This window comes from Microbulbifer mixtoriginis (SeqCode) (genome assembly GCF_052466865.1).
Map to the genome: position 1 here is coordinate 3775001 of NZ_CP174293.1, position 55530 is coordinate 3830530.

General features: G+C 46.2%; 68 protein-coding genes and 4 pseudogenes (2 of these 72 only partly in view). 9 read left to right on the forward strand and 63 right to left on the reverse strand.

All coding sequences use genetic code 11. From position 1 onward, the window contains the following. From csrA to ACJJJA_RS17030, 11 genes are all read right to left on the reverse strand, one after another. Positions 1-138: the 5' portion of a carbon storage regulator CsrA gene (gene csrA / locus ACJJJA_RS16980; RefSeq protein WP_091391203.1), read on the reverse strand. The gene continues 57 nt to the left of window position 1, outside the view; the window shows 138 of its 195 coding nt (coding positions 1-138); the start codon lies at positions 136-138; its stop codon lies beyond the left edge, outside the window. Between the two features lie 240 nt (positions 139-378). Beyond that, entirely contained in the window at positions 379-1602 is a 1224-nt protein-coding gene (locus tag ACJJJA_RS16985) for an aspartate kinase (RefSeq protein ID WP_444902840.1), read from the reverse strand. A gap of 129 nt (positions 1603-1731) precedes the next feature. Further along, positions 1732-4344 carry an alanine--tRNA ligase gene (gene alaS, locus ACJJJA_RS16990; RefSeq protein ID WP_444902841.1) on the reverse strand — a complete coding sequence of 871 codons (2613 nt, stop codon included), beginning with the start codon at positions 4342-4344 and terminating at the stop codon, positions 1732-1734. Positions 4345-4415: 71 nt separating this feature from the next. Beyond that, on the reverse strand, positions 4416-4763 hold the full coding sequence (locus tag ACJJJA_RS16995) for a histidine triad nucleotide-binding protein (RefSeq protein WP_444886866.1): 348 nt from the start codon (positions 4761-4763) through the stop codon (positions 4416-4418). A 4-nt stretch (positions 4764-4767) separates the two neighbouring features. Continuing rightward, positions 4768-4953, reverse strand: coding sequence for a Trm112 family protein (locus tag ACJJJA_RS17000; protein WP_371841333.1), 186 nt, complete (start codon positions 4951-4953; stop codon positions 4768-4770). Between the two features lie 135 nt (positions 4954-5088). After that, the gene (locus tag ACJJJA_RS17005) at positions 5089-5925 is read right to left on the reverse strand and encodes an alpha/beta hydrolase (RefSeq protein WP_444886867.1); all 837 of its coding nucleotides are present in this window, start codon (positions 5923-5925) and stop codon (positions 5089-5091) included. Positions 5926-5971: 46 nt separating this feature from the next. Next, complete coding sequence (locus ACJJJA_RS17010) at positions 5972-6991, reverse strand: class I fructose-bisphosphate aldolase (protein WP_444902842.1); 1020 nt, start codon at positions 6989-6991, stop codon at positions 5972-5974. Positions 6992-7038: 47 nt separating this feature from the next. Beyond that, a complete protein-coding gene (gene glpK, locus ACJJJA_RS17015) occupies positions 7039-8517 on the reverse strand; it encodes a glycerol kinase GlpK (RefSeq protein WP_444886869.1) in 1479 nt (492 codons plus the stop codon). Positions 8518-8614: 97 nt separating this feature from the next. Further along, a complete protein-coding gene (locus ACJJJA_RS17020) occupies positions 8615-9103 on the reverse strand; it encodes a regulatory protein RecX (protein ID WP_444886870.1) in 489 nt (162 codons plus the stop codon). Further along, positions 9104-10138: a recombinase RecA gene (recA, locus tag ACJJJA_RS17025; RefSeq protein WP_252082775.1), complete on the reverse strand. Its 1035-nt coding sequence runs from the start codon at positions 10136-10138 to the stop codon at positions 9104-9106. A gap of 174 nt (positions 10139-10312) precedes the next feature. Further along, on the reverse strand, positions 10313-10828 hold the full coding sequence (locus ACJJJA_RS17030; RefSeq protein ID WP_444886871.1) for a CinA family protein: 516 nt from the start codon (positions 10826-10828) through the stop codon (positions 10313-10315). A 512-nt stretch (positions 10829-11340) separates the two neighbouring features. Here ACJJJA_RS17030 and ACJJJA_RS17035 point away from each other — a divergent pair. After that, positions 11341-13407 carry a glycoside hydrolase family 16 protein gene (locus ACJJJA_RS17035; protein WP_444902843.1) on the forward strand — a complete coding sequence of 689 codons (2067 nt, stop codon included), beginning with the start codon at positions 11341-11343 and terminating at the stop codon, positions 13405-13407. Positions 13408-13709: 302 nt separating this feature from the next. On the opposite strand, the gene ACJJJA_RS17040 is transcribed toward ACJJJA_RS17035, so the two are convergent. Continuing rightward, positions 13710-14144, reverse strand: coding sequence for a GNAT family N-acetyltransferase (locus tag ACJJJA_RS17040; protein WP_444902844.1), 435 nt, complete (start codon positions 14142-14144; stop codon positions 13710-13712). A gap of 28 nt (positions 14145-14172) precedes the next feature. Here ACJJJA_RS17040 and ACJJJA_RS17045 point away from each other — a divergent pair, with 28 nt between their 5' ends. After that, the gene (locus tag ACJJJA_RS17045; protein ID WP_444902845.1) at positions 14173-14781 is read left to right on the forward strand and encodes a tRNA-uridine aminocarboxypropyltransferase; all 609 of its coding nucleotides are present in this window, start codon (positions 14173-14175) and stop codon (positions 14779-14781) included. A gap of 443 nt (positions 14782-15224) precedes the next feature. On the opposite strand, the gene ACJJJA_RS17050 is transcribed toward ACJJJA_RS17045, so the two are convergent. The 8 genes and pseudogenes from ACJJJA_RS17050 to ACJJJA_RS17085 form a co-directional block, all read right to left on the reverse strand. Beyond that, entirely contained in the window at positions 15225-16460 is a 1236-nt protein-coding gene (locus ACJJJA_RS17050; protein ID WP_444886875.1) for a hypothetical protein, read from the reverse strand. 438 nt (positions 16461-16898) lie between these two features. Further along, positions 16899-17150 carry an IS3 family transposase gene (locus ACJJJA_RS17055; RefSeq protein WP_444886876.1) on the reverse strand — a complete coding sequence of 84 codons (252 nt, stop codon included), beginning with the start codon at positions 17148-17150 and terminating at the stop codon, positions 16899-16901. Between the two features lie 478 nt (positions 17151-17628). Then, positions 17629-18186 carry a hypothetical protein gene (locus ACJJJA_RS17060; protein ID WP_444886877.1) on the reverse strand — a complete coding sequence of 186 codons (558 nt, stop codon included), beginning with the start codon at positions 18184-18186 and terminating at the stop codon, positions 17629-17631. Positions 18187-18280: 94 nt separating this feature from the next. After that, positions 18281-19003: pseudogene (locus ACJJJA_RS17065) on the reverse strand (IS3 family transposase); the annotation flags it as partial. A 187-nt stretch (positions 19004-19190) separates the two neighbouring features. Continuing rightward, complete coding sequence (locus ACJJJA_RS17070; RefSeq protein ID WP_444902846.1) at positions 19191-19472, reverse strand: transposase; 282 nt, start codon at positions 19470-19472, stop codon at positions 19191-19193. Between the two features lie 91 nt (positions 19473-19563). After that, a complete protein-coding gene (locus ACJJJA_RS17075) occupies positions 19564-20226 on the reverse strand; it encodes a hypothetical protein (RefSeq protein ID WP_444902847.1) in 663 nt (220 codons plus the stop codon). Next, complete coding sequence (locus tag ACJJJA_RS17080; RefSeq protein ID WP_444886880.1) at positions 20219-20530, reverse strand: hypothetical protein; 312 nt, start codon at positions 20528-20530, stop codon at positions 20219-20221. Before ACJJJA_RS17080 ends, ACJJJA_RS17075 begins: the two co-directional genes overlap by 8 nt. A gap of 81 nt (positions 20531-20611) precedes the next feature. Next, positions 20612-21055: a hypothetical protein gene (locus ACJJJA_RS17085; protein ID WP_444902848.1), complete on the reverse strand. Its 444-nt coding sequence runs from the start codon at positions 21053-21055 to the stop codon at positions 20612-20614. Positions 21056-21380: 325 nt separating this feature from the next. Here ACJJJA_RS17085 and ACJJJA_RS17090 point away from each other — a divergent pair, with 325 nt between their 5' ends. The 3 genes and pseudogenes from ACJJJA_RS17090 to ACJJJA_RS17100 form a co-directional block, all read left to right on the forward strand. Further along, positions 21381-21539, forward strand: a complete 159-nt coding sequence (locus ACJJJA_RS17090) for a hypothetical protein (protein ID WP_444902849.1) — start codon at positions 21381-21383, stop codon at positions 21537-21539. A gap of 66 nt (positions 21540-21605) precedes the next feature. Then, positions 21606-21929 carry a hypothetical protein gene (locus tag ACJJJA_RS17095; protein ID WP_444886883.1) on the forward strand — a complete coding sequence of 108 codons (324 nt, stop codon included), beginning with the start codon at positions 21606-21608 and terminating at the stop codon, positions 21927-21929. Positions 21930-21942: 13 nt separating this feature from the next. After that, positions 21943-22068: pseudogene (locus tag ACJJJA_RS17100) on the forward strand (IS110 family transposase); the annotation flags it as partial. A 47-nt stretch (positions 22069-22115) separates the two neighbouring features. Here the strand turns inward: ACJJJA_RS17100 and ACJJJA_RS17105 are convergent. The 20 genes from ACJJJA_RS17105 to ACJJJA_RS17200 all read right to left on the reverse strand — a co-directional run bounded on the left by ACJJJA_RS17105 (position 22116) and on the right by ACJJJA_RS17200 (position 33639). Continuing rightward, on the reverse strand, positions 22116-22922 hold the full coding sequence (locus ACJJJA_RS17105) for an amidohydrolase family protein (protein WP_444886884.1): 807 nt from the start codon (positions 22920-22922) through the stop codon (positions 22116-22118). 514 nt (positions 22923-23436) lie between these two features. Further along, on the reverse strand, positions 23437-23736 hold the full coding sequence (locus ACJJJA_RS17110; RefSeq protein ID WP_444900145.1) for a hypothetical protein: 300 nt from the start codon (positions 23734-23736) through the stop codon (positions 23437-23439). A 193-nt stretch (positions 23737-23929) separates the two neighbouring features. Continuing rightward, entirely contained in the window at positions 23930-24166 is a 237-nt protein-coding gene (locus tag ACJJJA_RS17115; RefSeq protein WP_444900144.1) for a hypothetical protein, read from the reverse strand. A gap of 68 nt (positions 24167-24234) precedes the next feature. Further along, on the reverse strand, positions 24235-24633 hold the full coding sequence (locus ACJJJA_RS17120) for a VOC family protein (protein ID WP_444902850.1): 399 nt from the start codon (positions 24631-24633) through the stop codon (positions 24235-24237). A gap of 183 nt (positions 24634-24816) precedes the next feature. Next, on the reverse strand, positions 24817-25116 hold the full coding sequence (locus ACJJJA_RS17125) for a hypothetical protein (protein WP_444902851.1): 300 nt from the start codon (positions 25114-25116) through the stop codon (positions 24817-24819). Positions 25117-25238: 122 nt separating this feature from the next. Then, complete coding sequence (locus ACJJJA_RS17130; protein ID WP_444902852.1) at positions 25239-25691, reverse strand: hypothetical protein; 453 nt, start codon at positions 25689-25691, stop codon at positions 25239-25241. Between the two features lie 99 nt (positions 25692-25790). Continuing rightward, complete coding sequence (locus tag ACJJJA_RS17135; RefSeq protein WP_444902853.1) at positions 25791-26678, reverse strand: IS3 family transposase; 888 nt, start codon at positions 26676-26678, stop codon at positions 25791-25793. Beyond that, positions 26630-26983 (reverse strand): transposase, encoded by a 354-nt coding sequence (locus ACJJJA_RS17140; RefSeq protein ID WP_252085131.1) that lies wholly within the window; start codon positions 26981-26983, stop codon positions 26630-26632. The genes ACJJJA_RS17135 and ACJJJA_RS17140 overlap by 49 nt, the downstream gene beginning before the upstream one ends. A gap of 97 nt (positions 26984-27080) precedes the next feature. Beyond that, on the reverse strand, positions 27081-27443 hold the full coding sequence (locus ACJJJA_RS17145; RefSeq protein WP_444902854.1) for a hypothetical protein: 363 nt from the start codon (positions 27441-27443) through the stop codon (positions 27081-27083). A gap of 78 nt (positions 27444-27521) precedes the next feature. Continuing rightward, positions 27522-28052, reverse strand: a complete 531-nt coding sequence (locus ACJJJA_RS17150; protein ID WP_444902855.1) for a hypothetical protein — start codon at positions 28050-28052, stop codon at positions 27522-27524. An 87-nt stretch (positions 28053-28139) separates the two neighbouring features. Then, positions 28140-28415 carry a hypothetical protein gene (locus ACJJJA_RS17155; RefSeq protein WP_444902856.1) on the reverse strand — a complete coding sequence of 92 codons (276 nt, stop codon included), beginning with the start codon at positions 28413-28415 and terminating at the stop codon, positions 28140-28142. A gap of 98 nt (positions 28416-28513) precedes the next feature. After that, positions 28514-28810, reverse strand: a complete 297-nt coding sequence (locus ACJJJA_RS17160; protein ID WP_444902857.1) for a hypothetical protein — start codon at positions 28808-28810, stop codon at positions 28514-28516. A gap of 250 nt (positions 28811-29060) precedes the next feature. Further along, entirely contained in the window at positions 29061-29255 is a 195-nt protein-coding gene (locus tag ACJJJA_RS17165) for a hypothetical protein (RefSeq protein ID WP_444902858.1), read from the reverse strand. 111 nt (positions 29256-29366) lie between these two features. Continuing rightward, entirely contained in the window at positions 29367-29891 is a 525-nt protein-coding gene (locus tag ACJJJA_RS17170; RefSeq protein ID WP_444902859.1) for a hypothetical protein, read from the reverse strand. 91 nt (positions 29892-29982) lie between these two features. Further along, positions 29983-31166, reverse strand: a protein-coding gene (locus ACJJJA_RS17175) for an IS3 family transposase (RefSeq protein WP_444902689.1) whose coding sequence is annotated in 2 segments (ribosomal slippage) — positions 29983-30884 and positions 30884-31166 — 1185 coding nt in all. Because the reading frame shifts where the segments join, the coding sequence is not laid out codon by codon here. 72 nt (positions 31167-31238) lie between these two features. Continuing rightward, positions 31239-31634, reverse strand: a complete 396-nt coding sequence (locus tag ACJJJA_RS17180; protein WP_444902860.1) for a hypothetical protein — start codon at positions 31632-31634, stop codon at positions 31239-31241. Positions 31635-31740: 106 nt separating this feature from the next. Further along, positions 31741-32169 carry a hypothetical protein gene (locus tag ACJJJA_RS17185; protein WP_444902861.1) on the reverse strand — a complete coding sequence of 143 codons (429 nt, stop codon included), beginning with the start codon at positions 32167-32169 and terminating at the stop codon, positions 31741-31743. A gap of 84 nt (positions 32170-32253) precedes the next feature. Then, positions 32254-32661 (reverse strand): hypothetical protein, encoded by a 408-nt coding sequence (locus ACJJJA_RS17190; RefSeq protein ID WP_444902862.1) that lies wholly within the window; start codon positions 32659-32661, stop codon positions 32254-32256. A 186-nt stretch (positions 32662-32847) separates the two neighbouring features. Next, on the reverse strand, positions 32848-33159 hold the full coding sequence (locus tag ACJJJA_RS17195) for a hypothetical protein (RefSeq protein ID WP_444902863.1): 312 nt from the start codon (positions 33157-33159) through the stop codon (positions 32848-32850). Positions 33160-33258: 99 nt separating this feature from the next. Continuing rightward, positions 33259-33639, reverse strand: a complete 381-nt coding sequence (locus ACJJJA_RS17200; protein ID WP_444902864.1) for a DUF7674 family protein — start codon at positions 33637-33639, stop codon at positions 33259-33261. 342 nt (positions 33640-33981) lie between these two features. Between ACJJJA_RS17200 and ACJJJA_RS17205 the strand changes: the two are divergent. Beyond that, positions 33982-34923 (forward strand): annotated as a pseudogene (locus ACJJJA_RS17205) (IS110 family RNA-guided transposase). A gap of 37 nt (positions 34924-34960) precedes the next feature. On the opposite strand, the gene ACJJJA_RS17210 reads toward ACJJJA_RS17205, so the two are convergent. The 18 genes and pseudogenes from ACJJJA_RS17210 to ACJJJA_RS17295 all read right to left on the reverse strand — a co-directional run bounded on the left by ACJJJA_RS17210 (position 34961) and on the right by ACJJJA_RS17295 (position 48657). Further along, complete coding sequence (locus ACJJJA_RS17210) at positions 34961-35314, reverse strand: hypothetical protein (protein WP_444902865.1); 354 nt, start codon at positions 35312-35314, stop codon at positions 34961-34963. Positions 35315-36190: 876 nt separating this feature from the next. After that, positions 36191-36577 carry a recombinase family protein gene (locus ACJJJA_RS17215; protein ID WP_444902866.1) on the reverse strand — a complete coding sequence of 129 codons (387 nt, stop codon included), beginning with the start codon at positions 36575-36577 and terminating at the stop codon, positions 36191-36193. Between the two features lie 605 nt (positions 36578-37182). Then, positions 37183-37497: a hypothetical protein gene (locus ACJJJA_RS17220; protein WP_444902867.1), complete on the reverse strand. Its 315-nt coding sequence runs from the start codon at positions 37495-37497 to the stop codon at positions 37183-37185. A 480-nt stretch (positions 37498-37977) separates the two neighbouring features. Continuing rightward, complete coding sequence (locus tag ACJJJA_RS17225; RefSeq protein ID WP_444888325.1) at positions 37978-38406, reverse strand: hypothetical protein; 429 nt, start codon at positions 38404-38406, stop codon at positions 37978-37980. A gap of 94 nt (positions 38407-38500) precedes the next feature. After that, positions 38501-38818, reverse strand: coding sequence for a DUF4288 domain-containing protein (locus tag ACJJJA_RS17230; protein WP_444902868.1), 318 nt, complete (start codon positions 38816-38818; stop codon positions 38501-38503). Between the two features lie 502 nt (positions 38819-39320). Beyond that, positions 39321-39569, reverse strand: coding sequence for a hypothetical protein (locus ACJJJA_RS17235; RefSeq protein WP_444902869.1), 249 nt, complete (start codon positions 39567-39569; stop codon positions 39321-39323). Between the two features lie 91 nt (positions 39570-39660). Continuing rightward, on the reverse strand, positions 39661-40044 hold the full coding sequence (locus ACJJJA_RS17240; RefSeq protein ID WP_444902870.1) for a hypothetical protein: 384 nt from the start codon (positions 40042-40044) through the stop codon (positions 39661-39663). Between the two features lie 128 nt (positions 40045-40172). After that, complete coding sequence (locus ACJJJA_RS17245; RefSeq protein WP_444884526.1) at positions 40173-40499, reverse strand: hypothetical protein; 327 nt, start codon at positions 40497-40499, stop codon at positions 40173-40175. Positions 40500-40628: 129 nt separating this feature from the next. Then, entirely contained in the window at positions 40629-41024 is a 396-nt protein-coding gene (locus tag ACJJJA_RS17250; protein WP_444902871.1) for a ribonuclease E inhibitor RraB, read from the reverse strand. Between the two features lie 111 nt (positions 41025-41135). Then, on the reverse strand, positions 41136-41543 hold the full coding sequence (locus ACJJJA_RS17255) for a DUF6678 family protein (RefSeq protein WP_444902872.1): 408 nt from the start codon (positions 41541-41543) through the stop codon (positions 41136-41138). A gap of 79 nt (positions 41544-41622) precedes the next feature. Further along, a complete protein-coding gene (locus ACJJJA_RS17260) occupies positions 41623-42003 on the reverse strand; it encodes a hypothetical protein (protein ID WP_444902873.1) in 381 nt (126 codons plus the stop codon). 550 nt (positions 42004-42553) lie between these two features. Continuing rightward, positions 42554-44617: pseudogene (locus ACJJJA_RS17265) on the reverse strand (TrlF family AAA-like ATPase); the annotation flags it as partial. 12 nt (positions 44618-44629) lie between these two features. Further along, positions 44630-45454, reverse strand: coding sequence for a hypothetical protein (locus ACJJJA_RS17270; RefSeq protein ID WP_444902874.1), 825 nt, complete (start codon positions 45452-45454; stop codon positions 44630-44632). Between the two features lie 56 nt (positions 45455-45510). Then, positions 45511-45711: a hypothetical protein gene (locus ACJJJA_RS17275; protein ID WP_444902875.1), complete on the reverse strand. Its 201-nt coding sequence runs from the start codon at positions 45709-45711 to the stop codon at positions 45511-45513. A gap of 760 nt (positions 45712-46471) precedes the next feature. Continuing rightward, on the reverse strand, positions 46472-46798 hold the full coding sequence (locus tag ACJJJA_RS17280) for a hypothetical protein (RefSeq protein ID WP_444902876.1): 327 nt from the start codon (positions 46796-46798) through the stop codon (positions 46472-46474). A 531-nt stretch (positions 46799-47329) separates the two neighbouring features. After that, complete coding sequence (locus ACJJJA_RS17285; protein ID WP_444902877.1) at positions 47330-47683, reverse strand: hypothetical protein; 354 nt, start codon at positions 47681-47683, stop codon at positions 47330-47332. 134 nt (positions 47684-47817) lie between these two features. Next, positions 47818-48153, reverse strand: coding sequence for a hypothetical protein (locus tag ACJJJA_RS17290; protein ID WP_444902878.1), 336 nt, complete (start codon positions 48151-48153; stop codon positions 47818-47820). A gap of 126 nt (positions 48154-48279) precedes the next feature. Further along, positions 48280-48657, reverse strand: coding sequence for a hypothetical protein (locus ACJJJA_RS17295; RefSeq protein WP_444902879.1), 378 nt, complete (start codon positions 48655-48657; stop codon positions 48280-48282). Positions 48658-48978: 321 nt separating this feature from the next. Here ACJJJA_RS17295 and ACJJJA_RS17300 point away from each other — a divergent pair, with 321 nt between their 5' ends. Beyond that, complete coding sequence (locus ACJJJA_RS17300) at positions 48979-50058, forward strand: integron integrase (RefSeq protein ID WP_444902880.1); 1080 nt, start codon at positions 48979-48981, stop codon at positions 50056-50058. Positions 50059-50117: 59 nt separating this feature from the next. Here ACJJJA_RS17300 and aroC read toward each other — a convergent pair whose 3' ends face one another. Both aroC and prmB read right to left on the reverse strand, forming a co-directional pair. Further along, on the reverse strand, positions 50118-51194 hold the full coding sequence (gene aroC / locus ACJJJA_RS17305; protein ID WP_444902881.1) for a chorismate synthase: 1077 nt from the start codon (positions 51192-51194) through the stop codon (positions 50118-50120). Positions 51195-51371: 177 nt separating this feature from the next. Then, positions 51372-52295: a 50S ribosomal protein L3 N(5)-glutamine methyltransferase gene (gene prmB, locus ACJJJA_RS17310; protein ID WP_444884114.1), complete on the reverse strand. Its 924-nt coding sequence runs from the start codon at positions 52293-52295 to the stop codon at positions 51372-51374. A 373-nt stretch (positions 52296-52668) separates the two neighbouring features. On the opposite strand from prmB, the gene folE reads away from it, so the two are divergent. Both folE and ACJJJA_RS17320 read left to right on the forward strand, forming a co-directional pair. After that, positions 52669-53214 (forward strand): GTP cyclohydrolase I FolE, encoded by a 546-nt coding sequence (folE, locus tag ACJJJA_RS17315; protein ID WP_252082843.1) that lies wholly within the window; start codon positions 52669-52671, stop codon positions 53212-53214. A 59-nt stretch (positions 53215-53273) separates the two neighbouring features. Next, positions 53274-53618: a 5-carboxymethyl-2-hydroxymuconate Delta-isomerase gene (locus tag ACJJJA_RS17320; protein WP_252082845.1), complete on the forward strand. Its 345-nt coding sequence runs from the start codon at positions 53274-53276 to the stop codon at positions 53616-53618. Here the strand turns inward: ACJJJA_RS17320 and ACJJJA_RS17325 are convergent. The 3 genes from ACJJJA_RS17325 to ACJJJA_RS17335 form a co-directional block, all read right to left on the reverse strand. After that, the gene (locus tag ACJJJA_RS17325) at positions 53615-54481 is read right to left on the reverse strand and encodes an alpha/beta fold hydrolase (RefSeq protein WP_444902882.1); all 867 of its coding nucleotides are present in this window, start codon (positions 54479-54481) and stop codon (positions 53615-53617) included. The genes ACJJJA_RS17320 and ACJJJA_RS17325 overlap by 4 nt on opposite strands. A gap of 133 nt (positions 54482-54614) precedes the next feature. Next, positions 54615-55073 (reverse strand): phosphohistidine phosphatase SixA, encoded by a 459-nt coding sequence (sixA, locus tag ACJJJA_RS17330; RefSeq protein ID WP_444902883.1) that lies wholly within the window; start codon positions 55071-55073, stop codon positions 54615-54617. A 19-nt stretch (positions 55074-55092) separates the two neighbouring features. Continuing rightward, positions 55093-55530, reverse strand: the 3' portion of a protein-coding gene (locus ACJJJA_RS17335) for a DUF4389 domain-containing protein (RefSeq protein ID WP_444902884.1). It continues 81 nt past the right edge of the window; the window shows 438 of its 519 coding nt (coding positions 82-519); the start codon falls outside the window, past its right edge; the stop codon is at positions 55093-55095.

Sequence of the window (55530 nt, forward strand, 5' to 3'; positions counted from 1 at the left end):
TTCTTCACGGTGTACGGCGACTTCTTTTGGCGCATTTACGCCAATACGCACCTGATTGCCTTTCACCCCCAGCACGGTAACCGTGACATTGTCGCCAACCATCAGCGTCTCGCCAATTCGGCGGGTTAAAATCAACATTACCTACTTCTCCTTGATCATCCTGTGATAAAGAACAGCCGGTGTTTATCCAAAGCTGCTCTTATTTGGTCATCATAACCGGGTGGCGGTGCACGCAAGGTCAAAAACTACCCATCACACTCTTCAGTATTGACCAGTCGAACAAAATCTCAACAGGTTGGATGCAATGCCAAACAACTGAATCGAAATGGGAAGGCTCTCTTTGCCTTAACTCCGGTTATAGTGTTTCTTTCAGCTCTCTCACTTGGAGAGTTCAAACTCACTGTGCAAAGCACGCACTGCCAGCTCGAGATAGCGCTCATCGATAATCACCGAAATCTTAATTTCCGAAGTAGTGATCATCTGAATGTTGATATTGTCTTCACCCAGCGCACTAAACATACGACTGGCCACATTTGCATGGGAACGCATTCCCACGCCGACAATAGAAACCTTGGCAATCTTGTCGTCTGTGATCACCTCACGGGCGCCAAGTTCCGCCGAAACACGCTCCAAGACTTCGCGAGCCTTAACCAAATCATTGCGATGTACCGTGAAAGTAAAATCGGTAGTCCCGTCAACCGCACTGATATTCTGCACGATTACATCGACCTCGATATTCTCTTTACCGACAGGTGCCAAAATACGGCAGGCAACACCGGGGGTGTCCGGGACACCACGAATCGTTAATTTGGCTTCATCACGGTTGAATGCGATGCCGGATACGACAGGCTGCTCCATCTCGTTATCTTCCTCATCCAGGCTTATCAGGGTTCCTTCACCCTCTTCAAATGTTGAGAGCACGCGCAAAGGAACCTTGTATTTGCCAGCGAACTCCACGGCGCGGATTTGCAGGACCTTGGAGCCAAGACTGGCCATTTCCAGCATTTCCTCAAAAGTGATCCGATCCATACGGCGCGCACTATCCACCACACGTGGATCAGTGGTATAGACCCCGTCAACATCCGTATAGATTTGGCATTCCGTGGCATCAAGGGCAGCAGCAAGCGCTACCCCCGTGGTGTCTGAACCGCCGCGCCCCAGAGTGGTGATATTTCCGCTGTCATCCACGCCCTGGAAACCGGCAACCACAACTACTTTGCCTTCATCCAGGTCTGTGCGCATTCGCTCGACATCAATACGCTGGATGCGAGCCTTGGTGTGGGCATTATCCGTGAGGATCTTGACCTGCCCGCCAGTATAGGAGCAGGCATCGTAACCGCGCTTCTTAAGGGCCATGCTCAACAGCGCAATAGTGACCTGCTCACCTGTGGACACCAGTACATCGAGTTCGCGGGGGTCGGGTTTTTCCTGAATCTGGTAGGCGAGCTCAATCAGGCGGTTGGTCTCTCCACTCATAGCGGAAAGAACGACAACCATACCGTGCCCCTTTGCACGAAATGCGGCTACTTTATCGGCGACGGCTTCAATACGCTCAATAGAGCCTACTGAAGTCCCGCCGTATTTCTGCACGAACAAACTCATAACTTTCTGTGTTTCCTTAGCTCCAGGCCAAGTCCGCGCACCACCCGAAATCGTGCAGGCGCGCACTTAATCACCAAACTTCGGCGAAATCAACTTCACACGCTATTTATGGCGCCAAATTGACCTAAATCAGCTTTTTAGGGCGTTCTCTACCCATACAGGCACTTCTTGTAGCATACCTGGCAGAGCCGAAGCGTCGGTGCCGCCCCCCTGCGCCATATCGCTGCGACCACCGCCCTTGCCGCCAATCTTGCCAGCAGCAAAACGCATCAGGTCTCCCGCCGATAGGCGGCCGGTGAGGTCTTTAGTCACTGCCGCAACCAGGGCAACCTTTTCCTCTCCCGGCGCCGCCAGCAATACAACTCCGCTGCCCAATTTACTCTTCATTTGGTCAGCCAGGTCACGCAAAGATTTAGGGTCGGCGCCGTCGATTGATGTGGCCAACAGTTTAAAGCCCGCAATATCTATTGCCTGGGCACTGAGGTCTCCACCAGCACCACTGGCCAGCTTAGTCTTGAGTTGCGCAACTTCCTTTTCCAGCTTGCGGTTATTGAGTAGTAACTGCTCTACCTTATCTGCAAGAGTGTCCGGGCGCGCCTTAAGGAGAGCCGCAACATGTTCTAGCCGCTGCTCAGCTCGATCAAATTGTGACAGCGCATGCGCACCGGTGACCGCCTCAATACGTCGCTGGCCAGAGGCGATGCCACTCTCGCTGACAATACGCAAAAGACCAATATCCCCCGTGCGTTTCACGTGAGTGCCACCACACAGCTCTACAGAAAAAGTCCTGCCCTCTACAGCACCCATAGAGAGAACGCGCACTGTATCGCCATACTTTTCACCGAACAGTGCCATGGCACCCATTTCTTTGGCTGACTCAATGTCTGTCTCGCAGGTATCAACCGGTGTGTTCGCGCGAATCTGCGTGTTCACCAGGGATTCGATCGCGTGCAATTGCTTTGCGGTGACCGCTTCCGGGTGGGAGAAGTCAAAACGCAAGCGCTCGGAATCCACCAATGAGCCCTTCTGGGTTACGTGTTCGCCGAGCACTTTGCGCAGAGCGGCGTGTAGCAAGTGAGTCGCAGAGTGATTCAATGCCGTTGCCTGGCGCACATCCGCTGACACCTCAGCAGTGAGCCGCTCACCAACAACTACTGTTCCTTGCAGCAGCTTGCCGGTATGTAAATGATGACTGCCCTGTTTGGTGCAATCTCGCACCTCAAAACGGCCCGATGCGGCCTTCAGATAACCGCTATCGCCAACCTGACCACCTGACTCAGCGTAAAATGGTGTCCGATCGAGGATTACCACGCCTTCTTCCCCATTCTCCAGACGCTCAACCTGATCTCCGTCTTTGAGAATCGCGGTTACTGTGCCTTCTGCTTCGGTGGTTTCGTATCCAAGGAACTCCGTGGCACCTTGCAGATCCAAAGCTTCGGTATAATCCTGCTTAAATTTACCGGCGGCACGGGCCCGCTCACGTTGAGCTTCCATGGCGGCTTCATAACCCGCCATATCCAGAGATAGGCCGCGCTCGCGGGCGATGTCCTGGGTTAGATCTGTAGGAAAACCGTAGGTATCGTGCAAAGTAAATACCAGCTCGCCGGGCACTTCACTGCCTTCGAGAGAGCTCAATGCGCTTTCCAGCAAGGCCATGCCTTTATCCAAGGTCTTGGCGAATTGCTCTTCCTCTTTACGCAGAGCCTGCTCAATCAGCGACTGCTTCTCACGCAATTCTGGATAGGCCTCTCCCATCTGCTCTACTAGAGCGCTCACTAACTTGAAGAAGAAGACTTCTTTGTGGCCCAACTTGTGTCCATGACGCACTGCCCGGCGAATAATACGACGCAATACAAAGCCACGACCTTCATTGGAAGGCATAACACCATCAGCAATTAAGAAGGAGCAAGAGCGAATATGATCAGCGATCACACGCAGAGACTTTTCCTCTAGGTTATCGCAACCAACAATGCTACTGGCTGCTCGTAACAACGCCTGGAACAGGTCAATTTCATAATTTGAGTGCACGCCCTGCAAAACAGCGGCGATACGCTCCAGCCCCATCCCGGTATCGACAGAGGGTTTAGGCAGCGGGTGCAGCTCACCGTCCGCCGTGCGTTCGTACTGCATAAATACCAGGTTCCAAATCTCGATATAGCGATCGAGATCGTCGTTGTCGGAACCAGGAGGGCCACCGGGTACATCTTCGCCGTGGTCAAAGAAAATTTCTGAACTGGGACCACAGGGGCCGGTGTCCCCCATCTGCCAGAAATTATCCTCATCAAGACGGGAGAAGCGCTCAGGGCTCACCCCAACTTCCTTTTGCCAAATATCGGCTGCTTCATCATCGCTGATATGCACGGTTACCCACAGGCGCTCTTCTGGCAAGTTCAGCACCTTGGTGAGGAAGTCCCAGGCAAAACGGATGGCATCGCGCTTAAAGTAATCACCGAAGCTGAAATTACCCAGCATCTCGAAGAATGTGTGGTGGCGCGCGGTATAACCTACATTTTCCAGGTCATTATGCTTACCCCCAGCACGCACGCAGCGCTGCGAACTAGTGGCCCGGTTGTAGGGACGCTTTTCCTGACCGAGGAAGGTGTCCTTAAACTGCACCATGCCGGCGTTGGTGAATAGCAGGGTCGGGTCATTGCCCGGAATCAAGGAGCTTGACGGCACCACAGTGTGGCCCTGTTCGGCAAAGTAATTCAGAAAGGCGTCGCGAATCTGTGCGCTTTTCATCCGGCGTAATTCCACTTCGTTAGTTGAGAGTTATTGAATGACACCGGTGACGCGGTGTCTCGTCTGTCCCGCTACTGTGCAAGCCCCTGCTCGGGCATTGTTTGTTGAGCCAGTAGATGGACATGCAGGTGAAATACGGTCTGTCCCGCGCTTCGACCATTGTTGACCACAAGTCGAAATCCCTCTAATCCCAGCTTTCTGCCAAGTTCAGCGGCCACCCACATCAGATGGCCGAGCAGAGCCTTGTCATCGCTTTTGGCGTCAAACAAGTTAACCAGGGGTTTACGCGGGATAATGAGGAGATGGGTCGGGGCTTGTGGCGCCCGATCCTCAATAACGATACAAAGATCGTCCTCGTAGATTTTCTCGTTCGCTATTTCGCCCGAGATAATTCGACTGAAAACGCTGGGATCACCCATTGGTTTATTTTTCCAGCTTTTCCTCAGCAGTCAGCTGACGCGCCTCGGATTCCAGCATCACCGGAATACCGTCTCTTATTGGATAGGCCAGACCGCTAGCTTTACACACCAGCTCCTGGGTCTCCTCACGGTACTCAAGCGGCGCCTTGCTTACCGGACACACTAACAGGCTCAGTAACTTCTTATCCATGTTCCACCCCACTATTTCCCCCTGGCGTAACAAGCAGGGGGCAAAAATGACCGCGTATCATACAATGCTTCATAGGGTTTTTCACGGCATTCGCCAAGGGTTACAACCAGTATGGTTGACTGCCCCTTATTTTTATCAAGAGACGACAGGCCCCGCCTGCGGTTCGTAGGATTTTAAATGACCAAGCAGCAGATCACGCGCTAAACGCCCCTCTTCGACCTCATTAAAAAGCTCGTGATAAGCCTTGGGAAAGCAGTGCAGCATTTTGCCGGCCGAGCCCATCCGCTCAAACCACTCACGACTCACTCCAACATCCACCAGCCGATCGGATTCCGGCAGCAACATCAGACAAGGCACCAGTAATCGCTCCAGATTAGCGGAGAGAAACTCCCGCTCGCGAAGAAATGTCTCAAACCAGCGCAGTGAAACCCCTCGATGCGTTAGCTCATCCTCTCGGTAAGCTTCAATTACCGCAGAGTCCCGGCTCAACCACTGGCTATCTATCCTGCTGGAAAGCACTAGCCCTGGGAACATCTTTGCCAGCATCAGTACCAGCCTCAACTCGAGTCCCGAAGGCTCCTTGGCCCCGCGGAAACCCGGTGCTGATAGGATGATGCTATCTACAGCCCCGTAGCGAATGGCGCTGCCACAAGCGACCACCGCCCCCATACTATGCCCTAACAGATGCAGCCCTGTACCGGGGTTACCACTTTTGACCAGGCAGATAAATTCATAGAGGTCCTCGCTATAGAGCGAGAAATCCTCTATGTGCCCCCTCTTCCCCTGGGACAAACCATGACCATAATGGTCCGGCGCATACACACTGAAACCTGCCCGATTAAGATGTGCCGCTAAATTAACGTAACGGCCGCTGTGCTCACCCAGCCCATGGGAAATCACCACAGTTCCCCGCGCGCCTTCAACCCACCAGCGGCGGTAATGCAAACTGATGTTTCTTGTTAAAAATTCCATTGTCGCAGCCCACTTTCCTTATTGTTTTATCGAGGTTTGATCACCCCTAACCCTCCCCCTCAAGGCTATCTCGATACTTACCCAACATAGCCAGATGATTCATACATGCTCGCTTAACCAAAGCTCTCTGCGCCATTTCGATATTTTCCAGCTTGCCATGCCAAGTCGCTAACGCCGGCTGTTGCAATGCCCTTCCATAGGAGAAGCTCAACTGCCATGGGGCATTGTTAAGCTGGTTAAGGGCATTCAGGTTTTCTGTAGCCTCTTCCGGGCCCTGACCACCAGAAAGAAAATTGATACTGGGCACTGCGGCAGGCACACTGCGGCGCAGGCTGCGCAAAGTGTACTCAGCCACCTCTTGCGGCTCCGCACTAGGCAACTCTGCTCCGGGAGTGACCATACTCGGCTTGAGCAACATCAACTCCAAAATAACACCATGACGATTCAAGGCATGAAAAACACTGCTCCAAACCTGTTCGTTAACAGTCGCGGAGCGTTCGAGACTGTGACTGCCGTCCATTAGCACTTCCGGCTCAACAATGGGCACCACCCCCTCAGACTGGCAAGCGGCGGCATACCGAGCCAGCATTTCCGCGTTAGCCGTAAGCCCCAACTCAGTGGGGTTGTGAGCACTCACGGGATACACTTCCCGCCACTTGGCAAATCGCGCTCCCTGCGCCTTATATTCCCGCAAGCGTTCGATAAGGCCATCGAGCCCATAGGTGATCATGTCCCCCTCCGCGCCGGGAAGAGGCCCCTTGCCTTTATCAACTTTAATACCCGGTAGAATCCCCTGTGCCGCCGCCACCTCAGGCAAAGGCGTACCACCTCTATCACTCTGACCGAGCGTTTCCTCAAACAGAATGACACCACAAATAAAGTCCCCAAGCCCCTCACTCGACAGCAGGGCCGCACGGTAATCTCGGCGGTTTGCTTCGGTTGATTCCACCCCTACAGCAGAAAAGCGCTTGACGATAGTTCCGCTGCTCTCATCTGCAGCCAGGATTCCCCGGCGACCATCGACCAGAGAATCTATCGTTGCTTTTAACTCATCGTGAACTGTCATAGAAACACCTCCATGTGCCAAAACCCAGTCAAGGATAGACGCTTAAATTAGAATGCTTTGCAGGCTGCAACTGCCCGCTTCCAACCCGTCAGTAAGGAATCCCTTTTTTCTGCTGGCATTCCCGGCAGAAAATCGCGCTCAATCTCCAGCAAACGCTCCGGTAGCTGGTGAAAATGCCAGAGACCACTGCCGATCCCCGCCAATAGCGCCGCGCCGATTGCCGTGGACTCAATCTGTCTGGGGCGCTCTACACGCAGATCGGAAATGTCGGCCTGAAACTGCATCAAGAAATTGTTCGCGCTTGCCCCGCCATCGACACGCATATGGCTGATATCAACCTTTAGAGCCTCTTCCATAAGCCGCGCCAGCTCATCACTCTGGTAGGCGATGGACTCAAGAGTGGCGCGAACCACTTCAGCCCGCCCCGCGCCCCGGCTCAGGCCACACAAGGTCCCCCGCGCCGACGAATCCCAGTGTGGTGCACCCAGGCCGCTAAACGCCGGCACCAAATACACTCCGCGGGTATTGGGAATGCTCTGCGCAATAATCTCGCTATCGACAGCCCGCTGAATCAATCCCATTTCATCACGCAGCCACTGTATTGCAGAACCCGCGGTAAAAACTGAGCCCTCAACTGCATAGCCTGGTAACCCATGGGGATCACAGGCGATTGTGGCCAGCAGGCCGTGAGGCGGTTCAGGGCGTTTTTCCCCGGCATAGGCCAGCATAAAGCAGCCTGTGCCATAGGTATTTTTGAGATCTCCTGGGTTCGTACAGCCTTGCCCAAACAGCGCCGCCTGCTGATCTCCAGCCACCCCACAAATAGGTGCACTGACGCCAGCAAAAGCTGCTGGATCCGTATCGACAAAATATCCGGCAGACGGCCTGATTTCTGGCAGAATCGATTCAGGGCACTCAAAAAGCGCCAATAGCTCTGGATCCCAGCTTTTCTGCTCCAAGTTATAAAGTAGGGTGCGACTGGCGTTAGTATGATCAGTCATGTGCGCGCGGGCACCACTCATCTTCCAGATCAACCAGCTGTCTACCGTGCCAAAACACAGCTCCCCCTTGCGAGCACGCGCCTGTAGATCCGGCTGCTCTCGAAATAGCCACAGCAGCTTACTGGCAGAAAAGTACGCGTCCAATAGTAGTCCGCTGCGTGCGCGCAGCCATTCGGACTTTCCTTCCGTGGCAAACTGCGCACAAATATTTGCTGAGCGCCGACACTGCCAGACAATTGCCCTATGAACTGGCTCGCCTGTGTGGCGATCCCACAGGATCGTGGTCTCTCTTTGGTTAGTGATACCAACCGAGTTGATTTCGGATGCGCAAACACCAGCACGCTGCAGAGCAGCCATACAGACACGTTGGGTGACTTGCCAGATCTCCTCGGCATCCTGCTCGACCCATCCAGGCTCTGGATAGTAATTGGGGATCTCTGAGTAACTGCGCCCCACCAGGGTGCCGCTACTATCAAAAACGAAAGCCGTGGTGCCTGTAGTGCCCTGATCAATAGACAGGATCATAAAGTCTCTCGCACTTATTATTCTTTCTCTCATTACCCTAAGCCTGAGGGAAAGCATTACCTTCGCGCCTCAAGCAAGCATGAGAGTATAAGCGTGATTACTCTTCGTCCAGCGCCCAGCTAATAGCATCTGAAGAGAAACCGCGGTAAGACAGGTAGCGTTGGCGACGTGCGCGCTCCTTCAGTTGCTGTTCCCGCGGCAACGCCAAATCAATTGGCGAGCGATATTTGCGCTGCAGCTGCTCATGGGCCAGGAAAAACCAGTCCACCTCTAACTGCTCTAAGACCTGGGATAAAAGCTCAGCGGAAATGCCGCGCTGTTGTAATTCCAGGCGGATACGCAGGGGGCCCTGACCACGCTGAACACGAGAACGGGCAAAAACTTCGGCAAAGCGCTGATCAGACTGGTAGTTGAGTTCTTGCAAGCGCGCGAATAGCGCATCGAAGTCGGCATCAGGGAACTTACCCACCAGCTTCCGCCTCAATTCCAAACGGGAGTGCTCGCGGCGAGTAAGCAGCTCAAGCGCCGCGCCGAAAAGCGCTTGAGCGGGGTCGGCGGTGAAGGCCGCCTTGGAGGAAAAAGACACTTACTCTTGGGGCAGTTCGGCAGCCTCTTCAGGGCTGGCCGGAACCAGATCGCCTAACAGCTGTGCGCGCAGCTGAGCCTCAATTTCATTGCGGATATCGGGGTTATCACGCAGGAACTTGGTAGCATTGGCCTTACCCTGACCAATCTTATCACCCTTGTAGCTATACCAAGCGCCCGCCTTATCAACCAAGCCCAGCTTCACACCGTAGTCAACAACCTCACCAATCATATTGATGCCTTCGCCGTACATGATCTGAAATTCAGTCTGCTTAAAGGGCGGAGCCACCTTGTTCTTCACCACTTTCACGCGGGTCTCGTTACCCACTACTTCATCGCCGTCTTTTACCGAGCCGATGCGACGGATATCCAAACGCACGGAGGAGTAGAACTTAAGAGCATTACCACCAGTAGTGGTTTCCGGGGAGCCGAACATTACACCGATCTTCATACGAATCTGGTTGATAAAGATCGCTAAGGTATTGGTGTTCTTGATATTACCGGTCAACTTACGCAGTGCCTGGGACATCAGACGAGCCTGCAAACCTACGTGGGAATCTCCCATCTCTCCTTCAATTTCAGCGCGCGGTGTCAAGGCTGCAACGGAGTCCACAACCAATACATCCACAGCACCGGAACGCACCAGCATATCTGCCACTTCCAAGGCCTGCTCGCCGGTATCTGGCTGGGAGACGATCAACTCATCAACATTTACACCGAGCTTCTCGGCATAAATGGGATCTAAGGCGTGTTCTGCATCCACGAAAGCACAGGTACCGCCTTTGCGCTGGGCCTCGGCGATCACTTGCAGGGTCAGAGTGGTTTTACCAGAGGATTCCGGGCCATAGATCTCAACGATACGACCGCGGGGCAGGCCGCCTATACCCAGTGCCACATCCAGGCCGAGAGAGCCAGTGGAGATTGCGGGGATACGCTCGCGCTCCTTATCCCCCATACGCATCACTGTACCCTTGCCAAACTGGCGCTCGATCTGCGACAGCGCCGCTTTCAATGCCTTGTCTTTATTGGAATCCATGACCGTTCCCGTATATCTGAGCTGTGTTGAGTGGGGCAAGCTTATCGAAGGATTACTGTATAAGCAACCAGTAATTCCAGCGCAATCAGTACCAATCTTCCCAACACGGTTACACCGCTCTAAATTCAGCACAACCCCGCTATCACACCAGTAAACTGACCAGGTAGACCACCTTTAAACAGGGTGTTCCTCCAGGATCTTCAGCATCCCTTTGAGAGCCTCCAGCACCGTTTGTGCCTGAACTGTGGCCCGATCCCCTTTAAAGTGGAAACACCGAGCATCAATCTGAACCGGTTCCTGTCCTTCCGCATGAGCCCAGGCAATCCACACAGTTCCGACTGGTTTCTCTTCGGTACCGCCACTGGGACCAGCAATACCGCTTACCGCCACGGACAGGTTGGCATCCATCATAGCCAGCACTCCACAAGCCATTTGCCGGGCAACTGGTTCGCTGACCGCACCAAACTGTTTTAGGTCCTTCGCATCCACCCCTAACACACTGTGCTTGATGCGATTGGCATAACTAACGACTGAACCATCAAACCAATTGGACGCATTGGGAATAGAAGTGATCGCCGCGGCAATCGCACCACCAGTACAGGACTCCGCAGAGGTTACAAACCAACAGCGCTTTATCAATTCCTCACCAAGCTGCTGTGCCAAACTTAATATCTCGCCATGATCAGCCATTTTTCTACCCGCGTATCATTTCTCAAGGTACTCACTCGCCAGGAGCAACCCGCACATCACCTTATATTATGCCAACTGAACGCAACCTCCACTAACAAGACCGCCATCCGCTGCACCAAGCAATGGCGTATAGCCATCCATAGACCTACAAGCAGCAAACGAAAATAACATTACCGTGCCAGCCTTAAAATTACTGAAGCGGTACTACAGCCTCTGTAGATTCAAAAAACTACCTCCCTTTAATCAAGACATAACTACCCACAAAAAAGATGTAGCTCTTCTAGTCGGGCACGCCCAACACATAAACATCCTCATAGGTTTTAAAAGTGCGGAAAATATAGCTACAGGACAAAGAAAAATGCATGGTACTAACCTCGTGCGATAAGCAGGACTGAGCACGCGATAAAGAGGGAAAGCACTCACCCAAGAATAACCCGCTATTTGTTAGGCTTTATTCGTCGATAAAAAAAATCAACGACACCCCTTTGATAGCCAAAAAAGAATAAAAAGCTATGCGAATAAAAAAATCAGTGATGGTTATGACTATCCTGGGAAGCTGCGCTTCTCCATTAATCAACGCAAAAACTTTAATCTGGGAAGATAATTTTGATGGAAACAGTATTAATAAATCCGTCTGGACTTACGATGTAGGCAGCTGGGGTTGGGGCAATAACGAACTACAAGATTACACGGACAATAGTAATAACGCCTATATTGAAGAGGGTAATCTGGTTATTCAGGCACAACGCAATACTGATGGCAGTTTTACATCTGCCCGCCTGAAAACGATTGGCCGTTTCTCTTATCGATACGGTACGATTGAGGCCCGCATCAAACTACCTGATCTTAACGCCGGTCTCTGGCCGGCTTTTTGGCAGCTCGGCAATAACTATGGGCAGGTCGGCTGGCCCGCATGCGGTGAACTGGATATTCTCGAAGCCGGCATGGCCGAGGCGCTCGAAAGCGGCAGTGTCAATTCAACGATTTCCAGTGCCTTCCACTGGCATCACGAGTCCGATGAATACACAGGACAAGCGGATTACGGTCAAAGTAAAAACCTCATCAAAGATTTTGGCTACAGTAGGGATTTAACCGAGGATTACCATATCTTTGGTATGACTTGGACACCCGACCGTATTACGATGTGGGTGGACGATGAAGCCAACGAAATTATCAACATTGACAGTGAAGACCCGGCGTTTGATGAGTTTCGTCAAGAGCACTTCCTGATACTCAACCTCGCTGTGGGCGGTATTTTCCCACAGATTTTTAGCAATGAAGAAATCACTGCACCGATGCCCGCCAAAATGTATGTGGATTATATCCGTATCTATGATAACGACGATAATAACTACAACACAGAAATCACCCTGGCCGAAGACAAGGCAAAATTCGGCAACCTAAGCATATACGGTGACGGTGAAGATATCCCTGAGTCTTTGCAGCTTGGCACCGATACCGAACTCTATATCTGGAACAATATGGAATCCACCGCAAGTGTTGATGACAATGAGGCCTTGGAATTTAATATTGACGCTGGCGATTGGTTTGGCATGGGTTTTTGGATGCACTACGACCTAAATATGATGCACTATCAAAATGGTCACTTAAACTTACGTATCAAGACCAGCAGCACTGAAACGATTGGTATTGGTATCGCCAGCACTGGCAGTGGTAGCGATAGTTGGGTTGATTTAGTCGATGGCGGTGAAGACTATGGGTTAAAACGAGATGGACAATGGCACTTGGTCAGCATTCCGCTAAGCAAATATGCTGTGGACTTCCACACCATTAGCCAGGCCATAATGGTTCGTGGTGACGCACCTGCAAAGGGGTTCACCTTGGCCATTGATGACATTTACTTCAGTGAGGGAGAGGCAAAGACTATCCCCGCTGGCATTTTTTCCGTATACAGTGAAACGCTCGAAGCCGATTCGACTTTTAAGCTGGGTAGCGATGGCAATTTATTCGTGTGGGAAAACACCCTGCTGGAAGTCTCTCAATCACCATTCGAAGGCGAAAAGTCCCTCTCCTACCAATCCTCTGGAGCCGGCTGGTTTGGCATGGCGTTTACCGCCAACAGCTACCACGACCTATCCGCTTACGATAACGATAGAGCCACACTAAATTTTTTCCTTAAAACCAGCAGTGACACCCCTTTTAAAGTCGGCATGAAGAGTGGCAGCATCACTAATATTGAACAAAAGTGGATCGAATTTAATAAAAACCCTGATCCCTATGAATTTGTCCGTGACGGCCAATGGCATCAAATATCCATTCCAGTCAGCGACTTCAGCGATGAAGTGGATATGTCCAACCTGATTCAGTTATTTGAAATATTAGGTGTAGAAGGAGATATCACTAATATTGAGATCGATAACATCTATTTTTCCAGTGAAGCCTCTGGATCTCACTGTCAGCACCCACCCCACAAGTGCCATCCACATCACGGGCGACAGGAGCACCCTAAAAGAAAGTGCAAGCCCTGCAGCCCCCTAAGTGACTTCAGCAATGATCAGCTCTGTAACTATCGACTAGAAGGTCACCAACACCGCTGTCTAGACTCTGCTGGAGAATAACGGTGACAGCCGCCGGACAATATCCAGTCCCTGTACGGATTAAGTAACCACAAACGTCAACACTCAATCAGTGTAAACTGCAACTACCCTGCCTAAAAATTAATTGTACCAAACGGAGCACAGCGTACAGATTACCTACCTGAGAAACCAACGCCTTCTGGACGGTCTGGGCAGCATCTTAATGATGATGCCCAGTTTATTATCTGATTGTGAGGAAAGTTATAAAATTTCAATTAAATCGCACAAAAGGGTATATATACTCTGCACTCAATCATTTAGAGAAATATAAACCAAAAAAACAGCTATCGATAACCCATTGCTGATATGGAGCGCCCTTGATTCAGGTAGCTACTATACAGTTCAGCTACAGGGGTTGGCAGCAATTCGGCCTCCACTACCTCAAAGCCCAGCGACAAATAAAAAGACTCTAAGTGGATATAGGGAAAGGTATAGGTATTCCTATCAAACCTCTTAGCCAGGAGTGCTAGCAATAAACGCGCGCCCCCCCGCCCCTGGTACTCAGGGGCCACCGCAACCCCTGCAAGTAATTTAAAAGATTCATACCTACGCAGGTAGCCACAGCCGATCACCTCACCCCGTTCGCTACGCACAACTGCACAATCTTCGTGCCGCTTAGCTTTGCCACGAAATCCATGCATGCGATAGAATTTGTTCGCTAGCGGAATCTCAATATCTGCCAGCCATTGAACCTTATAAGAAGGCTGCGTAACTCCCATAAATCTGCCTGTACTCAGTAGTCGAAAAATGCCCAGAGAAACCTGCAATACTTGCCTGCGCCCACCCAATGTTTGCTATTGCAGTGCATTGGTGAGCTTAACAAGTACCATTAAAGTAGTGATCATACAGCACCCGGGGGAAGAGAAGCACCCATTTAATACGGGCCGTATGGCACATCTATGCCTGAGTAACAGCGAAATGATGATAGCCGAGAGCCTATCAACCCATCAGCTAGATGCCTTACTCTGCACCCCCTCCGCCCTACTCTACCCATCCCTGGAATGGTTACCTGACAGTGGCGAGCTGAACTCTAATAATCACCAATCTGATAAAACTTCAAGTAAACAAGCACCTGTTAAACAGCTGATCGTGCTAGATGCGACCTGGAAGAAATCCAAAAAAATTCTCCACCTCAACCCCCAATTGCAAAAACTTCCACGGATCAATCTTGGTGGGGGCCTAAAATCAAATTATACAATTCGAAAGACCTCTGTAGCGGACGGGCTATCGACAATTGAAAGTATCGCCATGGCAATGCAATTGCTTGAGGGGAATAACAGTTTTTTAAAATTGTTAGCGCCATTTGAGAAAATGGTTGAGCTGCAAAAGAAGAGTTTTGCATTTGAACCTGGCTGATTAACCAAGCTAATGGCGCACCGTACGAAATCTAGCTATATAAATAAGATATCTATTAAATGCGGGGATATCTTAGTTATTACGCCAATCATTTAATGCTATGTATAAGAACACAAAGATCTATCACTTAGTATATAACAAAGTAGCGGACTCTGGTTCTTTTTGAGGTAGCCTGATAACTCATAGAATTAACCTCAACTGTCTATGCTGGAAAAATAGGAAAGAAGCCCAAAACAGGATAGAAGTAACACAGAAGTTATCCCTAACACTGAAAAGTTGAGCGAACTTTTGCATAGCGAGGAGATTACTGCTGTTTGGTTGTTAGGGGCGAACAGCATTTCCCTATTAGCTCGTGTTTTCCATATTGTATTCATACAAATTACGTCAAAAAAATTATGGAATAGCTTCTACTCTGAAGTTACCAATAAGGCATCTGCTTAACTTTACACTTTCAGTGTTAAATCTTTAATTTCTTGTTCAATTCTTAACGCCACTACCAACGGACTATCTCCTGAAAGAAGCCCCTTTAATGCAGATAAGATAATTTCTCGCGGCGGTGCTACATGCCCTTTCCCCCAACCTCCCAGAAAGTATGAAAAATTAGCCTGACAAGAAAATACTTCTTCTGAAGCTTTTTTCATAAACGCAGCTTTCTCAATAAATGGCTTTGCATGTGACTCAACATGCCAATCAGTTTTATTTTGTACATAGAGAATCGAACGCTGAGACATTAGTGATTCTGCACAGTGTAGAACATCATGGACTACACCACTTAGATCAAGGCGTTCTCGTATGTTTAGCTTGGAAGAAATAGACGGAAAAGAAATATCTAAATAACACTCAACGAGATATAAAGTATATCTTGAAATAGACGTTTGAGGATTCCAGACAAACGCAGAAACTTTATCTGTTTTGAGCAAACTCAGAACAAGCAGAGAGGCAAATCCACCACCGGACCCCCCAAAAACAACCAAGCGGCAGTTAAGTTGTAATACTAAAGAGTCCAACAAATTTGCTATGCGAAAAGGAACATCTGTAAACCCTTCGTGTCCAGCATACCAACCCAAAGTGAGCGAATGGGAGCGGGCTAGCGAAGGATCTGAAATAGAAACAACGGGAACTCCTAACTGTTTTGCAATTCCGATGCCAGGAAAAAATGGTGCCGACCTATATTCCCGCTTGGAAATAGCTCCACGAAAGCAGACAAGGATCTCTTTTTTAGATAGCGCATTTTCCATCCCAAAGATCTGAACATCTAAGGTTCTACCTCCCTCAATAAAATGGTAAATACCATCTTTTATAGCAGAAAACCCCCAACCACAATTAAAATTAAGTTCAGTAATAGGTAAAAAATTCCATTTTTTCAAATCATAAGGCGACCCAATCTGAGAGACTCGAGGTGAATCGACTATATTTATAGTCGGAGAAACATCACCTTCGGACACACTTTTAATAAAAGCTCTAGCATGATAATGACCAGCTGCGCCATCATTTTCAAACTTTGCTGTAAGCTGCCTGCCATACCTACAATGAGCTACTCTAACCCCATTTTTTAACAGATAAAAAGCATACTTAGTATCAGATTTAAAGAATGGCATCTTTGTTAGATGCACAGTCCAATTTTGGCCATCTATAGCTAAATGCAACTCGGGCTTTCTCGAGGCTTCTAAATTTTTCAATTTATGGTCCTTAAAAGTTACAAGAAAACTGGATCTCCACCAAAAGCCAATCCAAAGATATCGAAACAGAGCATCATGCATCGTATTGCCCCTACATTTCTTGCAGGACATATGCTTAGATACCTATAAAAGGTTAAGACATCCTCAGAAAGGAAGGGCAGCCCCTCAACTGCCATCCGCAATAATTTCAAATATACGCTTTAGAGCATTCACCCATACAAGCTCCCCCCCTAACAGAGCACAAGCTCTCACAGCAATAATCTAAAAGATATCAAATAGTCAGATATATTATTTGACCAAAAATATTTGACTCTCCTCGTAAATATAATTGAGGAATATCGACAAACCTGTTTATAGCTAAACTGCTAGCAACTTCAACAGTAAAATACTTAATATACAACTACGCAAACTTAAAACAACAGGGGGGGTAATAGCAATCTACACGGTTTTACAGAAGCTCCGATGCTGAGCACATAAGAACCCTATAATTAAAATCTCGATATATCCAAACACTTCGGATTTCGCTTGCTTTTCACTTTTGAGCACCCAAACATAGACCATCTCGACTTTCAGCCTACTAAAGAATGATTCCACTGCCATATTATCCCAACAATTAGCCTGATGGCTCATGCTCGGTTTACACTTTCTTTCGGACAAGGGGTCCTGGTATTTCTGCTCCCGATAATGCATCTTTTTAACAGAATAAAAATTAGTCCAGATTTTGTTTATCGTCGCTCTAGAACCATCTTCAACGCTGGACAGATCAGTTCATCGGTTATCTAAGAATCGAATCTCAACCTTCAATACGTCGATCTATAACTACTACAAGGTATAACCACCGCTCCCGCATTCAGTAATATGCTATATCACTGATCCAGCTGCAATTTAAATGGTTCACGTCGAAGTAACACTTAAGTAGGCTGGCCTCTACCCAATGGGAGAAAGTTTCGAACTCTCAACTTCTGATCTATCAATAGAAGATACTGTGTCAGCATCCAGACCATGTCGATCCATAATGCTGTACTTCAACGCAAAGTCATATGCATTCTGGGCGTCTTCAGCGCTCAACCAAATTCAGCTCTTCAATTTGTTGTCTTCGATAGCTCATTTTTATGCATAACGCCCAAAGCAGCGAGGTGACGCTTGCGGCGTCCGCTGCCTTTGCTGGTTATGTGCTAATTGCCGTAATACACTCTTCCCTGGCCTTCCAAATCTCTTCAAATTCAGATTCACCATATTTATTTCGAATGTATTCTTTGTGAAATTCCTGCTTTTCCTCACCAATTCCATTTGGTTCGATGACTTTCTCAGAGAAGAAGTCGTTTATCACTTCATCGGCTTCAATTCCGTATCGTGTCAGATCCACCCTAACACCTTGATAGCTAAGATAGCAATGAGCCTCTGGAATAAACTCAAAGCCATATTCAGTCAAGACATTACCAACACCAGGAGTATTGGCTTCAGTCATGGGGTAAATACCAACAACCAAATCAACACTGACTTCCAATTCATCGGCTAGCTCCTTTAATAAAGCGTGCTTTGTACTGCATGCGCCCTGACCTTCGGTTAAAATAAGCCTCCAATTAGCTCTATCGCTCGTTCTACCGTAAGGTAATTTCCATACATACTCGCACGCCTCGTGAAAACTCGACAATCCAAGCTTACTAAAAGCCTGAGACAGCTCACCGGCTTCTGATAAATTCCTATTTGGTAGAGATTCGTACATAGAATTTCTCACTGTACATAACGCTTGGCACAGCGGCGGCCTGTAGGCCGTCGGAAGCCTCCCCCTTTAAAGTAGACGCCGCCTTATATTCATCTTATGCCGCCATTCTTTCATATTCATCTGGGCTTTTGACCCCAAGTGAACCATGTCTTCTTTTAAAGTTATAGTACCTATCAAGATACCAAGCTAAGTTAGTTCTTAGCTCCTCAACAAACTCAAAATTAAATCCTTTAAAACTCTCAGTTTTCAGTGTTTGAAAAAATGATTCTACATACACATTATCATTCATAAATCTTGGACGGTTCATGCTCGGCTCAATACCCAGTTCTTTGAGTCGGTTTTGGTATGCATAAGCACCGTACTCAGAACCTCGGTCGCTGTGAAACATTAGATCTGATTCTATATTTCTACGACGAATAGCTTTTTTTAGCGCTGACAGTGTTAGCTCAACAGTTCGAGTATCCGACAGCTCCCAACCCAACACTTTTCGGGAGTAAAGATCAATAATCACAGCTAAATATTGCCATTGCCCATTGATCTTCAGATAGGTTACATCACCAGCCCATTGAGAGTCTGGTTTACTCGACATACCATGCTCTCTTTGTAAATTTTCAACCTTAGTGCAAGGATTTCCAGGCAAAGGGCGTTGACGATAGATCCTTCCAGCTTTCCCCACGATTCCAGCCTCACTCATAAGGCGCTCAACGCGTTTGTGATTTATTCGTTCAGCATTAGCTTTCAGCTCTGCGCTAATTCTTGGACTTCCATAATTACCATCATGCTGCGCATAGATAGTTTCGATACACGCTAGAATTCGCCTTTTTCTATGTCTCGAGTGCTCTCATCGCGGTTGAGCCACTTATAAAACCCTTGGGGTGAAACATTCAAGTATCTACATAAGTACCTGACACCACGGTCTGATCGATTAAGAGCTATGAACGAGAATCTTTCGGCTTTGGATCTTTCAGGTACATTTCCCACTTTTTTAGGAAATCATTCTCCCTTTACAACTTCTCAACCTGCTTTTTAAGACGTTCTATCTCTTTATCATCAGTTTGAGACTGAGTTTTCGTTATCTTTGTCATACTTATTCTACGACTGGGTTTCTCGACCAGCTTGCCTTCTCTACTTTCCTGTCGCCATCTATACACCATTACTGGATGCAAACCAATAATGTTGGCGATAGTAGTCGTATCTACTTTCAGGTGATTAGTGAGGGCTACCACTCTAATTTTGAACCCTGTTGAATATTCAATAACCCGCTCTTCACTCAGTATTTTCGGCATTTTCCCTACCCTATTCAAAAGGTAGGCTTCTACTCAATGGGGAAAGGTTTCAGAGGAGGTCCAGCCTCGCAGGGCGCCATTGATTGATTTGTTATATCTTTTCATATGCCTCAATAAACTGCTTTACTATGCCTTCATCAAGCTCTTTCGCCGTACCCCAGTGATTACGATACTGGATCTCTGCATCAGTTAACATCCTAGAAACTTCCGTTAGACCAGACTCACAACAGAGATATAGAAACACCCAATACCTCTCTATTACCGCCACCATATTTTTATCAAACTTAAATAGGTGTGCGAGCAGCTTGTCGGGTGTATCGATAGAGTGGACAATATTAAAATACTCTTCAGCATCGATTTCTTCCCCCGCATTAATAAACACTTCCCCACTTTCATTATTACTTTCCTCGATCATAGGGGAGGCAAACGCCAGACATCCCTCCTGATCTTCCCTAAGCTTCCTTGGGAGGTAGCCCCAGAATGGAGAATTCTCTTCTCCAAAAAGTTCGGCCATTAGTCTAGAGAATTTTTTCGAATAGAAGTACATATACAAGAAATCGTTATCTTCATCATCCTCGTCAAATTTTGACTCAAAAGAATAATCACCAAATAATTTAATGGATTTTTCGTACTTACTCATGAGTTTCTTTTTTGTTGCATGAGGCATAACGCCGCCAACAAAGTCCCAGCGGTAGCTAGCTCCAGCCGCACTTTTCGCAGTGATTTTGCGTGGCTTTGTAAAGTATTTATTCACTGACAACCTCTGTAATATCCAAGATTCTTATCTTCTTACATTCAGGCTCATTAGACTTAATGTAATCACAGTAGCTAGATTCTGTACCTCTAACTAAAATTGCTTGAATTACTTTTGGGCACACTTCAGCTGCCTTACCCTTTACAAAGAACACCTGCCCCTTCCCTTGTGGACCAGTTCTGAATACGACTCCAAGCTCACCTCTTGCTAGAGGGCCACAATTTGAAACAGTTATCTCGACTTCTTTACTATGTGTTACTACTGAAGCCGAAATTAATATTGCTAAGAAGAGTACTAGTTTCATGCGCTTACACTTAACGTCCCGCGGAGGCCCGAAGGGCCGGAGCTTCCCTGCCTGTGATTGTTATGGTTAATTGGCACGGACCTACTCACCATCGTGACTTACAAGCTTGGAAAGTAATAATTCCTGTGTTTCGAGACACAAAGGGCTGCCGGTAGAAATTGTCCCATTGCCTTTCAATTTTACCAAGGGCCTCGGCTTTACATTTAGAAACAGCCTTGAGTTTTCTATGTACTCCTCTGAAACGCACATAGACACAAGTACATTACCGAAACCGGGGCGCTCCAACTCCAGAGCGATTTCAGCTACTACTTTGCGGTTTGCGTCAATGATATTTAAGTATGCAGAATCGATATATCGATTTTTATTTTCTATATATTCATTAAGAAGTATCTGTACAGATGTGCAAGTTTGGCCCTGATGCTGATACACCTTTACATCACGAACAAAAATGTCTGCGTTAGACTCTTCACACGCAAAGCTATGAGTTGAAAGAACAGCAAAGATCCCCAGTAGTATATTTTTCATTCTGCTCTCTATGAACCATACGACTACAACAGGGGCGGCTGGAACATAGCGTAGGCCGTCCCGCGAAGGGCCAAAGGCCCGTAGCAACCTGCTTGTACTTGTATGGTTGTTCTTGCCCGATTCTGATGTTGAAAATCCTTTTCGCTAACGGGTAAATTGAGACCCACCTTCGGCGGCCACCGAAGGCCTTGCTTGTCACAGTTCGTTGCTGTGCCGGTTCATAAAGACCGATAACAAGTATGAACGTGACAGACACTCAATAGGCATAACTCGAATAGTCATGTGGGCCTCGATCCCGAATAGCAAGGCGGAGATAGCTTATCTTATGGAACCTCAAGAGATCAATGTCGGTATCGATACCAGCAGTAAACAACTCGATATTTATGTGAGATCTAATGGTCAGTTCTTTAGTGTAACCAATAACAAAGAATGTATTAAAACGCCATTAAACAACTACAACCGCTTAAACCTCAAAGAGTATTAATATAGTCCATAGGAAGACTAGAATTAGAATTCGTCTGTGCTGCTCATAAAGCGGGACTGCCGATAGTTGGATGCAATTGATATCGCATATTTTGGTGAAGCTATGAAGCCAAGATTGTCATCAATCCAACCAGAAAAACTAAAAAATATCAGTGATTTTCTGACGGTCAGGAACCAGTGCTTAGAAATGAGCACAATGCAAAAGAATCGTCTCAAGAGAATGCCTAAGTCTGTTTACAAGCCCATTCAGGCTATCTTAAAAGACATCAAGAAAGAGCTAGAAGGGGTCGATAAGCAACTTGATAAACTTGTTAACAGTGTTGCCGTGTGGCGACAAAAACGCGATCTCTTATTAAGTGCTAAAGGAGTCGGCAATACAATGCCACCCTAAATTAAAGCCAATGTATGAGCGCCTGGTCGCTGCTGGTAAACCAAAGAAAGTAGCCCTTATCGCATGTATGAGGAAGCAACTTACCATCCTAAATACAATGGTAAAAAACAACACTTACTGGGATGAGAAAACGGTTTAAATATTTGACAAAGGGCCATAGTCACTTGTTAGGCCACACCGCTCTGACTATAAATTGAATATTCGGCATGCGTTACCACTCAAGAAAAGCTCCTCCACATCTTCTCCCAACGCCAGCTCTGGAAGATTCTCGAGCGCTTTGGCGGGCATGATCATTGGGTAATTTGTGCCGAAGAGAACTTTGTTGCGGCCATGTCCTCGCATAAACTCGACTAGAGGCTGTGGGTATCTCTTAGCGGTGTACGCTGACGTGTCGATGTATACGTTTTCGTGCTTTGTAGCCACCGCAATAGCCTCATCTGTCCAAGGATAGCCAATGTGACCACCGACGATTTTTAGCTCAGGAAAATCCAGGGCCACCTGATCTAGGTAGATAGGTCGACCAACCTCCGACGGCATGAGCGGCCCGGTGTGACCAATCTGGGTGCAGAACGGAACACCAAGATCACAGCATGCTGTGTACACGGGATAAAACCGACGATCGATCGGCGGCACCTCCCAAATCCAGGGCAAAACCCGAATCGCTTTGAAACCTAGTTCGTTTACGCAACGTCGGATCTCTCGAACAGCCTCCATCGGCTTCGAGATGTCCACTGACCCCACGCCAACCAACCTGTCAGGTGCCTTAGCCACGAAACCTGCGACTTCATCATTGGAGATCATGACATTTCGGGGAGCAACCCAAGCCGATATCAGACTGCGATCCACACCACCTTGATCCATCATTCCGAGAGTCATCTCTATCGGGATTTCTGTTGTCGGCATAGGCATCTTCGTCCACCTGCGTAGCGACTTGAAGACTGGATCTTGCGAGTGCCGTAATGTTGGGTGCTGTGCCCAAGCATCAACAATCATCTACTTTTCTCCTTTGCTGCTTAACGCCGCACTAAGTGGCAAAACATTGTTGGCTAAAATAATGAACGTAGTGAACAACAGCCAACTGTTTTTTGTCCGTTCTTGAGTGCTTTGTTATGTTTTACTACACTGTTTTATCAATTGAAAAAACTTACTAGCCAATCGAACGTAAAAATGCTTGTAAGAATTTTCAAACCTACGAGGCCAACAAACAGAACTATTAAGGCTACTTTAAGTTTTTTACTTTTGATGTTATTCCAGAATAATAACTTAGTCTTAAATTCACTTTTTAACTCGGCTATATCTTCTTTCACACTAAATCCCTTTAGTCATCACAAATTTAAAATTGAAGCTAAGAATCAATAAAAACACAACGCCCGAAACAGGGGCGGCCAATGCTGTGCACATTTTGTGCGAAACTGGGAGCGCAGCGATCCGCACAAAATGTGCACTGCGTTGGGCGTCCCGCGGAAGCCCGAAGGGGCGGAGCATCCTGCTTGCGTTTGGTATGAATTTAGCACGCCACTTCACGAATCTCTTCAATTGCAGGTAACCCAGAAAAAATGCCGACTAGCCCAAACACATAGGTAGTCTTACCAATACACCCTTCCATCTCGGAGTGAATCCTGCCATTTCTAATTGCTGTGTCGGAGAATAACAGTAAACTCAATACGTTAGCTGGAGGCCGTGTCTGTAAATTAACATGATCTTTTGATGGAATTAATACTAAAACATTGCCTCTGGGTGGTTTGTACATATAACCGACAACTTGAACATGATTGCCGTAGTAACTTTCAAACATACCGACAACCATAGGCAAATCTCCTCACATGAACCCGCCGGACGGCTTATTACTACAAGCGGTCAGCCCCAAGAGAACTAGAAGTAGTATTGATTTAGTATTCCTCATGAATTCATAAGCCGTGGTTTGGGGCTGACATGGAGCGCCAGTGGAATGGCAGTCCCAGCCGAAGGCGACAACACCGCCTTGTTATGTGAGATTAAGGCTAATCTTGAAAATCCCATGGAATTTCCTTTTTAAATAGAGCAATAGTTTGCTCTACTAGCTCTAAATCGAGATCCTTTTTGTAAAGAGTGACTTCTCTAGTTTTTTTGGAGTCATCACGAAAAACCTCCAACACCATATCCTTTCCGGTGTATACCTCTACGCCGATGCCATCCCTATCACCACCGACATCACTAGCTATTATGTACTTTTCAATTTTGGGGAATTCAATACTCATACTCTGGAACTACGTTATCACTTAATGCCGCATTCAGGTACGCCGTAGGCGTCACCTGGAATGCTTTGTTAGCTGCGTGCTGGTTGGTGGAACTCTATAACATTGTCATCTGGATCTCTTATAAAGAAAAACTGAGCACCGTTGTATTCGGTTTCACCTGTTATAGTAAAACCCAGAGCTTCGACGTTACTTTTGGCTGAGTCATAGTCTGTTATTTCTAAAGCGATGTGCGTATAGCCTGGATATTTCATATCACCTTCCATTAGCACATTTTTCCTTGGTGCATCCTTTGAAGCATTAAGGATCAAGTTGATGTTAACTCCTGATGGATGCTCAACTATAGCTACTGGCTCAGGGCCTACTGGGCCAACTATAAACTCAAAACCTAGCTTGCCATAGAATTCACGAGAGACATCCAAATCTCTAACCCTCAATCCTACATGATTAATTCTGGTTATATCTTTCATCATCGTTCCTTGATATTGAGTGTAAATGATTCGGAGCAGCTAACGCCGCCGGCAGGGGCAGCTTACCTTGTGCACATTTTGCGCGACAATGGGAGCGCAGCGACCTGTGCAAAACGTGCACAAGGTAAGCTGTCCCGCGGAGGGCCGAAGGCCCGGAGTGAACTTGAGTAACTTGTTAATGGCTTAACCCTCCGGCGGCAACATATTACCAAACAAAGCCATTAAACTTAGCACAACAAAGATAACCCACCAGACTATGTAAGCCCCTCTAGTAAATTTCTTTTTCCCGCGGCGAAAAATGGCAAGAGGTATACCTACTATTGCAAAAGCAATTAGAACACTGATTATGGCACGGCCAAAAACAAATCCTATGTCATATGCTGAAGGTCCTTCGTTAGTTGCAATTAGGCTGGCAGTAAAATAATTGAATGCCAAGCTCACAAGAAGCATTACCAACGTATTTATATTTAGTTTGTTATTCATTGTTTTCGATTGTACCCGCGCCCATTAACGCCCCGCTAAGCGGCGAGCGAAGCAACGCGTAGCGAGTCCAGTGGAGGCTGCGCTTTTCGCGGCCGGAATAGTGCTTGAGCGGCTTGTTATGTTTATGACCAAACCAACCCCACCTCAGATGCCTCAGTAGAGCAGCAAAACATTAAGTTACAACCATGGCTACTCTGTTGCTTTATTAAATCTCGCATCTCTTCGATAGCTTTAACCATTTCTTGATAAAACTCAGGTTTCTTTGGCTTACGAGGAACATCTACTTCTGATACATTAGCAAGTGCAAAATCACCAAGCATTAAGCTCCTACCACTGATGGCATTCCATGATGCTGCAGCTTCTATATCTCCATTATCTACCGCCCTCATAAATCGCTCATTTGAAAATTTATTACTTGATATAACAGCTCGTAATGAAGACTCAACTGTGTCAATACATACCGTTGCCACATGCGACTCATGGTCATGATACAAGGCAAAGGTATATATATCTAATTCACGCGCTTTGGCCTTCCTAAGCCCTTCATAGATTATTTTTTTAAATTCTTCTCTCATAATTACCACAAACTAAAATACATAACGTTGCCAGCAAGGACAGCCGAAGCAAAGCGTAGAAGCCTCCCCCCTTAAAGTAGACACCACCTTATATTCATCTTATGCGGCCATTCTTTCATATTCATCTGGGCTTTTGAACCCAAGTAAACCATGTCCTCTTTTAAAGTTATAGTACCTATCAAGATACCAAGATAAGTTGGTTCTTAGCTCCTCAACGGATTCAAAATTAAATCCTTTGAAACTCTCAGCTTTCAGTGTTTGAAAAAATGATTCTACATACACATTATCATTCATAAATCCTGGACGATTCATGCTCGTCTCAATACCCAGTTCCTTGAGTCGGTTTTGGTATGCATAAGCACCGTACTCAGAACCTCTGTCGCTGTGAAATATTAGATCTGATTCTATATTTCTGCAACGGACAGCTTTATTTAGCGCTGACAGTGTTAGCTCAACAGTTCGAGTGTCCGACAGCTCCCAACCCAACACTTTCCGGGAGTAAAGATCAATAATCACAGCTAAATATTGCCATTGCCCATTGATCTTCAGATAGGTTACATCACCAGCCCATTGAGAGTCTGGTTTAATCGGCATACCATGCTCTCTTTGTAAATTTTCAACCTTAATGCAAGGATTTCCAGGCAAAGGGCGTCGACGATAGATCCTTCCAGCTTTCCCCACGATTCCAGCCTCTCTCATAAGGCGTTCAACGCGCTTGTGATTTATTCGTTCACCATTAGCTTTCAGCTCTGCGCTAATTCTTGGGCTTCCATAATTACCATCATGCTGCGCATAGATAGCTTCGATATACCCAAGAATTCGCCTATTTTCTATATCTCGAGTGCTCTCATCACGGTTGAGCCACTTATAAAACCCTTGGGGTGAAACATTCAAGTATCTACATAAGTACCTGACACCAAAGTCTGATCGATTAAGAGCTATGAACGAGAATCTTTCAGCTTTGGATCTTTCAGGTACATTTCCCACTTTTTTAGGAAATCATTCTCCTTTTGCAATTTCTCAACCTGCTTTTTTAGACGTCTTATCTCTTTATCATCAGTTTGAGACTGAGTTTTCGTTGTCTTTGCCATACTTATTCTACGACTGGGCTTCTCGACCAGCTTGCCTTCTCTACTTTCCTGTCGCCATCTATACACCATTACTGGATGCAAACCAATAATGTTGGCGATAGTGGTCGTATCTACTTTCAGTTGATTAGTGAGAGCTACCACTCTAACTTTAAACTCTGTTGAATATTCAACAACCCGCTCTTCACTCAGTATTTTCGGCATTTTTTCCTACCCTATTCAAAAGGTAGGCGTCTACTCAATGGGGGAAGGTTTCGTCCAGCCCGCTTGCGGGCGATTTTGCCTGCACTGGTTATGTGTTTTACTTGAACGTAAGTTTGATAGCGTCATTGTTTACACTAATTTTTTGAACAGGAGCTGATACAACTTTAACTTCCCAATATTCATCTTTATCAATTGAATCAATGCATAAATTGACATTGAAAACATACTCTTCGTTTTCGCGACATTTTGTAACTATCAAGTTCTCACAATCTGACTTCCAAGAAATCTCATCTACAGAAGATAAGCTAAGAAGTGCACCTAGAGGACTATTATTCTTGGAATAAATAAAACTTCCAGAGACTGAACAACTCTCCCTTTCGATCCTTATCGTACCCGAGCAATCGATTGATCCTTTAACGATATCACTAAACGATATTTTCGTATCTCCAATTTTTATCAATCTATCTCTCCTGACACATAACGCCGTGCTCTGGGGCAAACCGGAGCGCAGCGTAGGTTTGTCCCTAGCAGCACTTTGTTAAGTCCCATATGTTTCTCGATATTTTTCAAGATAAGGCAAAAACTCATGATACTTATTTTCAATTTCATGAATTATGTCTGAAAATCGTTTAAATACTTCTGAACTTTGCTTTTCTTCTAGACTCTCGGAATACTCCGTGTCTTCAATATCGTTAAGCATATAGTAGAAATATTCACAGTCCTCTCGCGCATAATTGCCATCAGTATGATCGCCGCACTCCAAGAGAAATGTTGCCCATGATATTTCATTTCTTTTATATCGAAGCCATTGAGCGGCAACAAATTCATCATTGCATTTTTCAGAATCAAAACTTTCAAATGGTTCTGAATAGGCATATGTATTTAAATGGCCAATTGCCGTCTCTGTATGCTTAGTTGCCGCAAGCTCCAATATCCATAACTCTGGCTCATCTTCAAGCAAGATTCGTTCATCAGCCCAACACATGTAGTGCTTGTAGCAGATAAGTCCAGCATCAAGCATGGTGGCCAGACTGACAGCTTCTCTCTTTGTTATAGCTCTTTCTAGCACGATACTTCCAGTGGCTTAACGCCCGTAGCATGGGAAAATTTGGAGCGCAGCGGAAAATTTTTCTCTTACCTACGCTTGGTATTTTTTTCACTTGCTTAAGCCCAAAGCTATTATGCAAACAAAGAACATGGCACAAAAAATACCTGGTATAAAACGCCGCAGCACTACACTGTAAGATGCTTCTCTTTGCGCTGATAGAGCTTCATACATTCCACTGCCAACAGATAGTAAGAGTGCTGCTAAATAAAACGCCATCGGCAAGCCGTAAAGCACGCCTTCCCAGCCTTGCCTGAGTGACAATAGCAACCAGATAAGTAGAAACAACCAGCTAAATACTTCACTAATATTTGCTACTTTATTCATGACTCTCTGAAACATAACGCCTCAATAACCCGCAGCTGAAACGCAGCGAAGCGGAGTGTAAGCTGTCGGGCGCCGAAGGCGCGTAGTTAATTGATTTGTTAAATGTAAGAGCACACTGCACCTATGATAAATAGAACTATTATTGCCACTTGGATTTTATTGGCATTACTTTGTTCAGCTTTGGCTTCAGGTGTATCAGTCACTCCTACCTGATGATCGAACCCTCCTTCATCAAGATCTTCGTTGAAGATGATGAAGCCATTAATCAAAACAGCGATCATTACCAGTAACATTGCTGTTAGCCAGTAGAATCCCGTGAAGTACTGGATACCCAAACCAAATAGAAGACAAAAAATAATCATTATTGCTGCGGGCTTTAGGTCAATGCTATTCATCTTCGAGTACATTTAACGCCCGCATTTGCGGCTGGTTTGGAGCGCAGCGAAAAACCAGTCCGACAACATACGCTTGTTAAATTTTAGAGAGCTTGCCAAGTGCGATACTTGCGGCATTGGATAAACGCTCCCATTCAGGTGGATTTATGAATTCATGGATGTCTGGAGGGTTCTGCGGTGTATCTTTAGAAACAGCCTCCAAAGCCTCATCGAACTCTTGGAGAATGCTTAATTCCCAATCAGTAAAGGCCTATTTGTACCAATCCTGCTCCTTGAGGATTTGATAGCAGTCTTCCCACTGATTGAATAGCTCCGCTGAAACATACGCAATAGGAGCCTTGGCCTGATAATCTAACAGCTCCTCCTTTGAGGAAATTAGATCAAGCACTTCAAACACTTCCTTTCTGAAGTTTGTTTTTAATTGTTCTCGGAGCTCAGTATCCATATTGAAATTTAACGCCTGCATCATCAGCCGGAGGTAATTGGAGGCTTTTTTGCAGCTCTACCGCAAAAAAGGTGCAAATTGCCGGAGGTCGGGTGTATGCCCTGGTTATGTTTATTTCTCGTTCCATGCTAACCCCAATTGGGTTGCCACTACAAAATCACTAAATTCTACAAAGAATAAAATGTACTCATCACCTTCATCATCAAGAAATCTTAAAGTCGTATGTTCTTGACTAATAAATCTATTCCAAGGGCCATCTTCTTGGTCTGATGTTGAGATAAGACCATAATACTCTATTAGATTCCAATCTAAATTATCCAAAGCCCTAGTTTTGGTATCCGATATTTTCTTATAAATATGATCGATGAATAATTGATAAGTAGTTTTGTAATCAGATTGTTTTTGATCTATGAGTTTTCCAAACTCACCAATACTTTTTATTGTGTCTTCGACAATAGAGTTTAAACCAGCATCCTTTTCGACAAGCGTTGCACTAAACATCCTTTTCGGACAGTCGATCACACACCTTAATGCATTGAGGAAGCCATTCAACTCAATTACTGCAGGCTCTGCTCTATGAATTTCAAGATTATTTGTTTTAATGGAACGACCTCTCAAAAAACATAACGCTGCCAACAGCGGCAGCTTTGGAGCAGCGAAGCTGCGGAAAAGCTGTCCAGCACACGAAGTGTGTGATCTTGCCCCGATAAAACGGACACACTACTTTTCATACTGCTATTCGCTCATATTCCATTGGTGATTGATAGCCTAGAGCTGAATGCAGCCGCCTACGGTTGTAAAAATCATTAATATATCGAGCCAAAGCATACTTTAGATGGCTCATTGTCTGGAATCTAGTTTCTCTAATCAGTTCAGCTTTTAAGCTATGGAAGAACGATTCCATATGGGCATTATCCGTACATTTACCCGCTCTACTCAAGCTATGCTGGATTCCATATTTTCTCAACTCTTTTTGATACTCGGACCCTCTGTACTCTACACCTCTGTCCGTGTGTAATATTAATCCCGGTTGTGATCCTCTTTTCCTTACAGCATTCATCAGGGTTCTTCGGGTTAATTCTGTTGTTCTTTTCGTATCTAAACTCCAACCGATTACTCGGCGAGAATACAAATCCATCACCACTGACAAGTACTGCCATTGACCATTAACCTTTAGGTAGGTTATGTCAGCAACCCAAACTTGATTCTTGCTTTTAGGCACAGCTCCATCCGGTCTAAGATTCTCCCCAGAGGCTAGGAAACGCTTTATGCCTGGTGCCCTACGTGTCACTCTCGTAACTCTGGCTACGACTCCTAATTCTTGCATCAGCCGGGCTACGCGCTTACGGCTAACTTCATATCCCTTGGTCAGCAGGGCTTTCCAAATTCTTGGACTACCATAGCGCCCTGCAGAGTCATCCGAAATCTTTTGAATCTGAATCTTTAGATCATCATCTTGGTGTTTTCGGTGCGATCGCTGCCTCTTCAGCCAATCATAATAACCACTGCGCGATACTCCCAGCCACTGACAAGTTCTTTTGATACCTAGTTCTGATCCGAACCTCTGGATAAATCGATATCTTGCTGATGTTCCTCCGCAAGAAACCGTTGCCACTTTTTTAACAAATCAAGCTCCTGCTTTAATTTACGATTCTCCGCCTCTAAACGCTTTACCCTAGAAAGTTCTTTCTCTGCTTTAGAGACTACACCAGTAAGCTTTCTTCGTTTATCTGCCACAATCTTCCCCTCCTGAAACTCTTTTCGCCATCGTGACAGCATGCAAGGGTGAATGTCGAGAGTTTCGGCCACTTCCTTAACTTGAACACCCTCTATCAAGCTAAGCATTACCGCTTTCACTTTGAATTCGTTTGAATACTGCCAAGTCTTTCTAGGTTTGTTGTATTTCGGCATAAGACCCCTCGTCTGTTTGACTTTGGTGTCCGTTAAAACGGGGCAAGATCAGTGCGCTGCTGCTTGGACTTGTTAACTTTGTCCATACTCTGATAATAACTCCAATGTTATACAGGCTGGAGTTTTACCTATACCTTTTTCATGCGCTGAGATTTCCGGCGCCACTTCTAACCACGACTCAACCTCAATGATTTTCGTTGCTTCTCGATTAGTAAGAACTTCGAACTCATAGAAAGTCTTATTTGTTGCCAGCCAGGAGCCGATCCATAGCGTACCCCCTTGATCAGGCACATCACTCAAACTTATCAAAATACCAGAATCCTTAGTATGCCCATGTGTCGCTAAAACTTCAGGTAGCCAAGACACCCTGCCGAATGAGTCCGCGCACTCTTTCATTTCAAGGTATGTGAGCTCATTTTGTTGGGCTACATTCTTATTCCTAATCTGACGTAAATCTTCGATACTCATAGAAAGTTAACGCCTTGCTAAGGGGCTGCCGAAACGCAGTGTAGGCTGTCCCACGGAGCCCGTGTCTTTTGCGGCCGGAGTGTACTTGAGCAACTTGTTATATGGCTCAATGCTCTGCAACCCCAAATTGAGACAACATATTGGAAGGCAACGAAAACTTAACCTGGTCATTGTGCGTGGTTAGCTGCGTTTCACCCGCGAAAAGAGTTAGCGAAACTGAATATGTTTGGTTGTTTTTAACGCCAGGTATTACTGGTGACTGCAACTGAAGCTCTAATGTGCCAGGCTCAATGGCTCCCTCAGCATAAACCGGTCTGCCATTTGGGATAGTGCTTTCGAAAACCGCTTTATAGGAAGTGGCAGATTCACTGGGCTTGAGCAGGGTATATATCATTGCGTACTTGACGCCTGCATTGCGTTCCATAAGAAAGCCGCCGCCTTCTGTTTTGACATATTCTGATACAGATGGTGCTGGCATATTGGAACCGCACGCCGACAAAACCAATACAAATAGTGAAGTTAGAAATATTCTCATTCGTTCTCCAATGGTGGTTTGGCCATATAACGCCCACAGCAAGCGCGCGCTTTTTGCGTCGCTTTGACTGTGATTGTTAGGCATTTAGTAGCTATGGACTTGCCCGCTAACTGCAACAAAGCTATTGCCGCCTTTTTGTTTGTATTGCCATGATTCGTAGCCCGCTGAAATAGCTACAACCTCAAGAACAAAATATTCGCCCAGTTTAATCCTGATGTCACCAACTAAATCATTACATTGCGCTGACAGGATTTCATGCTCTGCCATTTCATTTAGAGCGGCCTCACCATTAAATGGTTTGTCACGGCCGAACATTTGATCATGGTCATCGCTAGTTGAGCATATGCAACCATCCTCGATCAGACGCCACATACACTCAATATTAAGTGAGTCTCCATTGGCAAAGTGGATAAGCCAACTTTTCGATGGTTTATCAAACTTTGCCGACTCAATTCTAGAGCCGACTATATTTTGAAGTGGCAATTTGCTCATTAATTGGGGTGCCTAACGACTACAACAGGGGCGGCTAGAGCGTAGCGTAAGCCGTCCCGCGAAGGGCCAAAGGCCCGTAGCAACCTGCTTGTACTTGTTAACTGCATTTTTCGATTCCCAACTGGTTAGCGTCAGGAAGCTCCAAACCTGTCTCTTTTAATTCATTACCCCAGTGTCTAACTGAAGCTATATATGCTTGTTCAAAAATATACCTAGGTCAAGAAAACTCCCAACTCGATGGAAGGAAAAGTCGTATGCATCCTCGCTCAATGCTTCAACAAGACACTTAACCATCGCTGCCTTATGCTTAGTTGCGTACCCAGATTCTTTAAAGAAGTATTCATCAAATAAATTTTGAAGCTGATCGGATTCAAGCGGATCATACTCGTTGAGCTTTTCCCCCAAAGACTCCTCTCGATCATATATGTCAAATGGACCGAGAAACCATCCTGGACTTGGCTCAAAAGCCATCTTGCTTTTTGGGTGGTTCAGTTTCATGGCTCTCTCAGCAGTTAACGCCCACAGCACGGGCGGCCGGAGCGCAGCGTAGGCCGTCCTGCGGAGGCCCGCAGGGCCGTAGCAACGTGCCTGTGATTGTTAGAGCGGTGCTTGCCCGTGAAACCCGACATAGAGCCCCTTTAGATTCTTAGGCATTACTTCCCAGTACGGCCGAGCATTATCGCTATTAACTTGCCAAAACAGATTCTCTACGAACGCGACGTCAATTGCTTTCATTATTCCACTTTCACCGTGCTCGTACTCTGAACTAATTATTTCAAGAAGTGCCTGATAATTATCAGCTGCCACTTTCTTTTTCATTTCGCTATTCAGGGCATTCGCTAGTGATTCAAACCAAGAATATGAAGAGAATTCCGTTTGGACCAACCTGTTCCAATAGTCATCATATAACTTGTCAGCATGTGCTGATATTTCAGGATAGGTTTCCTTAATTTGCCTACAAAAGGTATCTAAATCCATCTCGCTTCTCGGTCTGGAGTTCTAACGCCGCGCACAGCGGCCGGAGGCGAATGGCGCCTTTTTGTGCTGCGAAGCGCACAAAAGGTGACAATTGCCGGAGGTCCGTTGCTGCGCCTTGTATGGTTGTTCTTGCCCGATTCTGATGTTGAAAATCCTTTTCGCTAACGGGTAAATTGAGACCCACCTTCGGCGGCCACCGAAGGCCTTGTTTGTCACAGTTCGTTGCTGCGCCGGTTCATAAAGACCGCTAACAAGTATGAACGTGACAGACACTCACTAGGCATAACTCGAATAGTCATGTGGGCCTCGAGCCCGAATAGCAAGGCGGAGATAGCTTATCTTATGGAACCTCAAGAGATCAATGTCGGTATCGATACCAGCAGTAAACAACTCGATATTTATGTGAGACCTACTGGCCAATTCTATAGTGTTACCAATGATTAAAATGGTATTAAGGATGCCATTAAACAACTACAACCTCTTAAACCTGAAAGAGTATTGATCGAGTCCACAGGAAGGCTAGAATTAGAATTTGTCTGTGCTGCTCATAAAGCGGGACTGCCGATAGTTGTTTGCAATCCTTCACAAGTAAGAAACTTTGCAAAGTCAGCGGGGCGGCTCGCAAAAACAGATAAGCTGGATGCAATTGATATCGCACATTTTGGTGAAGCAATGAAGCCAAGATTGTCATCGATCAAACCAGAAAAACGAAGAAATATCAGTGATTTGCTGACGGTCAGGAACCAGTGCTTAGAAATGAGCACAATGCAAAAGAATCGCCTCAAGAGAATGCCTAAGTCTGTTCACAAGCCCATTCAGGCTATCTTAAAGGCCATCAAAAAAGAGCTAGAAGGAGTCGATAAGCAACTTGATAAACTTGTTAACAGCGTTGGCGAGTGGCGACAAAAACGCGATCTCTTATTAAGCGCTAAAGGAGTCGGCAATGTACTGGCTTATATGCTAATGAGCGAACTTCCTGAGCTGGGCAAGCTGAACCGCAAAGAGATTGCGGCACTTGTGGGTATCGCCCCGATGAATCGTGATAGCGGCAGCTTCCAGGGTAAGCGCTATATTCGAGGTGGGCGACATCGTGTACGCACGGTTTTGTTTGTTTCTATGATGTCGGCAATACAATGCCACCCTAAATTAAAGCCAATGTATGAGCGCCTGGTCGCTGCTGGTAAACCAAAGAAAGTAGCCCTTATCGCATGTATGAGGAAGCAACTTACCATTCTAAATACGATGGTAAAAAACAACACTTACTGGGATGAGAAAATGGCTTAAATACTTGACAAAGGACCATAGTCACTTGTTATGCGATTTACAGTTTAAAGTTGTAACTTTTAGCATCACAGATAATTGAAAAGCTAGCCTTATCCAATAAATCAGACTCAATCTCTAAAGAATGAACCCGACCATTTACGGTTGCTTTAACTTGATCTGAAGATTCGGTACCAAGCCGAGAAACCATACTGTGCACATACCTTGTTTTACATGGATCGTTTTCAGGCATGACAAACTCGATAATTACGGATTTATCGTTACTTCGCTGCGTATAAACAATACCAATATCTTTTAATTCTTCCACGGTAATTTTATATGGAATCTTCATTTCAGTTCTGGCCCAAGATGAACTTACCGTAAAAGCCAGAATAATTGCTAATAGTCTGATCATTGCTCTCGCATAACGAAAATAGATATGCGGAACCGTTAAGGAAGTTGGCGGTACCTTTGCGTAAGCAAAGGGAATGACAACTTTTAGGTTTCCGCATCATCGGGTTGTTATTTGTTGCTCGTGGCATTGTGTACAAATCCACTACAAATATCTTTCTTGCTACTGTCTACCACGATTCGGAGAGAGAAATTAGCAGCTCTAGGTTCGCGGCCTTGCTTCGAAGCGGCTGCGCCGTCCGCATCAACTTCGTTATGCGAGCGTCGAAGCTTACACGAAGGTCGAACCGTTGACTATGGGCTCCCCCGCCAATACTGGTTTTTTATACAGCGCCCCAATAATCATCTGCTATTCTTAACGGAACCTTCACAAAACTGGAGCGAGCGACCAATAACGCCGTGGTTAGGAGCGCGCGCTTTTTGCGCGTCCCAGCCGAAGGCGGCTACACCACCTTGTTAAGGTTTTATAAGGCCAATACTGTTTGCATGATAAAAAGCTAAGAAATATTGACCAGAATAAAACCGCAAATATTAGGATGCTACCGAAGACACCAGAAGCACCACCTTTGGGAAAGATTAAATGCATAGGCAAATAATCTATTAACCCAACACCTAACAAACCTGGAGCCACAATTATGTAGCCAGGAATAGCCAAAATACCACCTAGAATCTTTGCTTCATACACCGACGACAAAACTGACCCGGCCAGTATTAGGAGATAGCCAGTTACTCCGAGAACTATCGCTGAACTAATACCAATTAAAATACGTAACGCCATTTCTTTTTGGAACCTTAACGCCGCAAGCAACGGCCGTAATATAGCAGCGAAGCTGCAAAATGGAGGTCCAGCCCACGCAGTGGGCGATGTTGCCTTGCATTGTTAAGCATTTTCCTCGTACCTAACTTTAGTGAAACCCGCAGCATTTAGAATACTGAATAACTGGGAAAAAATAACCTCATCACGTGAAAGCCTATTTTTTCCAAAGATAACCTCAACAAATGACCTCTTCTTGGTGATCATGACCCTCCACTCACCCAGATTTGATGAGTCGTTTTCGGGAAGCCCTCCAACTCCCAGATAGTAACCACTGCAATCTATTTCCCAACCCCAGTCTTCCTGGTAGATATCAGACACTTCAATACCACTATTTTCGAGGTGGGGTTTTAACCAATTGGCAAAATCTTCACCAAAGCAACCTGGATTAATAAAATGGTCATGCTCTTTTGTGAGATTAAACTGGTCAGTTTCGAAAAATATAGTACGCATGATCTAGTGCTTAACGCCGCCGGCAGGGGCAACTTACCTTGTGCGCGTGTTGCGCGAAATGGGAGCATAGCGACCCGCGCACCACGTGCACAAGGTAAGCTGTCCCGCGGAGGGCCGAAGGCCCGGAGCATCTTGCCCGGCATTGTTATACGTTGGGCCTGGTACTCAGACTAAAAATCGTATCAACCTCTTCTCTAAATTCCGGAATTCCAAAGTAGACAACTACAACTATTAGGAATACCGAAATCAACGCACCAAGCAAGGAAAACCAATAGTAGCGAAGGAATGGTTTTCCTTTTTCTGTTAAAAACTTACCTGAAAACAGAAACAATCCAGCTGCTCGTATAAACCAACTATTACTACGTTCTTCATTCAGTAAGCGAAACAGAATCACAAAGCTGGAGATGAGACACACCAGAAATGCGCAGCTTAAAATTGTCAACAGTACGTTTGTGATCATATTCTACGTATAACGCCCACGGCAGGGGCGGATTACCTTATGCGCGTTTTGCGCAAAAATGGGAGCGAAGCGATCGCGCAAAACGTGCATAAGGTAAGCCGTCCCGCGGAGGCCCGAAGGGCTGTAGCTTCACTGCCCGTGATTGTTATGTTTCTCGGCCTAGCTTCTTTAGTACAAATGTGACACCCAAAGCAGCAAGGACAAACAACACCATAACCTCGTGATTTCCAGTGTTATCTGCCCACCTTTGAACCCTCTTCTTACTTCCCAAAATGCTAACAAGTACGAGAGGCAACCAGATTACGCCCAAAATTAAGCCAACTGCCAGCGCTGCCTGGCTGTCTGCTCCCTCTCTATAGAAGACGCCAATAGAGACAGCCAAGAGAGATATACCAATAAGGAACAGTAGAACTCTTGAAGATAATTCATCAAATTCTTCTCTTTTCCTTCTACTGCTCACGATTACTCCTGAAACATAACGCCTTTAGCAACGGCCGAAATGTAGCGGCGAAGCCGCGGAATGTAGGTCCAGCCACGAAGTGGCGATGTTGCCTAAATTTGTTATGTGTTTGATGGTTTGGGCCCTACCGTACATGATTCGAACTGATTACACCAAAAGACAGCATTGTTGTTCCAGGCCCTTCGTATGATATTGGAGTCATCGATTTTCTGGACCCATGACCAATAGAAGTGCTGATGCATTCCATGAACGGGCTGCATTATTAATGTTGCTTGAGTTTTAGTGGCAAGAATGCTCATGAGCGGCATAGCAAAAAAACCGGCAAAATATAAAGCCAATACTGTAATCAGAGCCACTTTAGCTTTTTTCATGGTTTACACATAACGCCCACAGCAGGGGCGGCTGAAGAGAAGCGTAGGCCGTCCCGCAGAGGCCCCTATAGGGGCCGACGCTAACTGCCTGTGATTGTTAGCATGTTCACTATTTGACTTCAATATCATGACTTTCCCAACTTTCAAAGTGGTTAAACCAACTAAGGATGAAAGAGCCACTGGGAGCTTTTTTTACAAAGTAGCCAATTCCTTTGCCTGGCTGTTTGTAAAGGTTTACCTCACATGAGTACTCTGAAGCTCGGACATATTGTGGCGACAACGACTTTAGCACTTCTGGGATATCCTCATGCATTAAAGTGCGCTCTTCTCCATCCTTTATTAACTTCGAGCACTCATTAATTATTAGCTCGTGCTCGATACTGCCATGTTTGCTCAGAAGTTCTTTAGCCTCGCCGATTGAGTTAATAGAGTTTATATCCCACAACCAGACAAATCCTATAGTTAAGAATATAAGGATTGCTGAAACTCCAATAGTTCCAAGAAACAGCCAACGCAGTATTCTATATAAAAATTTCATATTTACTGAATGCTAACGTTGCCAGCAAGGGCAGCCGAAGCAAAGCGTAGGCTGTCCAGCCCAGCCTCCGGCTGGGCGATCTTGCCTGGCCTGGTTATGCTTGTTCTGGGACATATAAATACTTTAAATATCGCTCTTGATAAAAAGATTCAAGATTCATATTTGACTGAAACAACTCAGACCAAACTTCGTAATTTTTAATAAGCTTATCGCCATCCTGTTTATAACAAACTTGCTCTGGATGCATATCAAAGCCGTTGCTTTCAGCATATTCCTCAGCTTCTTTTCTCGCTCTACTATGCGCCTTCTTGAAAGAATCAGCTTTAATGCAAACTACTCTTTCTTCAAAGATATTCAAGCCCTCAGAATTGACTCCGAAGTGATAAACGCTTCTAGCACCATACCAATTCAACTAATTTCTCCTCCAAAGAACATAACGCCCACCACAACCGCATTTATGGAGGTGCATGTTTTGTGTTATGAGCGTAGCGAACAAAAAACATGCACCGGAATAAATGTCGGATTGCTGGTGCTTGTTAAGTGTTGCGGAAAGCACCTGCTAGCTCCCCCAGTACTTTATAATCTTTGACACCCCACAATTTTTGCACTTCCAAGTTTCTTCGTACCTTCTTGGTCCCACATAAAATGACAGAGTAATTTTTGGCTTTATATTATTGCCAGCTGGATCTCTAATCTTTACAAGACTCATTTTCCCACCACACTGCTCACATGGTTTGCTGGTCTTTCTGTAAGCATATATTACGACACATAAAAAACAAACTAGAGCAACCAGTAAAAATGCCATCTCTTGTTCTGACATGACTAACACTTAACGTTCGCATTTGCGGCGGGTGAAGCGTAGCGTAAGCCGTCCGGCCGCGATAGCGGCGAACAACATGCGCTTGTTAAGTGATCTAACAACCACCATCACCACCCCCTCCATCTCCACCACTGAAACCACCAGAATCACCACTGCCAAAATAACCACCGGTGCCAGACCCCTGAGTTACCCCAAATTTCACAATAAACCACAGCACACTGGAAATTAAAAACGCAGCAAAAACCAATGGAGAAAAAATGGAATTAAGCGAGTTTTCGGAAGTAAGATCAACCATGTACCAAGAACCAACCAGTCCGATAAGATTAACCATGAATGATTTCATTTACTCTCCTTGTATCACTTAACGCCCGCCGCACAGGCGAGCAACTCGTTGCGAGTCCAGCGCACGAAGTGCGCGCTTGTGCCGGCTCTTGTTAGAGAACGAGCGCACTACCGGCACTGACATGAAACGGTTCCCCAACAACCTCAACTACTTCTGGAACAGGCAAGTTGTTACCACAACAGTCTATCTCTATGTATTCAACCATTCCTGATTTCCCTGAGAATATTAGGACCTCTAACGTTTTACCGGCTTCTGCAAGATTAAAGTTTGCTTCAAAAATTACACCATACTTACCTGGAACTGCAATTGCTTTGGTAAAAGTCGGGACCAGGACCTTGAAGCTATTACAACCGCATTGACAGAACTCAGAAAACACGGCTTTATCCAGGTGATTTTTTAGCGCTTTTGCATCAGGGAACTGACACCTCTCTAAAATAAAGTTAATCCAATCCCGCGCCCTTTGTTCGTTATTCATTGGTTCTCTAACGCCGTGCTCAGGAGCGGCTTACTTTGTGCACTTTATGTGCAAATATGGAGCGAAGCGAACTGCACATAAAGTGCACAAAGTAAGCCGTCCCATTGCAGCGCATTGTTATGCGATGGCTACCTGATATGTGCTTTCTTGACAATGTAGCCTTCAACGTTATTAAAACCGAAATGCACGCAGTAATTCATACAACCTCTGACGCTTTCCCTACTCCCGAAAGTTTCGAGAAGAGAAATCGTGACATCACAGAATCGCTCTGTACACTCCACTTCCGCGTATAATTTTTCGAGATTTTTGCCACTCTTTTTCAGATCTGCAACTACAGCTCTCATTGCAGCTTGGCTATATTCTGGATATCTCGACTCGTCCAATATCTGGAAATATCCTTCTGCATGAGCAGAAACACTGAATATCAGAATTAAAGCAATAGCTAGAGTCTTCATGCCATTCACTCGCATAACGCCGTGCGCAGCGGCGGCTTACTCTGTGGATTTTTTGCGCAAAAATAGGAGTCGCAGCGACTACGCAAAAAGTGCGCAAAGTAAGACGTCAGTCTGCCGCACCTTGTTAAATTATTTGACCACTGGGGTTCCCCAACCATCGTACTCTGCTCCGGCATCTTCTGCGATTTTGAGCATGATTACGTTTTCCTGGTCAATTTTCTCTAAGCTCAGTAGAGTTTCTTTAACTAGATCACCGTAGAAGTACTCGGCTCCCTCATGCTCACCTTTTCCAATATTTCTAATTTCATACCCCAGAGATTTTCCTGTTCCTGCAATAAAAGCCAGACAATCATAGGTGGAGCAATAGAAATGATGTTCGACCGGATGTAGTTTGCTCAGATTTGAACCAGCCTTTTGCAAAGAACTTAGCACCTCTCTATTCCCCTCTGTATTTGGCCGAAATTCTTCCGAAATACCAAGCGATGAAAAAATTGAAATAAATATCGTGAATACAATCTTTCTCATAGTTGACTCGTAATTTAACGCCCGGCTCACCGAGCAAATTTTTGATGGCGGCTTTTGTGCATGTTTTTGCACAAAAGGTGACAGCGGAAATTTGTCCGGTGCAGCCGCTTGTTAAGTGCTGACCCACTCGGGACTAACTCCTGGACGCAAATAACCCCAAATTCTGATGCCATCTTTATGTATGCAATAAGGTACACCAGATTGTCGTAACGCGCTTAGTAATAATTGGGTGTTATCTTCTATTTCCGGTTTAACCAAAGCCCCTTTAGGGTGACTGATTAAAGCTCTAAGGTTAAGCCACTCTATTTGTTCCCAGGCACCCATGACATGATATAAGTCAGAATCCCAATAATCAGCACTTGGCTCGGCTTCATCTAAGTCTTTGCGTTGAAAATCTAGTGTGAACTCAATTTTCTGAAGCTCTTTAAACAGGCGCTCCCATTTAGTGTTGTTTAGTACACTAGAAATATTTTCACGCTCAATATAACGTCTCAATTTGGATTTCGTATCTAGCTCCATACTCGACTCTTAGGGCACTTAACGCCAATGTAATTTGCTGAGTGAAGCAACGCGTAACGAGGTCAAATTGACATTTTTGTTATGCAACATTGCCATGAACCTGGCTGGAGCTTGGTTTAAGCGCTGGCCAAATATAGTAGAAGAACGCAATAATAAGAAATGGGCCAACCAACGGTAATAGCGATATAGCACCACTTAGATTTAGGGTTTGACCACCGTAAACCGTATATACGAGTACGCCATTGATCACCATTAATGCACCCCATAGGTATACAGACCACTTTCTAAGAAATAGAAGACCAATACCTACAGCGACAAACCCGCCATACCTGAAGACAGTTGCTCCAATGCTAATAACTTGTTCACGTACTTCTGGAACTAGTAAGCCTAATAGATTTACTGCCCCGAGTAGTATGTATAGTGAGCCTGCAATTCTGGCTAAAACCGTTCTAGTTTTCATGGTTATTTATTCAAACTTACCTTTTTGCATAACGCCCACAGCAGGGGCGGCTTACCTTATGCGCGTTTTGCGCGAAAATGGGTGCGAAGCGACCGCGCAAAACGTGCATAAGGTAAGACGTCCCGCGGAGGGCCGAAGGCCCGGAGCTTCACTGCCTGTGATTGTTATGTTGAATTCCGCTGTACCGTTTCCACTACCGCCATAAAGTTGAATGCAATGGCTAAGCCCCACAACCAGTGTCTACTTTCCGGCCAGAATATCCTAGGGAAAAATGAGCTTACATAGCTTGTTACTAGCGATAAATTTGGGGCGAAAAAAGATAGAAGACATACCAACGCCAACCATTCCAGTGCCAACCATAGTAAAAATAGATCTTGAACAAAAAATAAGGATACGGCAGCGGCTAGTGTTACACCTAACAGGGCCACATCACCTATGCGAATTCCCTCAGAACTCATAAGTTGAACCTACGCAACATAACGCCTAAATCAGCGGACCGCGAAGCCGCAGGCTTTGTGGGTCCGCTGCATTTTCTTGTTATGGTGCGCTCTCATATCGTAAGTCCATACTTCATTTCACGCTCTTTGAAAGCTGAAACACCGCCTTCCAGTATTTCGCAAACATGCTGTCTAATCCCTTTACTTTCTAGGGTGCCTACGCTTTTTTTATCTTCAAATGAGCATTCTAAGCTACCGCTATAATACTCAAACTTATACTTCTTGTTATCAAGATTGGCTTGCTGTCCAGCCTGGTTTGCCACGATTACACATTCAGAATCTGCAGCAACAACCAGATTTGCGTTATGTGTAACCATGACAATCTGCCGCTTGGTCTTCCTCAAACGGATAAACTCATTTAGCTGGTCGTAAATTGTTCTATTATCTAAGTTGTCTTCTGGCTGATCGATTAGTATTGGATGGGATGAATTACTCAAATGTAAAATCAAGTTGAGTAAGACCAACCCTCGCTTTCCGGGAGACATTTGTACAATGTCGTCATTTCTATACTGCACAACAAAGTTGATGAAAAAGCAGTCGCTATAAAGCCTCTTTGTAACATCTTTTTCAGAGATTCCTTTTCGTAACGAGGGATTATCAGAATTCTTCGATAGTCTGTCGTGTATGCCTCTTACTCTTTCTGTGTGTGACTCGACATCGAATTCATACTCTCCGTTGTCATTTACAAGAGAACCAAGTAAAGATGCCATATTGCCACGCCTGTCAAAAGACGACACGAATTCATCGAATCTACCTTCGTAGAACCCAACCTCCGCACTGATCCGAATATCATCCTCAAACTGGTATTCTGGCTTCGATATCTCGCTAACGTAGTTTTTATATGCATCAATTAATGCAGAATACTTCACAGACACTTCATTCTTGCATTCAATGCCTTGTTTCTTGACTGATTCTATTTTTTCTTCAAGTTCTCCAATTTTTTTAAGCTTTTCCTCTTCGGTGCACAATTTCTTCACCACTAGGTCCAGTGCTTCTTTATCTGCAACCTTTTTTAGAAGTGGCTTGATATTTTCGTCAATGGAATGTAGCTCACCTTCGAGCTTAGAGACCCAATATGAGATTTTCTCTCCTCTCATAGTCGCCGAATTGCGAAATTTCTCCAAGCCCGCTCGCAACTCCAAGTCGAGCATATCAAATAAAGAATTGAGAAATGAGGATTCATCAATCATATTAACATCACATGAAATAGCTTCTTTAAAGTTAGTGATAAGGCTGTCGCTGTGAAGTGCAGTCGATGTCGTAACTTGGTTTCCACATTCTCTTAACCTACTAAATACACTAAGTCTGTTTTTTACTGAAGACTTTCTAGCGGTTAGCTTCTTATAAAGCAGATCCTCATGTTCGCTAAAGCCAGACTTTTTCTGAAGATCCACAATATAACTCTTCAGTTTTTCTACTTCGCTAGATACTGCCAGTCTCGTGCCGTATGCCTCGGAATCCTTTTTGAGTTGTAGATACCTTTTCCTGAGTTCATAAAGGCTATCAATCTTAGAATTAAGCTCTTTCGTAAAAGTACTTATTTGCCGCTCTTGGCTGCTAGAAAATTCTTTGAAAGCCTGATTTTGGTCAAGTATGTCCTTAATCAGAGTATTAAGCTGATTTTTTCCGTCTTCCTCAGCAAGATGGTTAATATACAACTGAGGTATGTATGTAATTGGCTTAGATTCATCTCGTTGAAACAAAGAGCTAACTTCACCGTTTGACCACTCAACTTCAAAATCTACGTTCGCCAGGTCGCTGTATGATGAAGATTTTGACAAACGAACTTTGTGATCGACTTCATCTGCATTAATTGATTTAGCGATATGGTAAAGCAATAACGACTTACCAGAAGACTTACCCCCAATGATTGTATTGAGATCAGGATTTAGGTATTGCCAATCATTGCTAAACAAGTCTTTGGAAGACTTATCTATGAATCTGACTCTTTTGATCGTTTGGTAACTACTCTTTTGTTGAGGGTTGAGTTCCTGTATTACAACTCTCGCCCTCGGATCGTAGATTACCTGCTTTAATCCTTCAAATGTTGGGTCGGATTTTATCCATGTGTTTCGATTTTTTGCGGGTTTAAATAGTTCATCTTTACAATGTGCATCTGATCCCCAAAGTCATGGCTTTAAAGATCCAAATTCTTTTTGAAACTCTTCACGGTCACCACTTCCGAGTAGGAAGTTCTTGGTTTTAGTGTTAGATGAAAATATAAAATGGGCTTGTTTGATAAGGTTCTTTCGAATGTTATGCCCTTGAGAGTTCCAACTCACATCACTGAGATCTTCATCACAAGGCAATCCGAGCATGTACTTATCCTTAAAAACCGAACTCCTGTTGAGAATGGATACCAATTCATCTTCATCTACTGATGCGTTGAGCATTCCGACAAATAGGTTGTTTCCACTCTTCGAAAATTTAGGGTGTTCTGCTATTAACCTAGCGCCAAGCTCTTCTAGATTATGTCGAGTCAACGGTCTTTTTTCAGTCGAAGCTCCGGTGGATGCATCAAAACAAACTTGGATCTGAGAAACGAAGTCACTCTCAATCTTCTCTATTGGAATATCGTTAGATAGGATTACGTGGTAGTTCACCTTCCTATTCCAGGACAGGTCTTTTTCCTTACCTATAACAAGTTTCGTTAGCCTGAATTCAATGTTCGGAAATACGGCTATTGAACCAATTTTTTCAATCTCTTCTTCATTAAAAAGAGAATTCATTTTATTTGGATTATCTAAGTACTCGTTCTTGAGAATCTTGTAGCCTTCAGGAAGATAGTAATCGGTAATGCCTATTGCACTGATATCATTTTCGATTGCCCTCCTAAAAAGCTCTACTACATATGTATCCCAATCACTCCCAAATTCATTTTTAAGAACTGATGCAGGAGTATGCACATGCAGATCCCACTTTCGCCACTCAGACCCTTTAGGGAAACTATTCACAACACCTCCATGATTATTAACTCTCGGATACTCTCAATGTCTTTCAAAAACGTGTTCTATAGTAAAGCGCCTAGCGCCATAACGTTGCCAGCAAGGGCAGCCGAAGCGAAGCGTAGCGTAGGCTGTCCAGCCCAGCATCCGGCGGGGCGATCTTGCCTGGCCTGGTTATAGCTGGCGCGCTCTGAACGACCTACTTGCTCTCTGCCAGCCAACTTTGGCTGGCCACTGCCCGATAAATTTACAAGGGAAAATACCATACTTTCCCCACCAATTAACTAGCTGATTGGCACTCCACAATGGTGCAACTGACTTGCAGGGCTTGTTGACTTAAAACGAAGGCACTTGAACGAAACTGCGGTGCCAGCTTGCAGGAAAACTCTCTGGCGAAGCGTGTTCAGGTAGAGATTGTTACTTGCAGCAACTAAAAACCATCTAATAATTGACCGCCACAATAACGCCTCAATAACCCGCAGCTGGAACGTAGCGAAGCGGAGTGTAAGCTGTCGGGCGCCGAAGGCGCGTAGTTAATTGATTTGTTAGTTGCTTAACTTCCAAGTGCCTCATAAGAGACCCAAGCTAGAACTATAACTAAGCACCCAAAAGCAAACCAGTGATAGTTTTTGGCTACCTGTAGGTCAACCGCAACCATCGGGACGTATAAGAATTTAAGAATACCGCTAGATATAACAACCAACACAGAGGCAAAGACTGGCCACCAGGTTTTAGCGAGGAGAGACCATAGCAAGACTACGGGAACACCAAAAGTTACCAGTAAGCTCTCAAGTGCTGTACCAGCGTAGTGCTGCTTAGAGTAACCACCACAGTTTGGACAAATGGCGGGGTGCAACGCGCTGGAATTGAATTTACCCAAATTCGAAATCGCCTTTTTATTACAGTGTGGGCATTTATGTTTCATTATCTTCATTAAGAGCAACTAACGCCGTAAGCAAAGGCGAGCGATAGCGAGTCCAGCACCGAAGGTGCGATTTTGGCTTGCTTTGTTATGCGATAAATCTATTACTCTCGTACCCATTTAAATAGTTCTCCACCGTAGCCATCTTGCGTATTGAAACGAATTTCACCTGTGTACATATCATGAAAACGGCAAAGCAACTTTACTTCTCCGTTCGGGCTATTAAATTTCCATGGAGATGCTTCAAATAGTTCTTCTGACTCTAATCTTTCTCCATTTTTACTCAAATACCAACTTTCGCTCTCTGCTTCGTGAAGTTTCCGAAATATTTTTTCCTTGTCTGGATCTAAAATTAAGCGCCCCTGAATAATATATTCGTCAATCTCCTCGATCTCTAAAGAAAATTCTACGTCATGATATTTGATATTCAATGATAGCTCTCCTTAAGCGCATAACGCCTGCAGCAAAGGCCGACCGTCAGGGAGGTCCAGCCCGCTTGCGGGCGATTTTGCCTGCACTGGTTATGTGTTTTACTTGAACGTAAGTTTGATAGCGTCATTGTTTACACTAATTTTTTGAACAGGAGCTGTTACAACTTTAACTTCCCAACATTCATCTTTATCAATTGAGTCAATGCATAAATTGACATTGAAAACATACTCTTGGTTTTCGCGACATTTTGTAACTATCAAGTTCTCACAATCTGATTTCCAAGAAACCTCATCTACAGAAGATAAGCTAAGAAGTGAATCTAGAGGGCTGTTATTCTTGGAATAAATAAAACTTCCAGAGACTGAACAATTCTCCCTTTCGATTCTTATCGTACCCGAGCAATCGATTGATCCTTTAACGATATCGCTAAACGATATTTTCGTATCTCCAATATTTATCAATCTATCTCTCCTGACACATAACGTTGACAACACGTGCACGAGGCACGAGTGCCACTGTGATTGTCCTTGTTATTTGTGCTCATTCCAGCCAGCATATTCTATTTCCCTTTTCATCTCGGAAATAATTTCCTCAAGAAGTACATTTGCATCTGGCAAATTTAGTGAAAAATCCCAAGTTTGATTGTCATGGCCGATTCCAATAAAAAGCTTGCCGTCATCGATACTCCAAAAAGCACTACTATCCGCAGAAGTGCCAATTCTTAAACCTCCATCTTCCCAGCTAGCACTTGATACCTTGTCAAACAAACACAAGTCAGTAATTGGCACCCATATGTTTAATACGAAGTTTTCATGACCAAGGGAAATAATAATAAATTTCCCTTCTTCAGATTCTCCCATACTACCGGAAACGGATACCTTCATTTAATCTCTCTACTAGTACAAATAACGCCTCCAGCAGGGGCGCCCGTAGCGTTTAGCGTGCGAAGCGCGCTGCGTAGGCCGTCCAGCCGAGCCCCGAAGGGGCTGGGCGATCTTGCCTGGATTTGTTAAATGTTTCACCACGATGACCAGTGGTATTTATCTACAAGCTTGCCGTCTGCACTGAAACAAAACGCATATTTGCTGGGTAGCTTCAGCGTGTTTTCGTACCAAGCTTCTTTAACGCACCCAGAAATCCTTTGTTCTTGAGACTTTTTAAAACCCCGTTCTGGCCCTTCCGTACCACCAGTGACATATGACGGTTCGCCTGCCAAAGCTAGTAGCTCATCATATGAGCTTCCTATAGGCAATGATTGCATAGCTTCAGTAGGACCATTTTCGCCCAGGAGTATGTAGCCGCACATACCGAGAACAAATACAAAAAGGCTGAAAGCAAGTACCTTCTTATTCATGAGCACACGCATGACATTTAACGCCGTGCTCAGCAGCGGCTTACTTTATGCGCCTTTTGCGCGAAAATAGGAGCGTAGCGACTGCGTAGAAGACGCATAAAGTAAGACGTCGTCTGCAGCACCTTGTTAGGCATGGCCGCCCTGCTCAACTATGGCCTCTATAGAGTACTCGCCGCACTTCAAGTATTGCCCTGAAGGATTCCACTGCAATTCTACCCCACTTGGATTCTCTATCACTAAAGTACTTCCATCACGCCAGGTAAGCTTAAAATTCAAATTATTCGAATATGCTGAAACTACACCAGCGCCACAAGCTCCACCACCAAATGAAACCAACACTTGAGTTACAGGTGTCTCACCTTCACTCAAGGCTTCATAGACATAGGCCACATGCCCGATATTTGACACGACCCTTCCGTACTCTCGAAACTTAATATTCTCTACAGCTCCATTTCCACATGAAATTAAAAACAACATGCTTATCGAAGCGATGAGCTTATTCATTGAGATGCCTAACAGTTAATTCAAAAGAAGCGTCTTTATATCACCCTTCTATATAATTCTACTCATTTCTTTCAAGATAATCTCAAAAACCTAATAATATCAAAAAGTTAAGATCTTTGGCATAATTTTCAACAGGTAGATATATAGCAGACGCTATATATCTACCTGCTTTTTCTGCTCTTTATAACATTACCAACCCTATAAAAATCAAAGAGATAGATCGTCATCCCCAGAAATAGGAGGAGCTTCTCTTGAATTCTTATATTGACAGCAGAACAAAAGAGTAAATACTGTATATAAAAACAGATAAAGGCCAATATCATGGATGACATTCGCCACAAAATTCCAAGTAAGCCTGAACGCTTTATGGACAATCTGCGATTTCATATTCGAAAACAAGGACTATCGTACCGAACGGAGCAAACTTACACGCATTGGGTTAAACGCTTCATTCATTTCAATAAAAAGAAGCACCCTGCTGATATGGGAGCTGTTGAGATTGAGACGTTTCTCTCTCACCTTGCAGTTCAAGGTCTCTGCTCCGCAAATACACAACGAATAGCTCTGAACGCTTTGATATATCTGTACAAGAGATTCTTAGGTAGGGATATTCAAGCATTGGACTTTAAACTGGCAAAACAACAAAAGTACTTGCCTGTGGTTTATAGCCGTAGAGAAATATCAGCAATTTTGGATCATCTTGAAGGCACTTACAGATTACAAGTTGAGCTAATGTACGGTAGCGGCCTTCGCAGTGCCGAACTGCTTTCTTTACGCGTAAAGGATATAGACTTCGACAGCAATAATATTTTTGTTCGAGGTGGCAAGGGGAATAAGGATCGCACTACAATATTACCTAACGGGCTAATTGTGCAGTTACATAGGCAAATAGAGACTGTTTCCCTATTGCACCAACAAGATCTTTTGGCTGGTTTTGGTTCGGTTTATTTACCTAACGCTTTGGAAAGAAAGCATCCAAGTGCAAGCCGACAACTCGCTTGGCAATACCTTTTCCCTTCCAGCACCATCGGCCAATGTCCTCGCTCAGGTGAAAACAGAAGGCACCATATGCACGCAACAACTTTAGCGCGCCAGGTTCGTATAGCTGTCAAGCTAACGGGAGTCAACAAACCGGCTCGTTGCCATGCATTTCGCCATAGTTTTGCGACTCACTTGCTCGAAGCGGGTTATGACTTGCGTACGATTCAGGAACTGCTAGGGCATTCGGATGTTAGTACTACTGAAATTTATACCCATGTCGTAAATCGGGGAAATAAAGGCGTTTTAAGCCCCTCAGATCGACTGCGCAACATTAATAAAATTGAGGAGGCTGGAGCTAACTATTTTGTTGGGAGTAAAGTAGGGGAAGTACAGGGGCTTAACTTATTGGCTGCATCTTAGCAGCGAGGGTACCGAATACCGGCTTTCGCCGGTATCGCAATAGAAGAAGGCCGATCAAATTATCCTGGTATTACGTCACCATTCTGTGCTCGGTGGCGCAGAGCATGGTCGATCAAAACAAGAGCCATCATTGCTTCAGCAATTGGCGTTGCGCGGATACCTACGCAGGGATCGTGGCGACCTTTGGTAACCACCTCAATAGCATTGCCGGAGCGATCGATACTTCGGCCGGGGATACGCAAGCTGGAAGTGGGTTTCAGGGCAATATGGGCAACAAGATCCTGGCCACTGGAAATACCACCGAGGATGCCACCGGCATTATTGGAGAGGAAACCCTCCTCAGGAGTAATTTCATCGCGATGTTCGGTGCCCTTTTGCTCCACACACTCAAAGCCGGCTCCAATCTCCACCCCTTTCACCGCATTGATACTCATCAAGCCCTGGGCCAGGTCTGCATCCAGGCGATCAAAAATCGGCTCGCCCAGCCCTGCAGGGACGCCGCTGGCGTGTACTGAGATCCTTGCACCGATGGAGTTACCCTCTTTGATCAAGGCTTGCATATAAGCTTCCATCTCGGGTACTCGTTCAGCATCCGGGCAAAAGAATGGATTCTGCTCGACCTGCTCCCAATCCAGTTTTTGCACTTTAATTGGTCCCAGCTGGGACAGGTAACCGCGTACTTCAATACCATACTTCTGCTTAAGCCATTTTTTGGCGATGGCCCCGGCCGCAACACGCATGGCGGTCTCCCGTGCAGAAGAGCGGCCTCCACCGCGGTAGTCGCGAATACCGTATTTTTGCCAGTAGGTGTAATCGGCGTGCGCCGGGCGTACCTGCTCAGCGATATTGCCATAGTCTTTAGAGCGCTGATCCGTATTTTCAACCAACAGGCCAATGGGAGTACCGGTAGTTTTTCCTTCAAACACACCGGATAGAATTTTCACTTGATCCGGTTCACGGCGCTGTGTGGTATAGCGAGAAGTACCCGGCTTTCGGCGGTCCAGCTCCAGCTGGATCTCCTCTTCACTGATCTCCAACCCCGGGGGGCAGCCATCGACGATACAGCCCAAGGCTGGACCATGACTCTCGCCAAAGGTGGTGACGCAAAACAGCTTGCCAAAGGTATTGCCCGACATATGCGACTTTTCCAGATAACGGTTGATAAATTAACAGCGGTTGGCTTTATGCAGAGCCGCGCATTATAAAGGATCTAGCCGCCGCGCGCGGCGTTCAAGGTAAAAAGCACAATTGCTGCAGCTATGTGGCTTTATCAGAGAACCCGGCAATAGCTTTTGCCGGGTTCAGAAAAAGAATTACTCTTTTTCAAAGTGGCTTTGGTAGGCGAGCAGCTCTTCGCGACTAATCACAAACACACCGTGGCCACCATCCTCAAATTCGGGCCACATAAATGGCACTTCCGGGAAGGCCTGTTCCAGAGCTTCCCAACTATTGCCCACCTCACAGACCAGTAAGCCTTCTGGCTGCAGGTGATTGGCGGCCTCACGCAGCAAACGGCGGGTAAAATCAAGACCATCGTCACCGGAACCCAAGGCAATCTCCGGCTCGGCCAGGTATTCTTGCGGCATCTCTGCCAGGTCGCGTGCATCCACATAGGGAGGGTTACACACGATCAACTCGTAACTCATGCCTTGCAAACCACTGAAAAGATCCGACTGCACTGCGCGCACACGCTCGTTGAGCTGGTGGCGATTGATATTCAGCTGTGCCACTTCAATAGCGCCTTCAGAAATATCACTCAGGTCGACTCTCGCTTCAGGGAAGGCCTCTGCACAGGCGAGGCCGATACAGCCACTGCCACAACAGAGGTCGAGGATTGCCAACGGTTCTACATTGAGCCAAGGCTCAAAATTGTGGCGGATCATTTCACCTATAGGGGAACGCGGCACCAACACCCGCTCATCCACATAAAAAGTCATATCGCAAAAATGTGCTTCGTTGGTCAGATAAGCCGCTGGCAAACGCTCGATAAAGCGCCGCTCTAGGAGAGTAAGCACGTCCCGTCTCTCCTCCATGGTCAAACGTGCATGCAGGATTTCCTGCTTACTGTAGGGCGGCAGGTGCAGTGCGTGGGTTACCAGCAGTACCGCCTCGTCCCAGGCATTGTCCGTGCCGTGACCATACCAAAGGCCCGCTTCGCTAAAACGGCTGGCTCCCCAGCGGATATAGTCCAAAACCGTGGTCAGCTCATGCAGGCTGGATTCACGCCTTTCTATCATTGAATCTATCCTTAAGTGCTATGTATCTCATCAAGGCCTATTGTCACTCATTAAGTAGCCTCTGCTGTGGCTATAGAAGCGCCAATCAAGGCACGAGGAGTGTAGTTTGGTTGTTCCAAATAAGCGACGTGTAACGCTGAGTGGCGGTTTAACAGCTGTAACCCGAAGGGCCTAGGCTATTTTTCACCCAACTGCATTGTCGGTCGTTTATGTGGATTCACTCCTTTTGCCTCCCGAGTTCACAATGGCCCCGACAGTAGCGATCAAATTGGTACCAATAGGCCCCTAGGTCCGCGCGGATCTTTACTCTCGGGTTACAAACGCTTAGGGTAGCGCACCCGCCCCCTCGGGCTGAGATGTTGGAAAGAGCAGCATGAACGAACACTACGCACGAATTATTGAAGCAATCGGCGAAGACCTGCAGCGCCCCGGACTCAAAGATACTCCGAAGCGCGCGGCCAAGGCCATGGAATACCTGACCCGCGGCTATCAGCAGACCGTTCAAGAGGTTGTCAGCGACGCACTCTTCCCCAGTGACTGCACCGACATGGTATTGGTCAAGGATATCGAGCTCTACTCCCTGTGCGAGCACCATATGCTGCCATTTATCGGTCGCGCCCACGTGGCCTATATCCCCCAAGGCAAGGTGCTGGGCCTATCCAAGGTAGCGCGTATTGTCGATATGTACGCACGCCGCCTGCAAATCCAGGAGCAGCTGACCACACAGATCGCCAAAACCCTGCAATCTGTCACTAATGCCGCCGGTGTTGGCGTTATTATTGAAGCAAAGCATATGTGTATGATGATGCGCGGCGTGGAGAAGCAGAACTCCGTGATGAAGAGTTCGGCAATGCTGGGCACCTTCCGCGAGAACCAAGCCACACGCAACGAGTTTCTTTCCCTGATCAGCCGCCCTTAAGGCTGCGAGCTAGCAACGTGCGGTCCCCTGGGCCGCCCGCAATCACGGAGTGAGCCACCATGCCCCATCTGGTTATTGAGTACGCCAAGAATCTGGAAGAACGTATTTCTGTCGCCGCCCTGGTCAGCTCAGCTCAAGAGGCAATGCATAGCTCCGGCTTATTCGCCTCCCATACCATCAAGACCCGCGCCAAGCCCTACGACCAATTTATTGCCGGTGAGCACGGCGATAGCTTTATTCACGCGGAAATCCGCCTACTGGCAGGCCGCAACAACCGCGAGCGGGAAGCGTTGAGTTCAGCGGTTTTTAACTGCCTGTGCCAATTTGCCGATGGGGTACCAGCGGTCTCGGTAGAAGTGCGTGAAATGGACCCCGGCAGTTACTCAAAGCGGGTGCCCTTCTAAGCTTCTCCACGCAGGAAGGGACCAAACCACTCGGCAATGCCCTCGGCGCCCTCTTCCATATGCAGGTGATGGCTGCCGGGTATTTCCCTAACCTCGATCGTTTTATAGCTCTCCAACACCGGGCGCAGCCGCTCGATCATATTCGCAATCCCCTCCTTCGCCAGCACCAGGCGCACCGGCATGCTCAGGCGGGATAGAAAAGCGCGCACCTGCGCCTCGTTAAGCTTGGCAGAGGACGCCGCCATCAGGCGCGGATCATTACTCCAGGTGAAGCCACCTTCTAGTGGCAGGGTCCCCCGCTCGGCCAGCGCGCGCGCCGCCCATTCTGTCAGCGGGAACATGCCGTTCATACGCGCTTCTACCGCCCCCTCAAAAGTGGGGTAAATCTTTGCCCTGCGCTGGCTGTAACGGGCACGCTGGGCGATAGCCTTAGCGAGAATATCCGGCGCCTCGCTATCCTTGGTAGCAGGAGGTACCAGGCCATCAATCAGGGCCAAGCGTTTGATGCGTTTGGGAAAGGTACCTGCCGTTATCACACTGGCAATAGCTCCGCGGGAATGGGCCAATAAAGAAAAACTGCGCCAGCCCAGCGCTTCGGAGGCACCAATAATATCCTCAGCTTCTTCCCAAATATTGTAATTAGCATGGGGAGACCGATGGTAGCTGCGCCCATGGCCTGCCATATCCACGGCGACCAAATTAACGCCTTTCAAGAGTGGGGCCAGACGATCAAAGCTGGCGCAATTATCCAGCCATCCGTGCAGTGCCAATACCGGCTCCCCTGTGCCATCCCCCCACTGCTTTGCGGCAATGGTCTTGCTGTCGAATTCCAGGCTGATCTCACGGGGGGCGGCTTGCTTCATGCGCGCTGATTCCAGAAGAAAGTGAATATTAAAGAGCCAGATGGTGCAGGTCCAAAGGCCCGCAGGCAATGACAGTTAGCGCCAGCAACCTAGGGATTTGAAGGCAAAGGGTAAAAACCGGAGGAAAAAATGGTTAGCCGGCGTGCTGTAACCACTGCAACTCAGCACAACCATTGGCCCAGACCTCCGCGCTGACACAGGCGAGGCTGGAAGTCCCCATCGGGTGTTGATTGCCACTACCGCATAGACCGTTCAACAGGCTACCCACCAGTGGTTGATGGCTCACCAGGAGAAGAGGGAAATGATCGGCTTGCTGTTTCTGTAACTTGTCGAGTAGCTGCTGCGGATCGGTATCGCCAATCAGCAGTGACTCGGTAACAACAGGCAACCCCAAGTGGGCGGAGACAATATCAGCTGTCTGCTGAGTGCGCACAAATGGGCTCGCCCAAATAGCGCGCACGGAGGACAACTCCTCAGCGCGCTCTTTGCATACCTGCGCCACCTGCTTACGACCGCGCTCCGTAAGCGCGCGGCCGGCATCGTTACCGTACATGGGTTCGGCCTTACCATGACGCAGGATAAACAGCTGCATTGACTTCGCCTCAATCGGTTTAGTGTGTGTCGCCGCGCTTGTCAGACTCACCCTTCTGCTCACTGAAGGGCGTTGAGGACTCCTCTGCGCTCTCCTCTACCAGCTCGGGCTTACCGTCATCACTACCGAGGATAATGGCCTCCTCAGCTTCTTCTTCCTTTTTGGACTCAGTTTTTTTCTCGGTCTCGGCTTCATCATCGGAAGCCATAACTTCTGCATTAACCTCTTGCGCGCCCTCGTAACCGGAGAGATCGTCCACTTCAGATTCCGGCCACTCTGCAAAAGGAAAAGGCTTTTCCTCAGAGTTGTAAATTAAAAACTGTATCGCCTGGTAAATATAGGAGGCGAGTTGGTCGCCAAAACGACGCAAATTATCATTGGCACTGCCGCCAATAATCGAGAATAGGAACTGCAGCACAACCACCGCGAGTAGCACCCAGCTGGCAATCTGCAGGCA

Excerpts from the sequence above, each read along its gene's own strand:
- ACJJJA_RS16985 (WP_444902840.1), bottom strand. The coding sequence starts at position 1,602 with ATGAGTTTGTTCGTGCAGAAATACGGCGGGACTTCAGTAGGCTCTATT.
- alaS (WP_444902841.1), bottom strand. The coding sequence starts at position 4,344 with ATGAAAAGCGCACAGATTCGCGACGCCTTTCTGAATTACTTTGCCGAA.
- ACJJJA_RS16995 (WP_444886866.1), bottom strand. The coding sequence starts at position 4,763 with ATGGGTGATCCCAGCGTTTTCAGTCGAATTATCTCGGGCGAAATAGCG.
- ACJJJA_RS17000 (WP_371841333.1), bottom strand. The coding sequence starts at position 4,953 with ATGGATAAGAAGTTACTGAGCCTGTTAGTGTGTCCGGTAAGCAAGGCG.
- ACJJJA_RS17005 (WP_444886867.1), bottom strand. The coding sequence starts at position 5,925 with ATGGAATTTTTAACAAGAAACATCAGTTTGCATTACCGCCGCTGGTGG.
- ACJJJA_RS17010 (WP_444902842.1), bottom strand. The coding sequence starts at position 6,991 with ATGACAGTTCACGATGAGTTAAAAGCAACGATAGATTCTCTGGTCGAT.
- glpK (WP_444886869.1), bottom strand. The coding sequence starts at position 8,517 with ATGATCCTGTCTATTGATCAGGGCACTACAGGCACCACGGCTTTCGTT.
- recA (WP_252082775.1), bottom strand. The coding sequence starts at position 10,138 with ATGGATTCCAATAAAGACAAGGCATTGAAAGCGGCGCTGTCGCAGATC.
- ACJJJA_RS17030 (WP_444886871.1), bottom strand. The coding sequence starts at position 10,828 with ATGGCTGATCATGGCGAGATATTAAGTTTGGCACAGCAGCTTGGTGAG.
- ACJJJA_RS17035 (WP_444902843.1), top strand. The coding sequence starts at position 11,341 with ATGCGAATAAAAAAATCAGTGATGGTTATGACTATCCTGGGAAGCTGC.
- ACJJJA_RS17040 (WP_444902844.1), bottom strand. The coding sequence starts at position 14,144 with ATGGGAGTTACGCAGCCTTCTTATAAGGTTCAATGGCTGGCAGATATT.
- ACJJJA_RS17045 (WP_444902845.1), top strand. The coding sequence starts at position 14,173 with ATGCCCAGAGAAACCTGCAATACTTGCCTGCGCCCACCCAATGTTTGC.
- ACJJJA_RS17055 (WP_444886876.1), bottom strand. The coding sequence starts at position 17,150 with ATGCATTATCGGGAGCAGAAATACCAGGACCCCTTGTCCGAAAGAAAG.
- ACJJJA_RS17060 (WP_444886877.1), bottom strand. The coding sequence starts at position 18,186 with ATGTACGAATCTCTACCAAATAGGAATTTATCAGAAGCCGGTGAGCTG.
- ACJJJA_RS17070 (WP_444902846.1), bottom strand. The coding sequence starts at position 19,472 with ATGCCGAAAATACTGAGTGAAGAGCGGGTTATTGAATATTCAACAGGG.
- ACJJJA_RS17080 (WP_444886880.1), bottom strand. The coding sequence starts at position 20,530 with ATGAAACTAGTACTCTTCTTAGCAATATTAATTTCGGCTTCAGTAGTA.
- ACJJJA_RS17085 (WP_444902848.1), bottom strand. The coding sequence starts at position 21,055 with ATGAAAAATATACTACTGGGGATCTTTGCTGTTCTTTCAACTCATAGC.
- ACJJJA_RS17090 (WP_444902849.1), top strand. The coding sequence starts at position 21,381 with ATGGAACCTCAAGAGATCAATGTCGGTATCGATACCAGCAGTAAACAA.
- ACJJJA_RS17105 (WP_444886884.1), bottom strand. The coding sequence starts at position 22,922 with ATGATTGTTGATGCTTGGGCACAGCACCCAACATTACGGCACTCGCAA.
- ACJJJA_RS17110 (WP_444900145.1), bottom strand. The coding sequence starts at position 23,736 with ATGGTTGTCGGTATGTTTGAAAGTTACTACGGCAATCATGTTCAAGTT.
- ACJJJA_RS17115 (WP_444900144.1), bottom strand. The coding sequence starts at position 24,166 with ATGAGTATTGAATTCCCCAAAATTGAAAAGTACATAATAGCTAGTGAT.
- ACJJJA_RS17120 (WP_444902850.1), bottom strand. The coding sequence starts at position 24,633 with ATGAAAGATATAACCAGAATTAATCATGTAGGATTGAGGGTTAGAGAT.
- ACJJJA_RS17125 (WP_444902851.1), bottom strand. The coding sequence starts at position 25,116 with ATGAATAACAAACTAAATATAAATACGTTGGTAATGCTTCTTGTGAGC.
- ACJJJA_RS17130 (WP_444902852.1), bottom strand. The coding sequence starts at position 25,691 with ATGAGAGAAGAATTTAAAAAAATAATCTATGAAGGGCTTAGGAAGGCC.
- ACJJJA_RS17140 (WP_252085131.1), bottom strand. The coding sequence starts at position 26,983 with ATGCCGAAAATACTGAGTGAAGAGCGGGTTGTTGAATATTCAACAGAG.
- ACJJJA_RS17155 (WP_444902856.1), bottom strand. The coding sequence starts at position 28,415 with ATGAATAAAGTAGCAAATATTAGTGAAGTATTTAGCTGGTTGTTTCTA.
- ACJJJA_RS17160 (WP_444902857.1), bottom strand. The coding sequence starts at position 28,810 with ATGAATAGCATTGACCTAAAGCCCGCAGCAATAATGATTATTTTTTGT.
- ACJJJA_RS17165 (WP_444902858.1), bottom strand. The coding sequence starts at position 29,255 with ATGGATACTGAGCTCCGAGAACAATTAAAAACAAACTTCAGAAAGGAA.
- ACJJJA_RS17180 (WP_444902860.1), bottom strand. The coding sequence starts at position 31,634 with ATGAGTATCGAAGATTTACGTCAGATTAGGAATAAGAATGTAGCCCAA.
- ACJJJA_RS17185 (WP_444902861.1), bottom strand. The coding sequence starts at position 32,169 with ATGAGAATATTTCTAACTTCACTATTTGTATTGGTTTTGTCGGCGTGC.
- ACJJJA_RS17190 (WP_444902862.1), bottom strand. The coding sequence starts at position 32,661 with ATGAGCAAATTGCCACTTCAAAATATAGTCGGCTCTAGAATTGAGTCG.
- ACJJJA_RS17195 (WP_444902863.1), bottom strand. The coding sequence starts at position 33,159 with ATGAAACTGAACCACCCAAAAAGCAAGATGGCTTTTGAGCCAAGTCCA.
- ACJJJA_RS17200 (WP_444902864.1), bottom strand. The coding sequence starts at position 33,639 with ATGGATTTAGATACCTTTTGTAGGCAAATTAAGGAAACCTATCCTGAA.
- ACJJJA_RS17210 (WP_444902865.1), bottom strand. The coding sequence starts at position 35,314 with ATGATCAGACTATTAGCAATTATTCTGGCTTTTACGGTAAGTTCATCT.
- ACJJJA_RS17215 (WP_444902866.1), bottom strand. The coding sequence starts at position 36,577 with ATGCGTACTATATTTTTCGAAACTGACCAGTTTAATCTCACAAAAGAG.
- ACJJJA_RS17225 (WP_444888325.1), bottom strand. The coding sequence starts at position 38,406 with ATGAAATTTTTATATAGAATACTGCGTTGGCTGTTTCTTGGAACTATT.
- ACJJJA_RS17235 (WP_444902869.1), bottom strand. The coding sequence starts at position 39,569 with ATGAAATCATTCATGGTTAATCTTATCGGACTGGTTGGTTCTTGGTAC.
- ACJJJA_RS17240 (WP_444902870.1), bottom strand. The coding sequence starts at position 40,044 with ATGAATAACGAACAAAGGGCGCGGGATTGGATTAACTTTATTTTAGAG.
- ACJJJA_RS17245 (WP_444884526.1), bottom strand. The coding sequence starts at position 40,499 with ATGAAGACTCTAGCTATTGCTTTAATTCTGATATTCAGTGTTTCTGCT.
- ACJJJA_RS17250 (WP_444902871.1), bottom strand. The coding sequence starts at position 41,024 with ATGAGAAAGATTGTATTCACGATATTTATTTCAATTTTTTCATCGCTT.
- ACJJJA_RS17255 (WP_444902872.1), bottom strand. The coding sequence starts at position 41,543 with ATGGAGCTAGATACGAAATCCAAATTGAGACGTTATATTGAGCGTGAA.
- ACJJJA_RS17260 (WP_444902873.1), bottom strand. The coding sequence starts at position 42,003 with ATGAAAACTAGAACGGTTTTAGCCAGAATTGCAGGCTCACTATACATA.
- ACJJJA_RS17275 (WP_444902875.1), bottom strand. The coding sequence starts at position 45,711 with ATGGTATTTTCCCTTGTAAATTTATCGGGCAGTGGCCAGCCAAAGTTG.
- ACJJJA_RS17285 (WP_444902877.1), bottom strand. The coding sequence starts at position 47,683 with ATGAAGGTATCCGTTTCCGGTAGTATGGGAGAATCTGAAGAAGGGAAA.
- ACJJJA_RS17290 (WP_444902878.1), bottom strand. The coding sequence starts at position 48,153 with ATGAATAAGAAGGTACTTGCTTTCAGCCTTTTTGTATTTGTTCTCGGT.
- ACJJJA_RS17295 (WP_444902879.1), bottom strand. The coding sequence starts at position 48,657 with ATGAATAAGCTCATCGCTTCGATAAGCATGTTGTTTTTAATTTCATGT.
- ACJJJA_RS17300 (WP_444902880.1), top strand. The coding sequence starts at position 48,979 with ATGGATGACATTCGCCACAAAATTCCAAGTAAGCCTGAACGCTTTATG.
- aroC (WP_444902881.1), bottom strand. The coding sequence starts at position 51,194 with ATGTCGGGCAATACCTTTGGCAAGCTGTTTTGCGTCACCACCTTTGGC.
- prmB (WP_444884114.1), bottom strand. The coding sequence starts at position 52,295 with ATGATAGAAAGGCGTGAATCCAGCCTGCATGAGCTGACCACGGTTTTG.
- folE (WP_252082843.1), top strand. The coding sequence starts at position 52,669 with ATGAACGAACACTACGCACGAATTATTGAAGCAATCGGCGAAGACCTG.
- ACJJJA_RS17320 (WP_252082845.1), top strand. The coding sequence starts at position 53,274 with ATGCCCCATCTGGTTATTGAGTACGCCAAGAATCTGGAAGAACGTATT.
- ACJJJA_RS17325 (WP_444902882.1), bottom strand. The coding sequence starts at position 54,481 with ATGAAGCAAGCCGCCCCCCGTGAGATCAGCCTGGAATTCGACAGCAAG.
- sixA (WP_444902883.1), bottom strand. The coding sequence starts at position 55,073 with ATGCAGCTGTTTATCCTGCGTCATGGTAAGGCCGAACCCATGTACGGT.